Annotated in this window: 53 protein-coding genes (1 of these 53 running past the window's edge); 9 read left to right on the top strand and 44 right to left on the bottom strand. The window is 42.4% G+C overall.

Annotation, left to right across the window (positions count from 1 at the left end; genetic code table 11):
* Positions 1-280, top strand: partial view of an alpha/beta fold hydrolase gene (locus ICN36_RS05240; RefSeq protein WP_216227334.1) — the 3' end only. 671 nt of this gene lie to the left of the window's left edge; only the last 280 of its 951 coding nucleotides appear in the window; the start codon falls outside the window, past its left edge; it ends in the stop codon at positions 278-280.
* Positions 281-285: 5 nt separating this feature from the next.
* On the opposite strand, the gene recQ is transcribed toward ICN36_RS05240, so the two are convergent.
* The 27 genes from recQ to bchF all read right to left on the bottom strand — a co-directional run bounded on the left by recQ (position 286) and on the right by bchF (position 31,231).
* Positions 286-2,124: a DNA helicase RecQ gene (recQ, locus tag ICN36_RS05235; protein ID WP_255531244.1), complete on the bottom strand. Its 1,839-nt coding sequence runs from the start codon at positions 2,122-2,124 to the stop codon at positions 286-288.
* Between the two features lie 822 nt (positions 2,125-2,946).
* Complete coding sequence (locus ICN36_RS05230; RefSeq protein ID WP_216227332.1) at positions 2,947-3,549, bottom strand: FMN-dependent NADH-azoreductase; 603 nt, start codon at positions 3,547-3,549, stop codon at positions 2,947-2,949.
* Between the two features lie 90 nt (positions 3,550-3,639).
* Positions 3,640-3,948 carry a winged helix-turn-helix domain-containing protein gene (locus ICN36_RS05225; RefSeq protein ID WP_216227331.1) on the bottom strand — a complete coding sequence of 103 codons (309 nt, stop codon included), beginning with the start codon at positions 3,946-3,948 and terminating at the stop codon, positions 3,640-3,642.
* A gap of 12 nt (positions 3,949-3,960) precedes the next feature.
* Positions 3,961-5,283, bottom strand: a complete 1,323-nt coding sequence (locus ICN36_RS05220) for an NAD(P)/FAD-dependent oxidoreductase (protein ID WP_216227330.1) — start codon at positions 5,281-5,283, stop codon at positions 3,961-3,963.
* Between the two features lie 8 nt (positions 5,284-5,291).
* A complete protein-coding gene (hemE, locus tag ICN36_RS05215; protein ID WP_216227329.1) occupies positions 5,292-6,413 on the bottom strand; it encodes a uroporphyrinogen decarboxylase in 1,122 nt (373 codons plus the stop codon).
* A gap of 17 nt (positions 6,414-6,430) precedes the next feature.
* Positions 6,431-7,393 (bottom strand): B12-binding domain-containing protein, encoded by a 963-nt coding sequence (locus ICN36_RS05210; protein ID WP_216227328.1) that lies wholly within the window; start codon positions 7,391-7,393, stop codon positions 6,431-6,433.
* Positions 7,394-7,514: 121 nt separating this feature from the next.
* Positions 7,515-8,732: a Coenzyme F420 hydrogenase/dehydrogenase, beta subunit C-terminal domain gene (locus ICN36_RS05205; protein WP_216227327.1), complete on the bottom strand. Its 1,218-nt coding sequence runs from the start codon at positions 8,730-8,732 to the stop codon at positions 7,515-7,517.
* Between the two features lie 13 nt (positions 8,733-8,745).
* The gene (gene dxs, locus ICN36_RS05200) at positions 8,746-10,623 is read right to left on the bottom strand and encodes a 1-deoxy-D-xylulose-5-phosphate synthase (RefSeq protein ID WP_216227326.1); all 1,878 of its coding nucleotides are present in this window, start codon (positions 10,621-10,623) and stop codon (positions 8,746-8,748) included.
* A gap of 16 nt (positions 10,624-10,639) precedes the next feature.
* Positions 10,640-11,941, bottom strand: coding sequence for a glutamyl-tRNA reductase (hemA, locus tag ICN36_RS05195; protein ID WP_216227325.1), 1,302 nt, complete (start codon positions 11,939-11,941; stop codon positions 10,640-10,642).
* A gap of 13 nt (positions 11,942-11,954) precedes the next feature.
* Entirely contained in the window at positions 11,955-12,440 is a 486-nt protein-coding gene (locus tag ICN36_RS05190; protein ID WP_216227324.1) for a TspO/MBR family protein, read from the bottom strand.
* A complete protein-coding gene (locus tag ICN36_RS05185) occupies positions 12,437-13,642 on the bottom strand; it encodes a geranylgeranyl diphosphate reductase (RefSeq protein ID WP_068949113.1) in 1,206 nt (401 codons plus the stop codon). The genes ICN36_RS05190 and ICN36_RS05185 overlap by 4 nt, the downstream gene beginning before the upstream one ends.
* A gap of 3 nt (positions 13,643-13,645) precedes the next feature.
* Complete coding sequence (locus tag ICN36_RS05180) at positions 13,646-14,974, bottom strand: BCD family MFS transporter (RefSeq protein ID WP_216227323.1); 1,329 nt, start codon at positions 14,972-14,974, stop codon at positions 13,646-13,648.
* Positions 14,971-15,855 (bottom strand): chlorophyll synthase ChlG, encoded by an 885-nt coding sequence (gene chlG, locus ICN36_RS05175; protein WP_216227322.1) that lies wholly within the window; start codon positions 15,853-15,855, stop codon positions 14,971-14,973. Before chlG ends, ICN36_RS05180 begins: the two co-directional genes overlap by 4 nt.
* Positions 15,856-15,968: 113 nt before the next feature.
* Positions 15,969-16,910 carry a 4-hydroxy-3-methylbut-2-enyl diphosphate reductase gene (gene ispH / locus ICN36_RS05170; protein WP_216227321.1) on the bottom strand — a complete coding sequence of 314 codons (942 nt, stop codon included), beginning with the start codon at positions 16,908-16,910 and terminating at the stop codon, positions 15,969-15,971.
* Positions 16,911-16,921: 11 nt separating this feature from the next.
* Complete coding sequence (puhE, locus tag ICN36_RS05165; protein WP_216227320.1) at positions 16,922-17,680, bottom strand: putative photosynthetic complex assembly protein PuhE; 759 nt, start codon at positions 17,678-17,680, stop codon at positions 16,922-16,924.
* A 6-nt stretch (positions 17,681-17,686) separates the two neighbouring features.
* The gene (acsF, locus tag ICN36_RS05160; protein WP_255531243.1) at positions 17,687-18,763 is read right to left on the bottom strand and encodes a magnesium-protoporphyrin IX monomethyl ester (oxidative) cyclase; all 1,077 of its coding nucleotides are present in this window, start codon (positions 18,761-18,763) and stop codon (positions 17,687-17,689) included.
* Positions 18,760-19,113, bottom strand: coding sequence for a hypothetical protein (locus ICN36_RS05155; RefSeq protein WP_216227319.1), 354 nt, complete (start codon positions 19,111-19,113; stop codon positions 18,760-18,762). Before ICN36_RS05155 ends, acsF begins: the two co-directional genes overlap by 4 nt.
* 2 nt (positions 19,114-19,115) lie before the next feature.
* Positions 19,116-19,559, bottom strand: a complete 444-nt coding sequence (gene puhC / locus ICN36_RS05150; protein WP_216227318.1) for a photosynthetic complex assembly protein PuhC — start codon at positions 19,557-19,559, stop codon at positions 19,116-19,118.
* Positions 19,556-20,236 carry a photosynthetic complex putative assembly protein PuhB gene (gene puhB / locus ICN36_RS05145; protein WP_216227317.1) on the bottom strand — a complete coding sequence of 227 codons (681 nt, stop codon included), beginning with the start codon at positions 20,234-20,236 and terminating at the stop codon, positions 19,556-19,558. The genes puhC and puhB overlap by 4 nt, the downstream gene beginning before the upstream one ends.
* Positions 20,233-20,997, bottom strand: a complete 765-nt coding sequence (gene puhA / locus ICN36_RS05140) for a photosynthetic reaction center subunit H (RefSeq protein ID WP_216227316.1) — start codon at positions 20,995-20,997, stop codon at positions 20,233-20,235. Before puhA ends, puhB begins: the two co-directional genes overlap by 4 nt.
* Positions 20,998-21,020: 23 nt before the next feature.
* Positions 21,021-22,451 carry a BCD family MFS transporter gene (locus ICN36_RS05135; RefSeq protein WP_216227315.1) on the bottom strand — a complete coding sequence of 477 codons (1,431 nt, stop codon included), beginning with the start codon at positions 22,449-22,451 and terminating at the stop codon, positions 21,021-21,023.
* Positions 22,448-23,149 (bottom strand): magnesium protoporphyrin IX methyltransferase, encoded by a 702-nt coding sequence (bchM, locus tag ICN36_RS05130; protein ID WP_216227314.1) that lies wholly within the window; start codon positions 23,147-23,149, stop codon positions 22,448-22,450. The genes ICN36_RS05135 and bchM overlap by 4 nt, the downstream gene beginning before the upstream one ends.
* 2 nt (positions 23,150-23,151) lie before the next feature.
* Entirely contained in the window at positions 23,152-24,063 is a 912-nt protein-coding gene (gene bchL / locus ICN36_RS05125; RefSeq protein ID WP_068949101.1) for a ferredoxin:protochlorophyllide reductase (ATP-dependent) iron-sulfur ATP-binding protein, read from the bottom strand.
* Entirely contained in the window at positions 24,063-27,824 is a 3,762-nt protein-coding gene (locus ICN36_RS05120) for a magnesium chelatase subunit H (protein WP_255531242.1), read from the bottom strand. Before ICN36_RS05120 ends, bchL begins: the two co-directional genes overlap by 1 nt.
* Positions 27,825-27,834: 10 nt before the next feature.
* Positions 27,835-29,457: a ferredoxin:protochlorophyllide reductase (ATP-dependent) subunit B gene (bchB, locus tag ICN36_RS05115; protein ID WP_216227313.1), complete on the bottom strand. Its 1,623-nt coding sequence runs from the start codon at positions 29,455-29,457 to the stop codon at positions 27,835-27,837.
* Between the two features lie 11 nt (positions 29,458-29,468).
* Entirely contained in the window at positions 29,469-30,761 is a 1,293-nt protein-coding gene (locus ICN36_RS05110; protein ID WP_216227312.1) for a ferredoxin:protochlorophyllide reductase (ATP-dependent) subunit N, read from the bottom strand.
* Positions 30,758-31,231, bottom strand: coding sequence for a 2-vinyl bacteriochlorophyllide hydratase (gene bchF, locus ICN36_RS05105; RefSeq protein WP_216227311.1), 474 nt, complete (start codon positions 31,229-31,231; stop codon positions 30,758-30,760). Before bchF ends, ICN36_RS05110 begins: the two co-directional genes overlap by 4 nt.
* 198 nt (positions 31,232-31,429) lie before the next feature.
* Between bchF and ICN36_RS05100 the strand changes: the two genes are divergently transcribed.
* The 5 genes from ICN36_RS05100 to ICN36_RS05080 all read left to right on the top strand — a co-directional run bounded on the left by ICN36_RS05100 (position 31,430) and on the right by ICN36_RS05080 (position 36,800).
* Positions 31,430-32,260: a B12-binding domain-containing protein gene (locus ICN36_RS05100; RefSeq protein WP_216227310.1), complete on the top strand. Its 831-nt coding sequence runs from the start codon at positions 31,430-31,432 to the stop codon at positions 32,258-32,260.
* A 22-nt stretch (positions 32,261-32,282) separates the two neighbouring features.
* Positions 32,283-33,707 carry a transcriptional regulator PpsR gene (ppsR, locus tag ICN36_RS05095; RefSeq protein ID WP_216227309.1) on the top strand — a complete coding sequence of 475 codons (1,425 nt, stop codon included), beginning with the start codon at positions 32,283-32,285 and terminating at the stop codon, positions 33,705-33,707.
* Between the two features lie 417 nt (positions 33,708-34,124).
* A complete protein-coding gene (locus ICN36_RS05090; protein WP_216227308.1) occupies positions 34,125-34,406 on the top strand; it encodes a hypothetical protein in 282 nt (93 codons plus the stop codon).
* Positions 34,390-35,883 (top strand): 1-hydroxycarotenoid 3,4-desaturase CrtD, encoded by a 1,494-nt coding sequence (gene crtD / locus ICN36_RS05085; RefSeq protein WP_216227307.1) that lies wholly within the window; start codon positions 34,390-34,392, stop codon positions 35,881-35,883. Before ICN36_RS05090 ends, crtD begins: the two co-directional genes overlap by 17 nt.
* A 194-nt stretch (positions 35,884-36,077) precedes the next feature.
* Positions 36,078-36,800 carry a carotenoid 1,2-hydratase gene (locus tag ICN36_RS05080; protein WP_216227306.1) on the top strand — a complete coding sequence of 241 codons (723 nt, stop codon included), beginning with the start codon at positions 36,078-36,080 and terminating at the stop codon, positions 36,798-36,800.
* Between the two features lie 33 nt (positions 36,801-36,833).
* On the opposite strand, the gene ICN36_RS05075 is transcribed toward ICN36_RS05080, so the two are convergent.
* From ICN36_RS05075 to ICN36_RS05010, 14 genes are all read right to left on the bottom strand, one after another.
* On the bottom strand, positions 36,834-37,919 hold the full coding sequence (locus ICN36_RS05075; RefSeq protein WP_255531241.1) for a phytoene/squalene synthase family protein: 1,086 nt from the start codon (positions 37,917-37,919) through the stop codon (positions 36,834-36,836).
* Positions 37,882-39,441 (bottom strand): phytoene desaturase family protein, encoded by a 1,560-nt coding sequence (crtI, locus tag ICN36_RS05070; RefSeq protein WP_216227305.1) that lies wholly within the window; start codon positions 39,439-39,441, stop codon positions 37,882-37,884. The genes ICN36_RS05075 and crtI overlap by 38 nt, the downstream gene beginning before the upstream one ends.
* A 57-nt stretch (positions 39,442-39,498) precedes the next feature.
* Positions 39,499-40,542: a photosynthetic reaction center cytochrome PufC gene (gene pufC, locus ICN36_RS05065; RefSeq protein ID WP_216227304.1), complete on the bottom strand. Its 1,044-nt coding sequence runs from the start codon at positions 40,540-40,542 to the stop codon at positions 39,499-39,501.
* The gene (pufM, locus tag ICN36_RS05060) at positions 40,539-41,537 is read right to left on the bottom strand and encodes a photosynthetic reaction center subunit M (protein WP_216862041.1); all 999 of its coding nucleotides are present in this window, start codon (positions 41,535-41,537) and stop codon (positions 40,539-40,541) included. The genes pufC and pufM overlap by 4 nt, the downstream gene beginning before the upstream one ends.
* 32 nt (positions 41,538-41,569) lie before the next feature.
* Positions 41,570-42,394 carry a photosynthetic reaction center subunit L gene (gene pufL, locus ICN36_RS05055; RefSeq protein WP_068949089.1) on the bottom strand — a complete coding sequence of 275 codons (825 nt, stop codon included), beginning with the start codon at positions 42,392-42,394 and terminating at the stop codon, positions 41,570-41,572.
* 99 nt (positions 42,395-42,493) lie between these two features.
* Positions 42,494-42,670, bottom strand: a complete 177-nt coding sequence (gene pufA, locus ICN36_RS05050; protein WP_071608677.1) for a light-harvesting antenna LH1, alpha subunit — start codon at positions 42,668-42,670, stop codon at positions 42,494-42,496.
* Between the two features lie 10 nt (positions 42,671-42,680).
* Positions 42,681-42,902, bottom strand: coding sequence for a hypothetical protein (locus tag ICN36_RS05045; protein ID WP_072583908.1), 222 nt, complete (start codon positions 42,900-42,902; stop codon positions 42,681-42,683).
* Between the two features lie 49 nt (positions 42,903-42,951).
* Positions 42,952-43,098, bottom strand: coding sequence for a light-harvesting antenna LH1, beta subunit (gene pufB / locus ICN36_RS05040; protein ID WP_068949087.1), 147 nt, complete (start codon positions 43,096-43,098; stop codon positions 42,952-42,954).
* A gap of 123 nt (positions 43,099-43,221) precedes the next feature.
* A complete protein-coding gene (bchZ, locus tag ICN36_RS05035; RefSeq protein WP_216227303.1) occupies positions 43,222-44,679 on the bottom strand; it encodes a chlorophyllide a reductase subunit Z in 1,458 nt (485 codons plus the stop codon).
* Entirely contained in the window at positions 44,679-46,202 is a 1,524-nt protein-coding gene (gene bchY / locus ICN36_RS05030; protein WP_370623423.1) for a chlorophyllide a reductase subunit Y, read from the bottom strand. Before bchY ends, bchZ begins: the two co-directional genes overlap by 1 nt.
* 14 nt (positions 46,203-46,216) lie before the next feature.
* Positions 46,217-47,224, bottom strand: coding sequence for a chlorophyllide a reductase iron protein subunit X (locus ICN36_RS05025; RefSeq protein WP_068949084.1), 1,008 nt, complete (start codon positions 47,222-47,224; stop codon positions 46,217-46,219).
* Positions 47,221-48,171: a chlorophyll synthesis pathway protein BchC gene (bchC, locus tag ICN36_RS05020; RefSeq protein WP_216227302.1), complete on the bottom strand. Its 951-nt coding sequence runs from the start codon at positions 48,169-48,171 to the stop codon at positions 47,221-47,223. Before bchC ends, ICN36_RS05025 begins: the two co-directional genes overlap by 4 nt.
* Before the next feature lie 80 nt (positions 48,172-48,251).
* Positions 48,252-49,415, bottom strand: coding sequence for a methyltransferase (locus ICN36_RS05015; protein ID WP_216227301.1), 1,164 nt, complete (start codon positions 49,413-49,415; stop codon positions 48,252-48,254).
* Positions 49,416-49,429: 14 nt separating this feature from the next.
* Positions 49,430-50,335, bottom strand: coding sequence for a polyprenyl synthetase family protein (locus tag ICN36_RS05010; RefSeq protein WP_216227300.1), 906 nt, complete (start codon positions 50,333-50,335; stop codon positions 49,430-49,432).
* 139 nt (positions 50,336-50,474) lie between these two features.
* Between ICN36_RS05010 and ICN36_RS05005 the strand changes: the two genes are divergently transcribed.
* Positions 50,475-51,353 (top strand): alpha/beta fold hydrolase, encoded by an 879-nt coding sequence (locus ICN36_RS05005; protein ID WP_216227299.1) that lies wholly within the window; start codon positions 50,475-50,477, stop codon positions 51,351-51,353.
* A gap of 104 nt (positions 51,354-51,457) precedes the next feature.
* On the opposite strand, the gene ICN36_RS05000 is transcribed toward ICN36_RS05005, so the two are convergent.
* Positions 51,458-53,275, bottom strand: coding sequence for a VWA domain-containing protein (locus ICN36_RS05000; protein ID WP_216227298.1), 1,818 nt, complete (start codon positions 53,273-53,275; stop codon positions 51,458-51,460).
* Complete coding sequence (gene bchI, locus ICN36_RS04995; RefSeq protein ID WP_216227297.1) at positions 53,272-54,306, bottom strand: magnesium chelatase ATPase subunit I; 1,035 nt, start codon at positions 54,304-54,306, stop codon at positions 53,272-53,274. The genes ICN36_RS05000 and bchI overlap by 4 nt, the downstream gene beginning before the upstream one ends.
* Before the next feature lie 89 nt (positions 54,307-54,395).
* On the opposite strand from bchI, the gene hemC reads away from it, so the two are divergent.
* On the top strand, positions 54,396-55,373 hold the full coding sequence (hemC, locus tag ICN36_RS04990) for a hydroxymethylbilane synthase (protein WP_216227296.1): 978 nt from the start codon (positions 54,396-54,398) through the stop codon (positions 55,371-55,373).
* A 13-nt stretch (positions 55,374-55,386) separates the two neighbouring features.
* Here hemC and ICN36_RS04985 read toward each other — a convergent pair whose 3' ends face one another.
* Entirely contained in the window at positions 55,387-55,623 is a 237-nt protein-coding gene (locus tag ICN36_RS04985; RefSeq protein WP_216227335.1) for a CDGSH iron-sulfur domain-containing protein, read from the bottom strand.
* A gap of 142 nt (positions 55,624-55,765) precedes the next feature.
* On the opposite strand from ICN36_RS04985, the gene ICN36_RS04980 reads away from it, so the two are divergent.
* Positions 55,766-57,535 (top strand): ABC transporter transmembrane domain-containing protein, encoded by a 1,770-nt coding sequence (locus ICN36_RS04980; RefSeq protein WP_216227295.1) that lies wholly within the window; start codon positions 55,766-55,768, stop codon positions 57,533-57,535.
* Positions 57,536-57,671 lie beyond the last annotated feature (136 nt).

Below are 57,671 nucleotides of genomic sequence, written 5' to 3'. Positions count from 1 at the left end.
TTTTGTAGTGTCCAAGGAAACAAAAGCGCGGCAAGTTCGTGCTCGCATCACCCTTTGGGATGCTGATAATCAGAATTACCAGGACTTAAAGAACATTAAAATTCCAGTCCTCGTTGCAGATGGTCGCGAGGACATCATCGACAACCCCCAAAACTCAGTCATTATTGCCAAACAGATTCCTTTTGCATGGCTAGCGTTTTACGAAGGTGGACATGCATTCTTGTTCCAGAGCTACAAGAAGCTTGCTGAAACTGTGAATGTCTTCCTGCAAAAAGGCTAGTTTACTTAACTGGAGCGCTCTAGATTTTCTAGAATGACTTCAAGAAAGTGTTCGCCATAGCGCTCCAACTTTGCTTGTCCCACTCCACCAATACGGCTGAATTGAGCTAAGGTAGTTGGCGTAGATTTAACCATCTCCTGCAAGGTGCTGTCATGAAAAATGACATAGGGTGGCACACCTTGTTCTCGTGCCAACTCAGTACGTTTGGCCTTGAGCGCATCCCACAGTTTTTCATCTGCAATATTGCTAAAGGGATGTGTTGATTTCTTACTTGGTCCAGACTTTGTAGCTTTGCTCTTGGAATAACCAGTTTCTTTCCGTAGCCAAACCTCTTGCTCTCCACGCAACACCGGCAAGGCAATCGCATCAACCAGCTTTAAACCACCATGTAATGCAATATCAGCATCCAAATAACCGCCCGCAACTAATTGACGATAGATGCTATTCCACTGCGCCTGATTGAGTTCCGAACCAATACCAAACGTACTTACTTGCTCATGAAAAAATTGCTTCACTCTAGGTGTCACTTTGCCCAGAAGCACATCAATTAAATGGGTTACACCAAAACGCTGCCCTGTACGATACACACATGACAATGCCTTTTGTGCTTCGTGCGTAGCATTCCAAGTGGCTACTGGCTCTAGACAGTTATCGCAGTTACCGCAGCTACCAGCATGCGTCTCTCCAAAGTAACGCAATATTGTTTGATGGCGGCACGTTGTAGATTCACAATAGCCCAATAGAGCATTGAGTTTTTGACGCTCTACTCGCTTACGATCTTCAGAAGCTTCGCCTGAATCTACCATTTGCCGCAAGTTCACCACGTCACCAAATCCATAAGCCATCCAAGCATTTGCTGGCAAACCGTCACGCCCTGCCCGTCCAGTTTCTTGGTAGTACCCTTCCATGCTTTTGGGCAGATCTAGGTGAGCCACAAAGCGGACGTTGGGCTTATCAATCCCCATACCAAACGCTACGGTTGCAACCATGATGACGCCCTCTTCACGCAAGAAGCGTTTTTGATTGGCGCTGCGTGTTTCCACACTTAAACCTGCGTGATAGGGCATTGCATCCCAGCCGCGGTCCACTAACCATTGCGCAGTCTCTTCTACACTACGACGCGATAGGCAGTAAATGATTCCGGAGTCATCGGCATGCTCTGCATCTAAGAAATGTTCTAACTGTTGTTTAGCACCTTGCTTTTGGAGAACTCGGTACTTAATATTGGGTCGATCAAAGCTAGAAACAAACTGCTCAGCAGACTCTAGTGAAAGACGCTCCACAATTTCTGCTCGGGTTGGTGCATCGGCTGTAGCCGTTAAGGCGATACGAGGCACCTTCGGAAATCGTTCGTGCAAAACAGTTAACTGGCGATATTCTGGGCGGAAATCATGACCCCATTGCGAAACGCAGTGTGCCTCATCAATAGCAAATAGCGCAATTCCAGGTCCGCTATTAAGTCTATCAAGTATCGATAGAAAACTAGAGCTCATCAGACGCTCTGGCGCTAAATATATTAAGTCGAGGTCTCCAGCCAATAATTGACTTGTCACCTTTTGAGATGTTGCCGCATCTAGACTAGAGTTTAAAAATGAAGCCTTAACACCCAACTGGTTTAATGCATCAACTTGGTCTTGCATCAATGCAATTAAGGGTGAAACCACTACTCCAACACCGCGTCTAACAAGTGAGGGGATTTGATAGCACAGAGACTTACCAGCACCAGTAGGCATGAGGACCAAAGCATCCCCGCCAGCTACAACATGCTCAACAATAGACTCTTGAGCACCACGGAATTGATCAAAGCCGAAAACATCATGAAGTACTTGGTGGCTCGATTGCAACAGTAATGCTCCCTTGTCTATTAAATATCTGTGCATCACAAATTACTTACAAATAAAAAGCCCCATGTCCTGCGGGGCTCTTTCAATATTTTCTTAATGTATGCAAATACAAAGCTTAAATGGCGGAGAGGGAGAGATTCGAACCCTCGGTAGGTTTGACCCTACGCTTGATTTCGAGTCTTGCACATACCCCATACAGATCAATGACTTAAGGTCAAATCGTTTCCGCAAGCTAGCATTATGAACGAACAGCAAGGCCGCAAGATATAAAGGGGCGCTGGCAACATGCTGAAACGATTATTGACTACCTATACACTTAACTTGTTACTAGAATATCACTGGTCTCATGGGGCAATCGAACAATAAAACTAGCCTCTCAAAGCTCTCTGTTATGAACTTTGGAAAAATACCCGCCCCGTGGAATTCCGGCAAATCCAAGGAAATTCCCAGCTTTATCCCGCTGCCTACCCTTGAAGGGTTTTTTAACTTCTTCATTCATCTGGAGAGTATTGCAAATACTAGGCTCATAAGGCGAGCTCACTTATTAAACTAATCTCCAAATGATTCGCGTTTATATGTAGCTGTAGTACTATCAGTAGTCTTTGGAGCTTAAAACCGTTGATTCCGAGCCCGCTCAACCACCAACTCAATATATCTCCTCACAAGCCAACCTTATTGTGAGTTTTAGGTTAACTTTAGGCTTTGTGCTTATGAGAAGAAGCAACCAAAAGTACTTTGGAGCAACCATCTAGCGCTTGGTTGCTCCAAAGTACTTTTTAGAGAAACAAACGTTACTTAAAGTAACGCTCATATGTGCAGCCCTTATAGACTCATCGCTTCAATAATGTCATTAGCGAGCTCTAAGCTCATGGCCTTTTGCTCCGGTGAAATAGCCAAACCTTCTGCGTAAATAAACTCCACATCAGTAATACCGATAAAGCCTAAAAAGTCTTTAACGTATTTTGTTTGCGTATCTTTATCAGTTCCAAAATAAAAACCACCACGAGTCGCTAAGACAATCGCCTTTTTACCAATTAATAACCCCACAGGGCCAGTAGCTGTGTATTTAAAGGTCATGCCCGCTCTAGCTAAATTATCAAAGTAAGATTTAAGCTGAGATGGAATTCCAAAGTTATACATAGGCAAAGCCAGTACTACCGTATCTGCATCGCTAATTTCCTTAATTAGATCATCGGATTGACTAGCAAGTACTTTTTGCTCACTAGTACGCTGCTCAGGCGGCGTAATGAACGCATTAATTTGCGCGCCATTTAAATGGGGTAGCGGATCCTTTACTAAATCGCGACTCACAATTTTGACGCTGGAATACGTTTTTTTAATACGCTCAAGCAGTTTATTAGACAACTGTCGTGATTGGCTTTTATCACCTTGTATGCTGCAATTAAGACACAGTACGGTATTCATATCTAAGCCTATTTATATAAACCCATTATGCAACACCAGTAATGGCCTTTAACGGACTCATTGGCACTCCGGCTGAAGATCAAGAGCTAATTAGACTAACGGCATGAGCCCAATACTCTCATTCACAAGCTCTGCTAGAAATATCTGCAAAACTGCCTTTGGCATAGCAGGAGAGACGCAATAACTTGCTCTTTTTCCTGTAGCTTTCTTTGCAATCAACTTTACCTTTTCTAGCTTTTTTAGATGAAAGCTTAAAGTACCTGAGTCAACATCAAACTCCTTAATGATATGTTTGGGTGCAACACCCTCATTTCCGGATTGAATAATGAATTTAAATATTTTTAATCTAATCTCAAAACCTAGTGCCTCAAAAATGGCGCAATACATATTGATATTCATAAATCCTCCAAACTAATGCAACTTAACAATCGAGTGGGTCCTACGATGAATTAATCGACTCAGAGTGTCTAAAGCTACTTTTACCCAGCCATGAAGTGCTAATTGGTGCATCTTATAAAGGCTAATGTACATACATTTAGCGAATAGCCCCTCCACCATAAGGCTGCCACCAATGAGACCGCCCATCATGCTGCCGACACTGCTGTACTCACCAAGAGAAACTAGAGATCCAAAATCCCGATACGTATAAGGTTTCAGGGGCTCATGCCTCATGATCCGATTAATTTGTTTGTAAATATGCGTTGCCTGTTGGTGCGCCGCTTGAGCGCGTGGTGGCACAATACCCCCCTTGCCATTATTTGCTTCGGCCCATGGGCAGGCCGCACAATCTCCAATCGCAAAGATATTTTGGTCCAAAGTAGTTTGCAATGACGACAAAACTAACAATTGATTGACGTGATTAGTTTCTAGACCACCAATACCCTTAAGGAAATCAGGCGCCTTCACTCCGGCTGCCCAGACAATTAATTCAGCAGATATTTCAACGCCATCTGAAAGCAATACCTTATCCGGCAGTACTTTTTGCACCTTTGCGTTGGTTATGACTTCAACACCAAGATCTAGTAATAGTTTTTGAGCGGCGGTGGAGATGCGATCAGATAGTGCTGGTAATATTTTAGGTGCTGCTTCGATCAATATCACTTTTAGATCTTTTTCTGGATCAACTCTATCCATTCCAAAAGAAATGATTGCGCGAGTAGTTCTATGTAACTCTGCAGCAAGCTCAACTCCAGTTGCTCCTGCACCAATAATTGCAACTTTAAGCTGATGAGGAGCCAAAGGGTCGGACTGAGCTTGCGCTCTTAAACAGGCATTAACCAAACGTAAATGAAAGCGCTTTGCATCGGCTAGTGATTCTAGTCTTTGTGCATATTGGGCAACGCCTTCCGTCCCAAAATCGTTTGTCAAGCTACCTATGGAAATAATCAGCGTGTCATATGAAATCGTTTGTATTGGAGTTACCAATTCGCCCGCTTCATCAAGAACAGGGGCAATTTGGATTTGCTTTCTTTCTCGATCAATACTGATTAGCTCACCCAATCGAAATTTAAAATGGTGCCAATGCGCTTGAGCAATATAGTCTAACTCTTGATCGGCAAGGTCCATAGAGCCTGCAGCTACCTCATGGAGTTTTGGCTTCCAAATATGCGTTCTGTTCTTATCAACAAGAGTAATACTTGTTTTATTAGATCCTAAGTCATCGCCTAATTTGGTTGCTAACTCAAGCCCGCCTGCGCCTCCACCCACTATGACTATTCGATGTGCGCTTGACATGTGTGCTCCTAAACTTTGGCTAGCCTAAGATCAGCCGAACATTGACGGACCTTGGAGACTAGTGCGGCAACATTTTCTGGCGGCGTAAATTGGCTAATGCCATGACCCAGATTAAATATATGCCCATCTAATGGACTTCCCTCTAGCACCTTTAAGGTTGATAAATCTTCAAAGCATTGCTGAACCCTTTTTTCAATCTCTTGTGGATTGGATAGAAGGATAGATGGATCAAGGTTCCCTTGTATAGCTATATTTCGGCTACTTGCATGATTAATCAGCCCACGGGCCCTAGCTAAATTAATGGTCCAGTCTATTCCCAATACATCGGCCCCTGATTTAGCAATATCACTTAACCAAATGCCCCCTCCTTTGGTAAATAAGATGATAGGCACTGGATCATATTTAGGATTGTTACGGATATCTTTAACAATCTTTGTCATCGGCCCAAGAGAGTATTGCAAATAATCCTCTGAAGTTAATAAACCACCCCATGTATCAAATATCATCACAGCCTGAGCACCTGCATCTATTTGTAGGCGCAAATATTCACTAACCGATTGAATATTGATATCTAGAATTTTCTTCAAAAGATTAGGCCGCTCATACAGCATTTTCTTGGCTAAGGAAAAGTCGCGAGAGCCTGAACCTTCAATCATGTAGCAAGCTAATGTCCAAGGACTTCCAGAAAACCCAATCAAAGGTACTTGCTGCTTACCATTTGAAGTTAGCGCCTTTGCTATTGAGCTAACCGCATCAAATACATAACGTAACTCTTCCATGTTAGCCACACGTAATTGATTTACCTCACGTTCAGAGGTTAAGGGCTTAGCAAACCGTGGCCCATCGCCATTTTCAAACGATAACTCCAATCCCATGGCATCGGGAATTGTTAAGATATCTGAAAATAAAATTGCAGCGTCCAAGTCAAAACGATCGATTGGTTGCAGCGTTACTTCGGTAGCAAAATCCGGATTTTTAGCCAGATCCAAGAAACTTCCCGCCTTAGATCTAGTCTTTCGATATTCAGGCAAATATCTACCAGCCTGACGCATCAGCCAAACAGGCGTTCTATCAGTTTCGCGACAAAAACAGGCTCTGATGAATAAATCGTTTTCTAACTGAACTGCCATAAATGTTCATTAATAATTTAGCGTAATCGCTCAACATAAAAAGTGGCTTTTTCAAGCGCATCCTCAGCATCCATACCAACCATATCTGCCCCAAGATCCCCTATTAGCTCGGGGAACTGATTAAAAACAGGGCTACCGATGATGACACCTACATTGGGATTTTTAGACTTAGCTTTAATGCTCTTAATTAATTCTTTCAACTGTGGAAATTGCTCTCGAACACTGGCTGATAAACCAATAATGTCAAACCATTCGTTTGCAGCCATAGAAACAATATCTTCTTCGGTGGCGGCTAATTCACCCCATATTCGCCATCCAGCTTTTGCAAAAAACTCGGAGACCATAAAGAGACCTAAATTATGTTGTGAACCAGGCAATGGAACCAACATAATGCTAGAGCCAGTTTTACCCTGCTCAGCATATTGCTGGAAAACAGGGCTTAAGTCATACATTAGTTGCTTGATTCGCCACAGTGCAATTGTGACCTCTGTAAAGCTAGATTGATCTTCATCCCACATTGCCCCTAATTTTCTAGCCACTGGAGTAAGCAGGAGTAAGTAAATATCTTCTAAAGCAGTTCCAGACGCATGCATTTCTTTTACGTAGTCAACAGAAATACGCGCATCTTCTTGCAATACCAATTTAGTTAAATCCTCCACAGCTTTTTGATCGATGATTTGCTTAGCCTGCAATTGCGCAGGAATAGATGAATCTAGGTGCTGCTCAATAAGATGGGGAAGAATGTTCCCTTCAATAGTTTTAACCAGTGATTCCAGGTACTCACCTTCTGTACAAGCTTTTTCTATTGGATGAGTATTTTTATTTTGCTGGAGAGATGATTTTGTAGGCGCATTAGATACTAAGCAATCCTCCCACATATCATTAGAGGCCTTAGTCGCTTGTTGTTGATCTAACTTGAAATCGTCACGAGTAGATTTCTTTTTAAACCCCGCAATGCTCACCAGTTTGGATAAATTCATGAACATCACTTGATCAAGACACGGTCTCAAAAGAGTTTTTTTGAAAAATACCGTGGCTGCCTAAGAGCCTCTTTATTGGAATAATTACTTTATAAATTGATTTAGATCAAATCACAAAGACTTATTTGTAGGTGCTTTCCCTAGAGCCCTTTGTTTCATCATATTGAGGCTCTAAACCGTAGCTCTTCGTTAGCTTCCATATGTAGTCAGGGACCATATTTTTAATTTTGTGCGGTGCAGTATTCCGTAAATGAATAACAGATTCAATTGCCTTCATCTCAATTCTTGCTTTTGCAAACTCCAGGCCTCGAGGTCCAAACCTAGGCATTACCCAAGCAAATATTCCTCTTAAAAAATTCGGCATTCTTTGAAGCGGCAGCCCACCCGCAGCTAATTCCACATTCTTCATAAAACCCTTAACAGGACTTAAGCGATTGCCAGATGAAGATAAAGGCTCCAAAATGAGCTCCGCCGCAAGTAAGCTTGCTAAACCTTTTCCTTTTTCATTGCGAATAATCACCCACTGCTCACCTGTGCCTGCCATGTACCCAACTGTAATATCAGAAAGTGAATTGACATAGTCAACACAGGTCTTACAGGTTGTAGGGAAAAAATCTGCCGGCAAATTAGATAGGGGCAGCTTTAGGAAAGGTATTTCTTGCTTTTGACCATTTTCAAAGCGAATCTCAACGTGATAGTCAGCCCTAAATTCTAGATAAGAAATCGTTTCCGGCTTTTCAGAAAGTAGGCCTAAAAACTGATGAAAATGCTCAGTAGTAGTGTTATCAGAACAAGGGGAGCCAATAATCAATAATTTCTCAAAGCCAAATTCTTGTTCGAGCGCTCTAGCAGCATAGACATGGCATGGAATTCCCACCATAGCCACCTTTTTATATCCTAGATCTTTTGCTTGCTCGAGGTATTGAATGATTGGGGCATAACCCATCTTCATTCCTCTGCATTGCACCATATCCTGAGGTCTTGTCACGATTACCGGAACAGGTTTCCAGCGGTCATCAGCATCAGAGCGCATTGTAATGACAGCATCAACAGCACCCTGCTCTAGCAGCACCTCACAAAGTCTCGTGATAATTCCAGTCCACTGAGCGCCTTGTAGCGGGGTCTTTAATCTAGCTCTAAACATTTCTAAATACGGTCCAAAAAAGACCTCATCAGATTGATCTGTAACGCGTTCCCTGCCGTGAACTAAGGTCTCAAATTTAGGGTATTTGGGCTGAATAAACTGACAGGCAGTTGCGCAACGTTTGGGCTGCTTAGTTCGAGATACCCCGCAATCGGTGCATAAATCACGAAATGGGGCAATCTCAATTGACTCCACTCTTTATCGGACCTTATAAAAAACGCGCCAAAACTCTTTGCTTAATCTTTTCTTTAGACAGTCCATAGCTATCTAAAAGCATATTAAGCTCACCATGCTCTACATACTCATCAGGCAGGCCTAGCAATAAAGTTTGAATATGGATATTGTTGTCTGACAGCACTTCTAAGCAAGCACTACCGGCGCCACCCTTAGTAGCGCTGTCCTCAACAAAAACTAACCCATCGTGACTATCAGAGATTTCTAATAATAATTTTTCATCCAAAGGCTTCACAAACCGCATATCTACAACGGTAGCATTGATTTCTTGGGCTACTGATAGTGCGCTGTAAAGCAATGGCCCAAAACAAATAAAAGCAATTTTTTTCTTTGGCGGTGAAGTCCTATCTATTGGACGTACTATGAGCCCCTTGCCTATTGGCAATGACTCTAATGGCAATCCCGATGTTTCCAGACCGATTCCAGCACCGCGAGGATAACGTACAGCCGCAGGACCATCATGCTTAAAAGCAGTTGTTAGCATTGCTCGGCATTCCTGCTCATTTGATGGCGTCATCAACACTAAATTTGGTAAGCAGCGTAAAAAAGCAATGTCAAATACTCCGGCATGTGTTGCCCCATCAGCGCCTACCATACCAGCTCGATCAATAGCAAATACGATAGGTAAGTTCTGCAAGGTCACATCATGTATCAGCTGATCGTAGCCACGCTGCAAGAAAGTTGAATAAATCGCAACTACTGGTTTTAGTCCCTCACAAGCAATTCCAGCCGCAAAGGTAACCGCATGTTGCTCCGCTATTCCTACATCGTAATATCGATCAGGAAAGCGACTTTCAAAATCTACCAGGCCCGAACCCTCACGCATAGCAGGAGTAATGGCAATCAAGCGTTCATCTGCCTGAGCCATATCGCATAACCACTCTCCGAATACCTGGGTATAGGCCTTCTTAGACACGGGCTTTGCTTCAATGCCCACTATCGGATCGAATGCGCTAGGGCCATGATAGGCAATAGGATCAAGCTCTGCTAATGAATATCCCTTGCCCTTTTTTGTAATAATATGAAAAAACTGAGGGCCCTCAGTTTGAGCAAGCGTTTTAACGTTTTCTAGAGTTGAAATTAGTACCTCTAAATTATGGCCATCTATTGGGCCGTAATAGTCAAACCCAAACTCCTCAAAAATCGTTGCAGGGCCGACCATTCCCTTTGCATGACCTTCTAATCTTTTTGCAAATTCACGGATGGGTGGCGCTACAGAGAGTACTTTATCGATACCTCTTTTAGTAGCCGCATACATAGAACCAGAGATCAATTTCACTAAGTAGCGGTTTAGCGCTCCTACCGCCGGTGAAATTGACATCTCGTTATCGTTCAGAATCACAATAAGCGGTACTTTTTTATTCACGCCAGCGTTATTCATCGCCTCAAAAGCCATACCAGCACTCATTGCACCATCGCCAATAATTGCTACTACATTACGTTTCTCATTTTTTGTTTTAGCAGCCACTGCCATTCCTAAGGCCGCTGAAATACTTGTAGATGAATGGGCCGTTCCAAACGCATCATATTCACTCTCACTGCGTTTAGGAAACCCTGAAATGCCACCGAACTGCCTTAGACCTGACATTGCCTCCCTGCGGCCAGTGAGTATTTTATGAGCATAGCTTTGATGACCCACATCCCAGATCAGGCGATCATAAGGGGTATCAAATACATAATGAAGTGCTATTGCGAGCTCTACTGTCCCCAGGTTTGAAGAAAGATGACCGCCCGTACTTGAAACAGAGCTCAATATAAAATTTCTAAGCTCTCTCGCTATTTGAGGGAGCTTAGAAATTTCAAAGGCCCGTAATTCTTCTGGGTTTGATATGGTTTCGAGTAAGTTAGTCATTTTTAGCATAGTCAACTCACTTGGAAGAATATATTTTAGAAATAATTTGTTTATATTCTTCCAGATTCGCATCGGAAGATTGCTTTAATGCATGAATTGGTGCGTGCATAAATTTATTAGCAAGCGCTATCGCCATATGTGAAAGGACAACCATAGGGTCGTCACCGTTAGCAATCCTTCTGCTTGCCTTTTCCAACTCAATTTTTTGATATTGCTCGCCAACGTTTTGAATTGACTTAATGATTGGTACAACGGTTCTTTTTTCTAAGGTTTCATAAAACTCCACTACACCTCTTTCAATAATCTTTTCAGCATCGCCAATAGAATCCAAACGATTTGCTTTTCCTGCGCTTACTATTTCACCGAGATCATCAATAGAGTAAAGATAGGCATTTTTAAGAGTCTTAATTTCCGGCTCAAAATCTCTTGGTACCGCTAAATCTATCAGAACAATGGGGCGTGATTGCCTAGCTTTGAGAGCTGTTTTAACCATTCCCATGCCAATGATTGGGAGCGAACTAGCAGTACAAGAAACAACAACATCGTATTCATGTAACTGCTTTGGTAAGTCAACTAAAGGGAATGCATCCGTTCTTAAATTCTTATCAGCAAAAGTTTTAATTAACTGACTACCACGATCAACGGTTCTATTTGAAATTGCAATCTTTTTTGGGGCTTTACCTGCAAAGTGATTAGCACAAAGCCCGATCATCTCCCCAGCCCCAATAAATAAAATATTGCAATCACTGACTTGTCCAAAAATACGCTCAACCAACTTAATAGAGGCGCCCGCTATTGATATAGAGTGCGCTCCAATTTGGGTATTACCTCGAACAACTTTTGCCACTGAAAAAGTTTTATTAAATAAGGGCTTTAAATAAGCCCCCAACGTCCCAACCTGATTAGCATTCTCTATAGCTTTTTTCATTTGCCCTAGGATTTGTGTTTCTCCCAGAACCATTGAATCCAATCCACTTCCGACTCTAAAGGCGTGTTTTACAGCATCGCTTTCTTTTGCTGAATAGATGTAAGGACGTAACTCATCTTTTTGGACATTATTTTGAGCTGCCAACCATTCAAAAGCTCGATCTTCCAAATGGTTCTCGGTATATTCAACATCATTTGCTGCGCAATAAATTTCCATGCGATTACATGTAGACAATATAGCTACCTCTGGTTTATGTCCCGAGCCATTTCCCTGTAAATATTTACATAAATCGATAAGTGAGTCCTGCAAAACCTCAGGCGACACTGCAACACTTTCTCGAATATCGACTGGCGCTGTGTGGTGATTAACACCGAGGTTTAAGAGCTTCATGCCTGACATACTTTTAGTAGGCCCCTGGGTTTAAGACCATCGTTTCCCAATTCAAGCGCATGGCGATACTTACCCATATTAAGTATGGAACCATTAGTAATGCGGCTAACTTTCTAATCGGCCAAATCACTAAAATAATCCCCAACACTGAGCCCCACAGGAAGCATGCTTCTATTAAGGACCAGTCTGGATGGTGCATCCTGAAATAGAAAACACTCCAAAGCACATTTAAAAATCCATTCAAAAAAAATAAAGTAATAATCTTATTTTTCTGAGATGGAGATGGATTGCTATTAAATGCAATCATCCAGGCGATTGCTGATAAAACAAAAATAATGGTCCAGATGACACCAAAAGCCCAATCTGGGGGTTTCCAGTCCGGCTGCTTTAATGAAAAGTACCAAGGGCCTATTTCTGTTGCAAGACCCCCCATTAATGATGTGCCAACCATCCAAATGGCAACCAACAAAAGGTACTTATGTTGAAAGAAAATTTTCATACCTTTGCTAGCCCTAGCAGATGTCCCATATCTTTAATAAAGATTTTGAAATGTGCAAGAGGTTTTTTGCGAACCAACTTTTTGTTCATATAAGACTCAAAGGTGAGTCTTTGCACATCTTTGTCCTCACACATTTTTACAAAACTCTCGCGACGTTTATCAGTTGAATACCAAAAATATTGCATGATTCCAAGCACCAGAAACGTCATACGATGCTCTTTCATAAATCTTTTTCTCGCGAGTTGTAGTTTTGCCGGGTTTTGCGTCTCTACAAATTCAGCAATAGCCTCACCCGCTAATTGACCACCAAGCATGGCGTAATAAATCCCCTCACCAGATGCTGGCGCTACAACTCCTGCAGCATCACCAGCCAGTACAACCTGCTTTCCGTCATCCCACTTTTTTAAAGGCTTCATAGGTAGCGGCGCGCCCTCATGTCGAACTAGCTCAGCATGCTCTAATCCAATATCCTTCCTCAATTTCCCTACTGCATTGCGGAGAGAGAAACCCTTATCAGCACTGCCAGTTCCAATACTGATCGTATCGCCATGGGGGAACACCCAACCATAAAAGTCAGGAGATACCGGTTGCTGATAGAGAACATCGCATCGACTTGCGTCAAATGAGCTTGGGCTGTCCTTAGGGGTTTTAATAATCTCGTGATAAGCAAATACATAATTTGCCTCTGCGCACCCCTTAACCCCGGCACTTCTACCCACTTGGGATTTAGCACCATCGGCGCCAATAACTGATTTGGCTAAAACGCTCTTTATAGAACCATGATCGCCATCACGGGCGCCCCTAGATCGATAATGAATCCGGACATGAGAATTCTCCCTTGTCAGGGTTTCAAATAAACCATCTTCTCTTTCGGCGCCCGCATTTACGGCACGCTTTCTTAACCATTCATCAAATTGTGCTCGATCCACCATTCCTACAAAACCATTTTCAATCGGAATATCTACTGCTTTCCCGCTAGGCGAAACCATGCGTGCTGATTTTGCTCGAGCAACCAGTAATTCATCAGGAATCTGAAAATCTTTAATTAATCTGGGGGGAATAGCGCCTCCACATGGCTTAATTCTTCCCCGTTTGTCCAGCAAGAGAACTTTCATTCCCTTTAGCGCTAGAGTATGTGCAGCGGTAGCACCGGCTGGTCCACCACCAACAACTACTGCGTCATAAATCAATTCTGATGACATTCTTCACCCCGCCTTGAATTCATTAGTGGATTTGCGTTCAACCAAAGATGCCATGTAGGCAGAGGCAACAAATAAAATTGCCTCTATAAAAAATACACTTGCATAGGCCCAGGCAGGATTCGTGAATATTGAACGGGCTAGATCACTAGCGCCAGCCCCCAATAGGCCTCCAAGACCAAACGCTATTGCTTGAGCACCACCCCAAAGGCCAATTCTGACCCCCTCTTTTCCGCCACCCCCAACTACCGCCAAGCGCATCATTGATGCGATTGCCGCAATTGAAAATGCTCCATTTGCAAGACCCAAAACATACACATTGAGCTTTAGAGGCCATTCACCTTCTAATATTCCGGCCATTACCAATCCAAACATTGCCAATGCTGATGCGAGGCAGCCATAAATCATCCATGACCTTAAAGACCCGAAGTAGCGCCTTAATCTACTTGAGCCACAAACGGCAACCAAGAGCATTCCAGTTAAAACCCCGGAATGTTGAATTCCTGAAAGACTAGTCGTTTCTCCAAGCGTGTATTTGAAAATGATTCCCGCAAAAGGCTCCAAAATTAAGTCTTGGGCACTAAAAGCAAGCATCGACAAAAAGATAAAAATGGTGAATTTTTTAGTATCCGGATCGGATAGGATCTCACTAAGGGCGCTCTTGAAAGGGATTTTTTCTTTGGTCTTGGATATCTTATTTTCAAGGTCAGAGCCTTCTAGCCTGTATAGGGCTAATGATGTAAGTGCAATAGCAACTAGCGAGATGATCCCTGAAATCAGAATTACCTTTTCAGGGGCATAAGGATCTAAAAATTTCCCTGCTAATCCACTAGTCAATGCAAACCCAAAAATCATCATCAGCCAAACGGTTGTTGCTGCAGCAGCCCTACGGTCGTCACTCACACCTTTTGCCAACAAGGCAAGCAATGATGTGCCGCTCATACTGACACCAATGCCAATTAAGAAGAAGGCTAGTATTGCAGCCAAAATTCCGATAATTAAATTAACGCCCATCAATGTCGTAGCAATAGCCGCGCCAAATCCACCTAATGCTAGCAATGCAACACCGCCGATAATCCAAGGCGTTTTCTTCGAGCCACTATCGGATTCAAAACCCATCCGCGGCCTAATAACCTGCACGAAATAATGAATAGCAACCAAAAGCCCAGGAAGGCTAGCAGGTAAAGCCAATTCAACCACCATAATGCGGTTTAGTGTTGAGGTTGTCATGACGACAATGGCACCAATTGAAGCTTGGACAAGACCCAATCGCACAATACTGAGCCATCCAAATGTAGAGTGACGAGCGACAGCTTGAGCAATTGCGATACTCATGATCCCAACTCCATGCTGTTGACTGCAAATGCTGCGACCATCATCCCCGACACTAACAATGGAACGCCAAAGCCACTAAAAAAAAGTGCTTTTTGTATAGGTTTTTTGAGGAAATCAACTAACAGGAAAACCTGCCCCATCATTAATACCCCAATAACGATGGCATAACCCTGCTTATCCCAATAAGACAATAAGATCATTACCAAGATCTGCGGGATTAACATAAATGCCGCAGAAAATTGAGCTGCTCTTTTTGCTCCCAGCTGAACAGGTAATGAGCGCACGCCCATTTGTCTATCGCCCTCAATCGCCTTGAAATCATTCAAGGTCATGATGCCGTGGGCACTTGCGCTATATAAACCTGCGAGCAATAGCGATGGTTTATTTGGAATAGATCCACCTGATAACAATGTTGCGCCTGTTATCCAAGCCAAACCTTCATAGCTCACTCCACAAGCAAGGTTTCCAATCCAACCATTATTTTTAAATCGTATCGGTGGCATGCTGTACAGCCAAGCCAAGACTAAAGCTAAAACAGTCGCTAAAAAACCAATCGCACCTAAGTAGCTGGCAGCATAAAGCGAAATCAGAGACCAAATAATGGCTATATATAATCCCCAACTTCCAGGAATTCTGCCTGATGGTATTGGCCTATCTGGTTCATTGATTGCATCAACATGACGATCGTACCAGTCATTTATAGCCTGACTTGAAGCGCAAACAAGGGGGCCAGTTAAAAGTAAACCCAAGAAAAATATTGGGAGATGTTGATTGATTGTTTCACTGCCAGTGATGGAGCCGCAAGCAAACGCCCACATTGGAGGAAACCATGTGATAGGTTTCAAAAGCGTCAAAATTGCTCTAGGTTCTGGCAGATTCATGCAAATGATTTTGTCATTGACATTTTAAAGTGTCAATTAAATTTGACACTTTTATAGCCTGTTTTTACCAGTGAAAACCCTTATATATCAATAAGAAAGGCAATTTTAGGGGTTTATGCAGCCTGCAATAAGGCTTTTGGTAAAGAGAAATTGACGTTCTCTTCAATGCCGTCTAGAGCCAGTATTTTGGCCTGACAGATAACGCCAACCGCCTCAATAATTTTGGCGGTTAATGCCTCGGGAGCAGATGCGCCAGCGGTAATTCCAATATTCGCTACCCCTCTAAACCATTTATTTTGGATTTGGCTTGGTTCATCAACCAAATAAGCAGGAATATGCAAACTGCTAGCTAATTCTTGAAGTCGTTTGGAATTTGAACTATTTTGACTTCCGACAACAATAATTAAGTCGACTTGAGGTGCCATCGCCTTAACGGCATCCTGGCGATTTTGTGTTGCATAACAAATATCTTGTCGCTTAGGCGCGTGTATCTGCGGATATCTTCGAACTAATGCAGCAGTAATCTCATGAGTCTCATCAATGGATAAAGTAGTTTGAGTTACGTAAGCCAATAAATCACTCTCACTAAATTTTAATTTGGCTACATCAGATAAGCACTCAATAAGATGAATGGATGCATCAACTTGCCCCATAGTCCCCTCTACCTCAGGATGGCCATGGTGACCAATCATAATAATTTGATAACCACGCTCTTTTAAGCGCACTACTTCAGCATGGACCTTTGCTACCAATGGGCAAGTAGCGTCAAAAACTGTAAGTTCATGCTCATCAGCCTCAAACCTCACTGCCTTGGATACACCATGTGCACTAAATATAAGGATAGCCCCCTTAGGGACGAGAGATAAGTCGTTTACAAAAATAACTCCCTTACTTTCAAAATCTTTTACTACATAAGCATTATGAATAATTTCATGTCTTACATAGATTGGGGCACCGAATCTCTTAAGGGCTTCCTCCACAATAAGGATTGCCCTTTCGACGCCTGCACAAAATCCTCGCGGTTGAGCAAGATAAATGGTTTTAGATGAGATCATATAGATTCTCTCTAGCGATTATTCTTATAGCCCCACTTCCATAACCACTCATTTGGAAATGGAAGTATGAGAAATAAATGCTCCAACAGACCAAGCCCTAATAAGGTTCCCAAAAGTGCAGAAGAAGTTGTTTCAAATAGGGAAGATTCAGAGGCTGCATGAGACCAGATTGGAATAAGAATAAGCAAAGACACGAGAATAGAAAAAGGCATCAATAAATTCATAGCCCTACGTCTAAAGTATGTAATTAGATATTTCAAATGCTGAGGCAAAAATGCTTCATTGAAATTCAAGACTCCCAAAAAGATATTTACCTTAGTGCTTTGCCTCATCCCCCACAAAATAACGTAGGTCCAAAAGCCAGTTTGATTGGCGGAGTCAAGATTAATCAAAAATAGAACGAGACCCAAACCCAATAAAGTTAATTCGTGATAATTGATCGTTTGAAATGCATACCAGGCACGTCGTAAGCCGCCTGAATCCTTTGGGCAATCTGATCGCCGTGATCCTGTGATGTAGCCGAGTAAAAATGCAAGCTCTTGCCACCCCCAAATAATAATGGCACATGTAAATGAACAATAAGCGCCGGCAATAGTTGCCTCCTGACTAGATATTTGTAGGCCCCAAAATGCAAAAATCAGGGTCACAATCGAAATAACAAATATTGCTTTGTAAAAGCGTCTTGGAAGGCTATTAATTTTTAAAATAAGTCCTGTACTAAACCACCATATAAAAATGGTAAAAATTAAAGGGCTTATCCAAAAATACATGAGTAGTTACCAAACAGGAGCAAGACGAATGTCTTGAGGAAGCTCATTTGGAACAACGGGCATGGTATAAATTTTCACAAATGTAACCATTGCGCAGGCTGCTAGGTATCCACGTTTGATTAGGGACAAAGGCCCTCCTATCAGCTTTAACTCCTCAACCTCATCGGAAATCCTTCTTAATTTGTCGAATCCTTCCCAGAGTCGTGGATTGTCTAAATCAATAGTGAAAGGAAATACTTGCTTAGTAATATCTGAAGTAATTTGCAATACTTTACGGTCATAGTCTGATGGGGAAACACCGAGCGCCTTATGAAACTCTGGACGGGAATGATCTCTAACATACATCGTGGCATATACCGCCAATAAGAAGAAACGAATCCAGAGCTTATTAACACCGCTTAGCAGATTTGGGTTTGAGCGCATCAATAAAGCAAATGCTTCGCCATGGCGAAACTCGTCGTTACACCACTTTTCAAACCAGAGAAATATTGGATGAAAACGTAATTCAGGCTTGTTTTGAATTATTCGGTAAATCGTAATATATCTTGCATATCCGATCTTTTCCGATAGGTAGGTTGCATAAAAAATAAATTTCGGCTTAAAGAAGGTGTATTTTTTAGTTCTTGCCAAGAAACCCAAATCTACGCCAATACCGAAATCCTTCAGCCATTGGTTAATAAATCCAGCATGCCTACTTTCATCTCGAGCCATATAAGAAAAAAGGCTTTTAAGATCTGGATTGTTAATCGATTTTTTAATCTCAGAATAAAGAACGCAACCTGAAAATTCGGATGTAATCGAGCTAATTAAGAAATCTAAAAATTCCTGATATAGGCCATCTGGTAAATGCGAATAATCCTTGGACATATCTTCAGGGCGCTGAAAATGCGCCTGATTAATATCCCGATCAAATTCTTGCATTAATTTATCCCATTCAGGCTTTACAGAAGAAATGTCAAATCGATCCATTTCATCAAAATCAGTTGTATAAAAGCGTGGGCTAAGAATGGTATTTTCCAAAGCCCTATCAGTTGATTCATTAATTGGACGAACAGAATCCATGCTGGTAGTGGATGCGCTCATGCCTTTACTCCTTCTTGCATAATTAATGGGCTAATTTCTTGCTTCACATTTGGCCTTGGGTATCTTTTGGCTTTACTGAATCGAGTTGTAGAAAAACTGACCTCGTACAACATAGTAATTTCTAGCCTTGCAGTAAGGTAGACCCACAGGCGCGAAAAAATCCCAGCCTTTGAAACCGTCGCCGTTCTGCTGTAGCTAAGAATTTCTCCATATTCAATATCTACGATTGGGTTATGTACTAAAACTGCATCGCCTGGCCCCACCTTGACACCATTAAGATCAACGTGTGCATACAAAAATTCAGATGTGTTGGACATATCAATATGACAATTCACTAGCTGTGTTGACATCTCTACCTCAGACTATTTAAAAATGCAGCAAACTCAGCCGCGTTATCTTTTCCAAATGACTCTAAATCAATTCGATTCTGAGTAGCCGGATCTACTAAAGTTAGCCTACCGTCAGAGTGACTAATCAATAAAAAAGCTTCATCACTTGTAATTTGACGAATGCGGCGTTCACGCGCCATTGCCCTGAGAATCCCCCTCACAAATCCGGCCTGCCCTGTTACTTTTGCTATTACCTCTCCATTATTAGCAGAAATGACCCCAACCGATCCATCCGGTAGATCCCTAAAATAGAGATCTTTTTGAACCAATACACTAGCATCTGCCTGGCGCTCTAAGGCTCCAGCCTTCATGAAACTACCAACACCAATAACCACCATCACCAAAGCAGCGAAAATTACTAATCCAATGTAATTTTGTATGCGTGCAGTAGTCATCTGAAGAATCATGCTGTTTCAACCCCTGTGAAATGACGCTTTGACTCATCTGATGCATTCTTGCTGATCTGAACAGAACGCGAAATCACATTATTTTGCACAGACCAGGCATCAACCAAAATTTGCGCAACTTCAGCACAATTCTTGATACACCTTAAGCTAGGTTGCGGAACAGCCCATTTAGTCGGCCTTGAATGGGGCCAAAGATGAAAAATAGCGATCTTAGTACCCTTATTTAACTTCATATAGATATCGCCATAACCATCTTTAGTAAGCCCACAATCGGCTGACTCGATCTGTTTAAGTGGAAAGTTAAAAGTCATATTGAGTACAATCCCAATCCGCATCACCACCCTTTTATTAGTGATCGTATACACAGCTGTAGATGCCATGAGGTAGCCTAATAAGCCAATTAAGCCAAGTCCCAAACTTGAAAAAATAATTATTTGCAATATTGAGAGAAGCATGGGGTATAGGGCTTCACTATCTAGCACGCCACTAATAACTCGATAGGCTAGCAATAACCCAAAATATAGAACAAGACCCTTCATATGAAAAACTTTAAGTAATAAAGTTTTCAGATCTGGAGAGCCTTGCCATAACACTTTCTCCCCTTCCGGCAGCTTTTCTGGAAGCCCTAATTCCGGCTCAAACTCATGCTCCGGACTGCTGTGGATATTCAAACTCATATCAGCGGTTCCTGACGACCTGGAGTAGCGTATAAAGTGCCCGCACCAAAGTAGGCCATGATTTTTTCTTCCTCTAGCAAAGTTACTTCTTCAGGATGCTTAGTCTTAGGGACCTGATTGAATTGTTCAGCAAGAATTGACTGAACTTTGATATCCCTCTTTCCTATCCGTGAAAAATTGATTGGTAGCAGCGTCCTATTGCCAGCAACATCTACCTCTAGATAGCGAATCAACATTTCCATATGATCTACCCAGACATCCGTTACAGTTCCAGCTTTTTGGCCATCTGCCCCGATAACACTTAAGCCAATTGGGTTGGTATCAATCTTAGATATTGAAATTTCGTGTAATTTTCGCAATGGACGGATACGCGCGTGGCCCTCTAGATCATAATCAACATGATCAGCTCTATTGGCATATGAACCAGGACCGACACCGGCCAGGAGAGGGTTTCCAACTGGTGCTAAGGGTGCACCGTTCCATGGATGAATAGGCACTGCTGAGACTTTTTCAGTATCAGGAGGACTTGCCAATGGGGCTAGATAAATCTCGCCAAATTCTGTAACAAACTTTTTAATACGCGGCATACCAAGAATTCCATACTCGCGACGAATCTTTCCAAAACGCTCCGTCTCCAATGGAAATCCTTCTCTTTTGCTTTCCAATGTTAGATAGACAACCAATCCAACAAAGAAAAACAAAAAAAGGTAAACCACAACTTGAGCTACATCAACATATTGTGTAATTGCACCTGTACCCATTTTTCTCTCCTTCTTTAAAAAAACTAGCCTGGAAAATCAGCTAGACCAAACTTACTCATTTTTGAACCAACCTTATTGGATCCTTTGTTGACTAATGGACCTAAAGCAACCAAAGTAATAAATAACAAATAAATTTCAATGTGATAGACGAAGCTATATCCAGTTGCAGGGCTTATTAGGGCAGATCCAATAACTCCATTCATTGCCAGATCGGCTACTACATCGCGCACCACACCACCCAATGACATGCCAATACCGGAACATGTTGCTGTAACAGCCCCCCAAGCGCCTATTACCATTCCACTCATATTTTCTTTATCCATACTCATTGCAATGGTCAGCGTACTGACCGCAAATAAGCCGCCACTAAAGCCGATCAACAAAGCCCCTGCCCTGAATAAATTTGGCGAATCCATAGGTTCAGAAAAAATGACTAATGTGAATGCAATCAAACCTAGCAATAGACCAACAGAAGCTATTCTGTATGCGTTATATCCTCGACTTAACCAACGCGCAGAGAGAGAAAATGCTGTTAATGATCCACAGGCAATTAAAGCAGTTAGGAAACTAGTTGCAGATACATCGAGCTTTAAGATTTCACCGCCATAAGGCTCCAAAATGATGTCTTGCATACTAAAAGCAGTGGTACCAAGCCCCAACATAATTAAAAAACGGCGTACATTGGGTGCTTTAATAAAGTCTTGCCAACTTTGGCTAAATTTAGGCTGCGGAGTCGAGGGGGATGTATTTTTTGGTTGCCTTGCCTCTTGCTTCCAAAGCGCGGATATGTTTAGCAACAAGGTAACTAAAGCTACACCCTGAATTACTTTAACAAGTTGTAATGGGCTAAACGGCTTCAAAAATATACTAAATAAAATTCCACTTACTACCATGCCCACTAGCAACATCACATACATCATTGCTACTACTCGGGGTCTATTTTTTTCATCGGCTAAATCCGTCGCAAGAGCCAAACCAGCTGTTTGAGTTGTCTGCATCCCAGCACCAACTAATAGGAAAGCAAATCCGGCTCCTAAATAACTAAACCAAATCGGCCAATGCGTATCCCCAGAGAGAATGATTAAGGCAAAAGGCATGATGGCAAGACCGCCAAATTGCAGCCAAGTGCCAATCCAAATGTAAGGAACTCTTCTCCAACCCAAAATTGACCGATGAACATCAGACTTATGGCCAATAAGAGCTCTAAATGGGGCAAAAATCAACGGGAGCGCTACCATCAACGCAACCAACCATGCTTCCATTCCCAACTCAACAATCATGACACGATTCAAGGTTCCAACCAATAATGAGGTGGCCATGCCAACTGAAACTTGGAACAATGAAAGTCGTAAGAGTCGGCTTAAAGGCAAATTAGGAGTAGCTACATCAGCAAAAGGCAAAAACCGAGGGTTTATCCTCATCCATGTCTTAGCCATCCTTGATAACTTAATCATGATTTTTTTTGCAACTCCATCAGTTGCGACTTATAAAAACCACTAGATACCAAATTAGTAAAAGGGGTTCCCCAATCAACAAACCAAGGAGATTGGGAGATAAGCTTATGAAGCTTTAGGTGGCTTATAGGCTCAATGAAAGGAGCCCGGTTCTTTCTTGGAAACAGGCGACCAACTCGAATCATAACCTCTAACGGTAAGGTGCTCGGCGCAAATGTAAATAAGATCTTGTCTTTAACACGAGGTGATAACTTCTCCAGGACTACCAGCATGTCGGCAGCACAATAGTGAATCATTGAATCCATCCCTACTACATAATCAAATTCACCTAAAGCCTCATCCAGCATATCGCCAGCATGAAACTCTATATTTTGGCGATCATGCTCGGCAATTCTGTCTTGGGCTAATTTGATGAGCTGAGGAGATAAATCAACGGCCATTACCTTAGCGCCTTTTTTTGCCAACTCAAGCGCTAAAGCTCCGGTACCACATCCCGCATCAAGGACTCTTTTTCCATGAAGGTTTTCTGGTAATCGACCAATGATGCTATTGCGCATTTGATCTCGACCCGCTCTCACAGTGGCCCGAATTCCGCTTACTGGTGCATCCGATGTTAGTTTCGCCCAGGCGTCGAGAGCTGTTCGATCAAAATAATCTTGCAACTTACCCCGTCTACTTAAATATGAAATAGCATCCATGATTAATCAAATCCTAGTAGGTCAAAAATTTCACGATCTTTGAGTGATTCCATGATTAAGGGGTCATCATCTAACAGTAAGCTAGCTGCCAAGCGAAGATATTCCTCCTTAACCTTCTCGATTTCTGGCGTAGACTCCATCTCAAAAATGGTGCACTTCTTTAAGCGACTTTTACGTATAGCATCTAAGTCAGGAAAGTGGGCCATCTTCTTCAAGCCGACACGATCATTAAATTTATCAATTTGATCTGTGTCTTGACTGCGGTTTGCAATTACGCCACCTAGCCTTACGTTGTAATTTTTAGCCTTTGCACTAATTGCCTGAACAATTCGATTCATTGCAAAAATAGAATCAAAATCATTTGCAGCGACAATTAAGGCGCGATCAGCATGTTGCAAAGGAGCAGCAAATCCACCGCAAACTACATCACCCAAAACGTCAAAGATCACAATATCCGTATCTTCAAGTAAATGGTGTTCTTTTAATAATTTGACGGTTTGACCAACGACGTATCCACCGCATCCTGTTCCTGCAGGAGGTCCACCCGCCTCCACGCACATAACCCCATTAAATCCCTCGTAAACAAAATCTTCGACCCTTAATTCTTCAGAGTGAAAATCAACCGACTCTAAAATATCAATCACTGTCGGAACGAGTTTTTTAGTCAAAGTAAAAGTAGAGTCATGCTTAGGATCACAACCAATCTGTATTACTCGCTTGCCTAACAAAGAGAAAGCTGCAGATAAGTTTGAGGATGTTGTACTTTTACCTATTCCCCCTTTGCCATAAATAGCAAATACCTTTGCATTGCCGATCTTTTCATTAGGGTCAAGGTGTACCTGCAAGCTACCCTCACCATCTAATGGCTTAGTTTTAGTACCGATGGATGAAACTGGGACACTAACTGTGTTCATTAAATAGGTACTCCTTCATAGACACCTTCAAGTCGATCTTCAAAATCATTGGCTACACGACGTAATGTTTCCAATACGGATGGTTCAGGCTTCCAATAGTTTCTTTCGGAAGCCTCTAATAAACGACTTGCAACCTTTGCAGATGAGGCTGGGTTTAAACTCATTAAACGTTCACGCATCTCAGGATCTAGGATGAATGTTTGGGTTAAATGCTGGTACACCCAGGGCTCGACTTGGCCAGTAGTAGCTGACCAACCAACAGTATTGGTTAAGTGACTCTCTAGTTGACGAACGCCTTCATAGCCGTGCTTTAACATTCCTTCGTACCACTTTGGATTTAGCATGCGTGAGCGGGTTTCAAGAGAAACTTGCTCATTTAGGGTTCTAACTACCGCGTCACCCTTAGTTTGGTCGCCTATATATACTGGTGCAGCTTTTCCGCCCTTGGCTCTGCGAACAGCCCTACTAACACCACCTAAGGTATCAAAATAAGTATCAATAGTAGTAACACCCAACTCGATTGAATCGAGATTTTGATAAGCTAGTTCAACATCTGCAAGAATATTATTGAGTAGTTCTGACTGCAATACAGGAATCCCGGATCTTCCGTACGCAAAGCTTTTGCGGCGTGTATATGTCTCCGCTAATTCGTTTTCGTCTTGCCATAATCCATTGTCAATCATCATGTTGACATTAGCGCCGTAAGCACTTTCAGCATTACCGAAAACACGCAATGATGCAGTTTCGAGATCGCATTGATGCAATGCCTGATACGAAAGTGCATGTTTACGAATAAAATTTTGCTCTAATGGTTCGTCAGCTGATGCAGCTAAATAGGCGGCTTCTGCAAGAATCCGAATCTGTAATGGCATCAAGTCTCTAAAAATTCCAGAAATCGATACCATGACGTCTATTCTTGGACGCCCCAACTCTTCCAAGGAAATTAATTGGGCTCCTGCTAACCGACCAAAACTATCAAAACGGGGTAATGCGCCCATTAACGCAAATATTTGTGCGATGGGACCGCCCTCAGTTTTTAAATTATCAGTACCCCATAAAACCATAGCAATCGACTCTGGCAAAGGATTTCCATCAGCCTGATAACGCTCCAGAAGCTTGCTTGCCTGATATTGACCGTCTTTCATAGCGAACTTACTAGGAATACGAAATGGATCAAAGCCGTGAACATTACGTCCAGTAGGTAAGACTTGTGGGTTTCGCAGAACATCTCCGCCAGGCGCTGGCCTGATGTAACGACCATCCAAGGCTTTTAAAATCCCCTGCATTTCACTATCAGATTGAAGCTCACGATACATTGTTAATACTTGGTTTATTTCGGTCCTTAGGCTCTCACTAAGTGTTAAATTTTGGTTTTTTGCGAATAGCTCAATCCCGCCACCTTGAATCAACTCAGCTAAAGCTTCTTTATTAATATTCTGTAGCTCACCATCTTGCACTGATAAGTAACTGAGTAGCATCTCAATACTTTGCTCAAAATTTACAGGCGCTCCTAAAATATGTAATCCATAAGGAATTAGGGCGTACTCTAATTCGAGAATCTTTTCACTAAGACGTAAAACAATTGCGTTGACTTTATTTGCATCTAAATTTTTCCATAAGGGCTCAGCTACTTCAAACTCTAAACTCACTGCTTGCGCTTGCAATGAATCCAATAGCTCGATTTGATTGGCATCCCATGAGGTATCTTTAGCCATTGGAGCTAATTTGCGCCAATGTTCAACCGCTTCCTTAAACTCAAGCAGGCCTTGATACAAGCCAGCCTGAGACACAGGAGGAGTCAAATAGCTAATTAACGTTGCTCCAGCACGTCTTTTAGCAATCGCACCCTCGGAAGGATTGTTTGATGCATAAATGTAAAGATTTGGTAAATCATGAATTAGACGGTCTGGCCAGCAAGCGCCGGACATACCCGATTGCTTACCAGGCATAAATTCAAGTGCACCATGCGTGCCAAAATGAAGCACAGCGGATGCTGCAAAGTCCTCTCGAATATAGCGATAGAACGCTGAAAAAGCATGGGTAGGAGCAAATCCTTTTTCATGCAACAAGCGCATAGGATCGCCTTCGTAACCAAATCCAGGCTGTAGTGCTACAAAAACATTTCCAAACTGTTTTCCAAGAATAAAAATTGAGGCTCCGTTCGTTAGAAAAGTACCTGGTGCAGGACCCCATTGGGATTCAATCTCTTTTAGCCAAGGCTCACGTTTGATGTAGTCGTTTGCGTCAACTTGCGTATGTACATTTGCATCGGTACCAAATTCTTTAGAATTCCCCGCCAATATTTGATTCCTAAACTCATCTACTGAATTCGGTACATCAACTGTGTATCCCTCTGCCTTAAGGCTATTTAATGTATTGAAGACTGACTCAAATACACTTAGGTGTGCCGCCGTTCCTACCCTACCAGCATTTGGAGGAAAGTTAAACATGACTAGCGCAACTTTTCTATTGGCCATCTCTGATTTACGCAAAGCGACCAACTTACTTACTCTTGCAGCCAACATTGCAGTTCGTTCTACACAAGTGTGCATGTCATGCCGATTGATGCTGGCCTCAAATACACAGCCTTTATGACAGCCCTTGCATTGCACATCAGCATCACCTGCGCGACCACCAAATACCATAGGCACAATCGCACCATCTAATTCTGGTATGGCAATCATCAGGGTATTTTCAACTGGGAGTAATCCGCGATCAGAGCTACCCCATTCATTTAATGTCTGGAACTCCAGTGGCTGTGCTGCAAGGTAAGGCACATCAAGAGATGCCAATACTTCTTCAGCTGCTTTTGCATCGTTATATGCTGGACCGCCAACCAATGAAAATCCAGTTAAAGAAACTACTGCATCAACTATATTTTTTCCATTTTGGTAGAAAAATTGATCTATCGCAGGTCTTGCATCAAGACCAACAGCAAAGATTGGTAGAACCTGTAAACCCTGAGCTTCTAGCGAAGCAATCACTGAGTCATAATGCAAAGTATTGCCAGCCAAGATATAAGATCTCAGCAAAAGCAGTCCAACCCGACCTTTGGATTTCTTATCAGAAACCAATTTAGGTAAATCATCAATAGACTCACTCATACGGCCTTTGAGCCGTGGATGATAAATACCGTTATCAGGATAAATGACTGGCTCAATAAGCTTTTCTTTAGTCCTTAAAACTTGTCTCTCACCGGCGGCATAACGATTAACTAAATTGGTCACCATATGGAAGAGGTTTTCCTCGGAGCCACCCAACCAATATTGCAATGTCAAGAAATAGGCTCTGACGTCTTGTGCGTTACCTGGAATAAATCGGAGAATTTTTGGCAAACGACGGAGCATTCGCATTTGTGCTGCACCACCAGTTTGAGCCTTCTCTTTATTTCCGCGCAAACGCTTTAATAAAGCCATCAATCCAGTCGCCGGCTTACCCATATCGAACCCGCCCATACGAGTGAGGGAAACCACTTCACCTGCTGACATTGCACAAATCATGGCATCGCAATGATCACGGCGAGCTTTTAAGGCCTCAATTACAGGCTTGTAGTGATCTTCCATGAACAGCATCGTCACAATCAGAATGTCAGCTGCCTCGATATCCTGAATGCAGCTATCAAGCGCTTTGCTATCGACCGTCCAAGCTGAAGCAGCATGAATAGATAATTCCAGTCCTGGAATTTTCTTTTTAAGTGCATAACGAGCCCTCTCTGTCGCACTGGATAGGTGCGTATCCATGGTGATAATTGCAACTCTCATAGGAATATGCTTATCTACCATAGTGAGCCTTTGCATCGTAGAGGGTTTCAATGGTGATGTGACTAATACCATGCTCAACTGCAAATTTTTCAGTATTACGACGCGCCTTCCCTCTGACAAAAAATGGAATCTTTCCCAACTCTTTTTCAGCATCGGCAGCCCACAAACTATCAACAGAGCTAGATATTGCCTCTCCTGCATTAATCTTGATGGGGGATGGGCTTGCTACAGAAATCTGTGAGGTCTTTGACTGGCTAGATTCGGGTGGGGCTGCATGCCCTAAATGAGAAGGCGCAGCTTTTGCACTAAATTCAAAATCATCCCGAAACATCATGATCAGATGCTCTTCAAGCCCCATCATCAGAGGATGAATCCAAGTATCAAATAAGACATTGGCACCCTCAAAGCCCATCTGAGGGGAATAGCGCGCAGGGAAGTCTTGTACATGCACTGGTGCAGAAATTACTGCACAAGGAATGCCTAATCTCTTAGCGATATGGCGCTCCATCTGAGTACCTAAAACTAGATCTGGAGCTAATTCAGATACTTTTTGCTCGACCTCTAAATAATCATCAGTAATGAGCGCTTCAACATCGTACAGTTTTGCTGCTTCGCGTACTTCACGAGCAAATTCACGGCTATATGTTCCTAAACCGACTACCTTAAAACCAATTTCATCTGCGGCCACCTTGGCTGCAGCGATAACGTGACTTGCATCACCAAAAATAAATACCCGTTTATCAGTTAAATAAGTAGAGTCAACTGATTTTGCATACCAGTGTGCCCGCTCCTCTTGATTTGCTAAGGTGGACTCAGGATTGAGATTGGCGAGCCGTGCTACCTCCTCAATAAATGCCTTAGTCGCTTTAGTACCAATTGGAATAATCTTTGTAAATGGCTGTCCAAAGGTTTTATTCAACCAAGTGCAAGTCAGCTGACTAATCTCAGGATAGAGTGATACATTGAAATCAGCCGCCGGGATCTTGGCCAGATCAGATACAGATGCATTTAAAGGGGCTACTACCCTCACTTCAATGCCCATAGATTCCAATAAGCCCTGAATCTCCTGTACATCATCACGATTTCTGAACCCTAAGGCTGTTGGTCCCAAAATATTGCAAGTAGGTTTCTGACCTTCTTGCTTACTAGCAGTGCGATTCTCTTGATACTGCTGAGCTGAAATGGATTTATCTACAGCTACCAAACCACGAACAATGTGATAGAAAGTTTCTGAGGCACCCCAGTTTTCCTTTTTCTGATACGAAGGTAGCTCTAGAGGAATCACCGGAATTGGCAGAGTAAGTGCTCTAGCTAGACCACCTGGGTCATCCTGAATTAACTCAGCAGTACAAGATGCTCCGACAATCATCGCCTTAGGTTGAAAACGCTGATATGCGTTATTCACAGAATCCTGAAATAGCTGGGCAGTATCCCCTCCTAGATCCCTTGCCTGAAAGGTCGTATAGGTAACTGGAGGACGCTTACGAGACCTGCCAATCATCGTAAATAGTAAATCTGCGTAAGTATCTCCCTGGGGAGAATGCAAAACATAATGTAAGTCAGTCATTGATGCAGCAATTCGCATTGCACCAATATGTGGAGGGCCTTCATAAGTCCAGAGTGTTAGTTGCATGGACCTATTCCTTATGCCGCTAACTTCATACTGCGATTTAAAGGACGTGCGAAAAGCTCTGCCAAATCAGCAGCTTGCTCATAGCCATGCACGGGACTAAATACCAGCTCAATAGACCACTTTGTAGTGATTCCCTCTGCTTCTAGGGGATTTGCCAGCCCAAGGCCGCAAACCACAATATCGGGTTGATCGGCGCGACAACGATCTAATTGGCGCTCAAGATCCTGCCCCTCTACAATTTTTGAGCCCTCTGGCAATAAATCTAGCTCGCACTCTAAATGCTGCTTGTGAAGGTAAGGCGTCCCAATTTCAAGCACCCTCATACCGCACTCACGAGATAAAAATCGTGCCAAAGGAATTTCTAATTGCGAGTCGGGGAAAAAAGAAATGGTCTTGTTTTCCAGTACCGGAAGATAGCGTGCCAAACTTTTTTTTGCCCGCTCAATTTTTCCCTGAGTTACACCTTCAAAATGTTCTGATGTAATTCCCCACAAATGAGCGGCTGCTTTTAGCCAGGCGGTAGTTCCTTCAATTCCAAAAGGAAATGGTGCTGCGATTCTTTTTGCGCCACGCTCTTCAATCAATCTAGCTGTCTCAGCTAAGAATGGCTGAGCCAATAGATATTGTGTACTGCCATGTATTTCAATTGACTGTTGAGAATTTTTTGGCGGGAAAAAGGAAACATTTTCAATGCCAAGCTCAGTAAAAAGTCGTTTGAATTGATCTTCAACGACGTCTGGCAAGCAACCTACGATTAATAGATTTTTGTCTTTTGCCGCTACCTGTTTAGGGGTATCGTTAATGAGTGAAGCTAAGCAAGCATCCTCACCCTGTGTAAAAGTTGTCTCAATTCCACTGCCGGAGTAACTTAATATGCGGCATTTGCTGACAAATTCCTTACTCAATCGCTGAGCAGCGCGAGATAGATCTAATTTAATTACCTCCGATGGACAAGAGCCAACTAAAAAAAGCATCTTAATGTCGGGGCGCCTAGCCAGTAAGGCCTTCACAACGCGATCTAACTCCTCGTGCGCATCTGCCAAACCCGCTAGATCACGATCATCAATAATGGCCGTAGCAAAACGGGGCTCGGCAAAAATCATTACGCCAGCCGCAGACTGTACTAAGTGTGCGCAAGTACGAGAACCGACAACTAAGAAGAAAGCATCTTGAATCTTACGATGCAGCCAAATAATTCCTGTCAGACCACAAAACACCTCTCTTTGACCACGTTCTTTATAAATAGGAATACTTTTCCCTGATTTATTCAAATGGTCTTGGGGCAATTCAACAATGGCATTCATGCAACCACCCCATTACTCACTTGTAGGCGGGCCATCCTGAGCTTATAAATAAATTGCCCAGCATTAACAAAGTAGGAGGTATATGCGGCTAATGCGAGATACATTAAGCCCTCTTTACCCATTCCCCCAACGATGAGGAAATAAAGATACAAAGTATGCAAAGAGATCACGAGCATACTAAATACGTCTTCCCAAAAGAAGCTCTCGGCAAAGAGATATTTACCAAATACAACCTTCTCCCAAATACTTCCAGTCAACATGATCAAATAGAGGAAGATTGTTTTGACTATCACAGAGATAGTTGCTATTTCATACCCCTCACCACCAATGAGGTATCGCAAGACTAAAGTGAGACTAATCAAACAAACTAAAAATTGAATTGGTGCCAAGATTCCCTGAACCAAGGTCCACACAGTTGCATCGCGTTTTGCACGCTGCTCTTGGCTGTAAAGTGGCTTACTAATCTTCATTTTTTGGCGCTGTCTTATTGGCTTTGTGTAAACAAAACTTTACGCCAAATACGCCTTACTAAAACTAGTACTTACCCCTATTTAGGTAGGTAATAACCCTTAAATATCAAAAATAATTGCATTATTAAGGACATAAATGTAATATTTATTTTACATATAAGTAACGTTGATAAGCAACTTTTATCCTCGGGAGCATTGATGGACACCTTAGTCAAAAAAGAACTCATCAGGGAAGTTTTCAGCACTCAATTACCCAGGCTAATTGAAGAGATTGAACGCAAGGTTGATAAGTCAACCCTTAACCCACCATCCAATGAAAGCTGGATTCAAACTCCAGCAGCTCAACATAAAAACCAAAAAGCGTTAAACGAAGAGCAGGTATGCAAAATTACTGAGTTATTACTTGATGCAGAAGAAGGCGCATTCGAGCTTGCAATCACCGTATTAAAAACTCATGGAGTATCAATTAACTATATTGTTTTAGAGCTTATTCCCGAAATCGCCAAGAAGCTGGGGAAGCAATGGGAGGAGGATACATTAAGTTTTGCCGAGGTATCCATTGGGGTTGGAAAGCTAGAGCGCGCAATACATAAACTGGATTACTTATTCCAAGCTACTCAATTAGAAAAGCGACAGGACAAATCAATTCTGATCTCCCTCTTTCCGGACTCACAGCACTCTCTTGGAACATTAATCTTATCTAACTTCTTTACCTATTCTGGCTGGCAGGTTTATCGGCCAGCTAATAATGGACTGAATGCAATAATTCATGAAATTGAATCAAAACATCACCATGTATTAGGAATATCTATTTCTACTTATGAGCAACTTCAGGAGCTTCCAAGCTTAATTAAGTTACTCAAGGGAAAATCTAATAACCCTCAAATCCTTGTTCTAATTGGAGGTCCGCTCTATAATAAAGCGCCTGAAAAGTTTAATCATATTCAGGCAGATGTCAAAGCTTTTACTCCTAAAGAATCTGTGCAAAAGTTAGATCAGCATCTCAGCCTAATAGAAAATAACACTTAGATGCATAAGTAGAAAAAATATTGTGACCAAAATTGTGAATTTAGCCACACCTGAACTAAATACATTAAATGTAAATCAAGCAGCTTCTCTGCTTGCTCATTCTGTAGATCTCGTTTTAGTCATCGATCAATCTGGAATGATTGAGAAAGTCATCGACGGCTCAAAACCAGTTCATACCAAGACACAGTCATTGCTTGGGAAAAAATGGATAGACACTGTTGCGATTGATAGCCAGCCGAAGGTAAACGCACTACTTAAAACAACTAGCAATAGTGAAGAGCAGAATTGGCGTCAAGTAAATCAAGAGATGGGTGACTCTTCTTCCATTCCCATTCAATTTAGTACGCTTTTTTTTCAGCAACAAAATAAGCTGATTGCAATCGGTAAAGATCTTAGCGGCCTATCCGCCCTTCAACAAAAATTAGTTCAATCTCAACAAGAAATTGAGCGGGACTATGCAAGTCTTCATGCAATAGAAAATCGATACTTACAATTATTTAATAGCATTGATCAGGCCTATTTAATTGTTGATAGCTTGACGCTGAAAATTTTAGAAGTAAATAAATCCGCCGGGTTTTTAGTAGGTGATCTTAAAAAGATTCAGGGCAAGCTATTTACCAATCTTTTTCCGACTAAGGATCATGTCGCTATACAAGAATACCTTACTGGATCTAAGTCGGGGATCATGCAATCCTCTATTCATTCGACCCTAGAGAACCTTCAGGAAGATGTAGAAATTTCCAGCGTACTTTTACGCGAAGGTAATCACAATATCTGCCTAGTTACGGTAAAGCCTAAAGCTAGCGGCATTCAAGTTGGTAATGCAAGCGATCAAAGCGTCTTGGTATCACAAGCAATCGAAGATTTCCAAGATGGCTTCATCATTTGCAGTACAAATGGCGTTATTTTGACCGCGAATAACGCTTTTCTTTCAATGTCACAAACTACTCAGAAAGATAATATTCTTGGTAAGTCTTTTGAGCTATGGCTTGGTAGAGCCAGTATTGATTTAAAAATTATTCTAGGGACTGTACGTGAGTATGGAGTAATTAAAGACTATGCAAGCACCATCACTACTGATGATGGCAGCTCACCGATAAATGTTGTCATATCGGCAACAAATTTCAATGCTGGAAAATTATCAGCTGTAGCCATTGGCATTCATCAAATATCAAAAACTTCTCGTGAGCCAGCAAGCAAATCAGATAACTTGGGCAAGAATGCAAAAGAGCTTACCCAATTAGTTGGCAAAGTTCCGCTTAAGCAAATTGTCACTGAAACAACAGACATTATTGAAAAACTTTGTATCCTAGCAGCCCTCGATCTCACCATGTCTAACAGGGCCTCAGCTGCCGAGCTGCTGGGATTATCACGCCAAGGTCTCTATATCAAAATGAGACGTTTTGGTATTGTCGATAACAACGTTAGCGATGATTTAGATTCATAAGACCTCATGAGTGAACAGACGGCAGTACTGGTTTTAATAGATATTGCGTCTGGATCTAGGTTGTGGGGGTTTAGTCGCTATATTTTTGGTAAATTTCCATTCAGGAATATTCCAGGCCTCCTCTTTTGTAAGATCCTAGGGTCAGGTTTCAATGGTGGCTTTAGTACCAAGCCAAGTCTTACTAAACAGGGATTCTTTTGTATTTTTGATACAAAACAAAACGCAGAAATTTTTCAGCAAGCATCTCCCACTGTCAAAGCGTACAGATCCCATGCTAATGAGTTCTTTATAGCTACACTCTTTGCTTATTCCAGCCGAGGATCATGGTCAGGCTTCTCAATAAATGATTTAAGCTCTCCCCCTGAAAGTGGGCTCATAGCATCTCTTACCAGGGCATCAATAAGACCTTTCAAAGCAGTGAAATTTTGGGCCAAAGCAAAACCAGCAGAAGAAGCTATTAAAGAAGCATCAGGATCGATTCTGACGGCTGGACTAGGAGAAGCACCCTACTTTCGTCAAGCTACATTTACTATCTGGGAAAATCTCAAATCCATTGATGCGTATGCACAATCAGGCGCACATCTCTCGGCCATAAAAGCAGCGTACGGAGAGAATTACTTTTCAGAATCTATGTTCACTCGCTTTAAGGTCGGCTCAGCAAGCGGTGTTTGGCAAGGCAAATATGTCCAAATCCCCTAAGGTCCTCATAGTTGGTGCAGGTATTGCTGGTCTTACAGCCGCTCTAGAGCTAGCTCACCATGGTCTCAACGTTACCATTCTTGAAAAGAATAGCTACCCAGGAGGGAAAATTCGTCAAATCGATATTGATGGTGCGTTGATAGATTCAGGGCCTACGGTCTTTACAATGCGCTGGGTTTTTGAAAAATTATTTGATAATTGTGATGAAAATTTTTCTTCTGAATTTGAGTTAGAGGCTTTAGATATCCTTGCTAGACATAGTTGGGGCGACGACTATCTAGACTTATATGCTGACAACAAAAAAAGCGCAGATGCTATCGCTCAGTTTTGCAATCCCAAACAAGCACAATTATTTTTAGAGTTCTGTAGTAAAGCTAAAAAAGTTTACGAATCCTTAAAACAGCCCTTTATAGAATCTACACGCCCCAGCATGCTGGGAATGATGGGTGCATTAGGAATTGAGAAAAGTAAAATATTATGGGATATCGGACCCTTTAGCAGTCTTTGGTCCGCTCTAGAAAAATACTTTCCAGACCCACGCTTACATCAACTCTTTGGACGTTATGCAACTTACTGTGGCTCGTCTCCCTATTTAGCTCCGGCAACTCTGATGTTGATTGCCCAAGTAGAAATGGATGGAGTTTGGTCAATCAAAGGTGGCATAGCAAAAATACCTGAGGTAATAGCTAGGTTAGCACAAAAAAAGGGTTGTAAATTCCGCTATGACTCAGAGGTTGATTATCTTGAGCTGGCTGGTTCGCAAATTAGTGGTGTACATCTCAAAAGTGGTGAATTTCTAGAATGTGATTACCTCATTTTTAATGGTGATGTAAACGCTTTAAAAAATCACTTATTAGGCGAGAGAGTAAGTACTGCGATACCTTCCAAGCTCAAACAAACAGACTCCCTATCAGCGGTGACTTGGTCAATGAAGGTGAAATCCTCTGGATTCCCTCTGGTGCGTCATAACGTGTTTTTTAATCAGCCCTATCAGAGCGAATTTTCTGATATTTTTGAAAAACAGCGCCTTCCACTCAACCCAACAGTCTATATCTGCGCTCAAGATAGAAATGATTTAGCACTTGAGAATAATCAGCCTGAAAGATTGTTTTGTTTAGTAAATGCACCTGCGAATGGCTCAAAAAAACCTTATAACAATGAGGAAATCGATCAATGCGAACAAAAAGCATTTTCAATCATGAACAAATATGGACTCCAGCTGGAGGATGCCCAAATTACGCGAACGACCCCTCAGGATTTCTCAATGCTATTTCCGGGTCGAGGCGGAGCGCTATATGGCCAAGCAACTCATGGATGGATGAGCTCATTTCACAGACTAGGTTCTCAATCGCAAATCAACAATCTGCTCCTAGCGGGAGGCAGCACCCACCCAGGTCCGGGAGTTCCAATGGCGGCAATGTCAGGACGATTGGCGGCCGCAACCCTGATGGATCGCCTAGGTTTGACCAAGCGGTAAATCCGGGCAACTATCTTTGGTGGTACATTGACGGCCTTAGTGATGATGGTTTAAATGGGTTTAGCATTATTGCCTTTGTTGGCAGCGTCTTTTCTCCCTATTACGCTTGGGCAAATAAAAGCAAGCCTGCACAAGCTGAAGACTTTTGTTCCATTAATGTTGCGCTTTATACGCCAACCAAAAAATATTGGACGATGACTGAAAGGGGCAAAAATGCAATCCATCGCACAGCCAATCAGTTCACTATAGGTCCCAGTCAGTTAAGCTGGAACGATAACGCTCTTACTATCACCATTAATGAGCGAGTTCCTTTGCTTGGTCAAAGAGTTCAGGGAACCATCAAAGTATTTACAGAGCAACTTTTTAATCATGTAGTAGCCCTAGATGATCAACAGAAGCATCGCTGGGGACCAATAGCGCCCTCCTCCAGAGTCGAAGTCTCTTTCAATAAACCTAATCTAAACTGGATTGGTAATGCTTACTTTGACTCTAATGAGGGAGATGAGGCAATCAATAAACCCTTTAGTGAGTGGGATTGGTCACGAGCTCACTTAAAAGATGGAAGCACTGCTGTAATTTATGATGTGCGGCAAAAGAACGGAGTTGAAAAGGTTTTGGCAACCATCTTTAAATTGGATGGTAGCACTGAGGATTTTTTGGCGCCAAATAGAGTTGAACTTCGCAAAACAGGATGGAGAATTCAGCGAAATATGCGTTCTGAGTCAGATCACAAGGTAACGGTAATGAATACCTTCGAAGATACGCCTTTTTATGCTCGCTCGATGATTGCATCAAAACTACTTGGAGAGGATGTCATTTCGATGCATGAAACATTAAATATAAAACGCCTGGAATCCAACATTGTCCAATTTATGCTGCCATGGAGAATGCCTAGAAATCCAACGCGTATATATTAATAAACTAGCAATATAGAAGACAGCTAAGCAATGCTAATGCCGAGCAAAAGAATGGTATGAGTCTATTTTTCTATGCTCTACTTTTTCCAGAAGACTAACAACCCAAATGAGCCTATCTTCAACAGATCCGCTGTAATGCGCGTACCGTCCTTCTGGCTCTACCGCATCAACCAAAAATTGTATTGCAGGAATGGGATCTAAACTCTGCACTAGTTTTGCACTATAGATAGCCGCCCCAAGAGATTTGAATAGTAATAAAATTTTTCTTCTCTTTGATACGACAGCTCTTTTTGTAACCGAATCCATCCCCTGTCGCTCAATTTGTCTACCGATTTCTGAATAAATTAAACTAGCAGCAGCTATGGCTGATCGACAATTTCTTGGTAAACCAGAGAATCCAAATGCCGAACGAGCATATAAATCATCGGCGTACTGAATAAGCTTTTGATTCACTCGCAAGATACCATCATTAAAAATAGGATTTTTTAGCCATTGATCAGGGTCTATATTTTCTTCTTTAAGCCAATCCCTAGGAAGATAGAGGCGCTGGTTTCTGGCATCCTCTCCTACATCCCGCGCAATATTAGTCAACTGCATTGCCAAGCCAAGCTCGCATGCACGCTCTAATACAGCCCGATCCCGTATACCCATAATCAGAGTCATCATGACACCAACTGTGGAAGCAACTCTCGCAGCATAGTCACATAACTCTTCTATGGTTTGATATTGGCGACCAGTACGATCCCACTTAAATCCCTCTACCAGCGCCTCCAGAAGACTTCGAGGAATTAAAAATCGCTCAACTACAAGAGCTAAAGCTCTATCCGCGGGTATATCTAGTGGATTTTTTGAATAGATACGATCTAATCGATATTCAATCTGCTCGATAACATTATCAGACGCATTTTGGTCGTCCACCATGTCGTCTAATAAACGACAAAAAGCATATAACGCTATAGCAGAATCACGAATATTAGAAGGCAGTATCCTGGATGCAGAAAAAAAGGACTTGGAGCCATCCCTCATCAAGCTCTCGCAAGAGAGTAGATCAAGCTGAAAACCGTATTCGGAGGTAATAGCTCTATCGTGCATTTTGAGAAAATATTTTAGCGGGTTCAATCAACGAATCTAAGGCTTTGGCTGATGACAAAACTCCAGGAATCCCCGCACCCGGATGAGTGCTTGCCCCAACCATATAAAGACCCTCGATATCCTCGCTACGGTTATGTGGCCTGAACCAAGCGCTTTGAGTAAGCAAGGGCTCCAAACCAAAAGCAGCCCCCTTATAAGAAAGCAGCCTGTCCTTAAAATCTTCCGGAGTCATTACAAATGATTCCACTAAATTCTCTTGCAAGCCCGGCAAAACAGTTTCTTCAAGCATCTTTGCAATGGCTTTTCTATAAGGCTCAGCCTCTTGCTTCCAATCGGTTCCACTGTCCAGATGAGGAACGGGAGAGAGTACGTAAAAGGTATCGCAACCTGAGGGTGCTAAGCTAGGATCTGTTGCTGTAGGACGATGCAAATATAGACTAAAGTCTTTAGCAAGATGATGGCGTTTAAAAATATCTTCTAAAAGTGCTTTATAACGCTTACCTAACAGCATCATATGGTGTGGAATTTTTGGGTATTGTTTTTTAGTTCCAAAATACCAGACAAATAGACTCATTGAGTACTTACCATTCTCAATTTTTTTATCAGTCCATATTTTTCGATGCTCTGGATCAATCAAATTTTTGTAAGTCCATGCTGTATCAGCATTACAGACTACCTTATTGGCAAATAAAACCTCACCATTTTCCAATGTTACGCCCGTTACTTTATTGTCAACGATATTAATTTTCTTAACGGTACTTGCATAACGGATTCTTACGCCAAGGCCATTTAGCAAACCAACAAGTCCTTTAATAATTGATCCCGTTCCACCCATTGCGGAATGAACGCCCCATTTGCGCTCTAAGGAATTAATTAATGCATAAACAGAGGTAACCGAAAAAGGATTACCGCCAATGAGCAATGGATGAAAGCTCATCACTTCTCTAAGCTGTGGGTCTTTGATATGTTTCGCAACTAAGCTATAGAGATTATTCCAGGCCCTCATCTTGACGAGGCTTGGAAATGCTTTTACTAAGTCTTTTAAGCTGTCAAATGCAACATCTCCCAGCTCTTCAAACCCTAGTTTGTAGCAATACTCTGCCTCTTCTAAAAAACGTAGGTAACCCGGTAAATCACTAGGACTAAATTTGGCAATTTCTTGCTTCATTCGCTCCAGATCACCGGTGTAATTAAATATGCGGCCATCTGCAAATCGGATTTGATAAAACGGATCCATTGCGCGTAAATCAACATCATTGGACATTTTTTTGCCGCACAAGCTCCATAACTCTTCTAGTAAAAAAGGCGCGGTGATAATAGTAGGGCCGGCATCAAACGTATAGCCATTTCTTCTATGTACATAAGCCCTACCTCCAGCGTCTCCCAATCTTTCCAATACCTGGACGTCATATCCTTTTATGGCTAGACGTATTGCTGCAGCAAGACCACCAAACCCTGCGCCGATTACAAGAGCGCGTTCAGAAGCATGTACATTTCCAACTGTGGCTATGTTTTCGGGGATCTTAAATTGATCGACCTGTTGGTCCATCAGACTTCCTTTGTTTAAAAACCCCTTTGATATTCACCATCAAAGGGGTTGGTATGACTATTTTGCTGCGCTATGGGTGCTATCTTTTGGCATATCTCTATTTGGAGCAAGATACGGATAATCCTTAAGCATACTTTGACCTAAGAGTGGTTTATTTACACCTTGATGACAAGTAGCGCAGTTTGCTTTAGCAACGTCGCCTGTGGGCCCGAGTCGATTTGGTGGAAATACACCATCTAAGGATGTCAAAAAGTTTGTATTAACATCTTTGAGCATCTGTATTCCATACCAAGCCTGTACCCGCTGTGGCGTACTTTGCTCCCAACTCGAAAAAGCGCGGCTGTTATGGCAATAAGTACAGTTGACTCCTAATGAGTGGGACATATGGGTCATCATTCCGTAGACATTTTCTGTACTCTGGATACTGGCTTTATTACCCGTTGGTAGTGCAGTGTCACCAATAACTCTCGCTGGTCCTGATTTTTCCATCAGATAAGAGGCGAACGGTTGATTAGGCAGCGAACTATAGGCAACGGTGTCTACCGGATTATTTTGCCCATTAGCATTTCCTAACATATTCCCACCACGCTTTTCTTCTGGGTTGAACCAAACATTTTGAGGAATGTTATTGCCTCTATGGCAGGTATAACAAGTTACGCCCGTTTGTTTTACGTGATCAGTCCAATTGCTATTAATTTGCTGATTCATCTGAATCATTCTTCTGGCAACAGTTTTAGTGTAGAGAGAATCATCTGCAAAATTTTGAACATTGTGACAATAAGAGCAGCCCTCTTTGGGGGCCACCCATGAGGTCATGGAGACCATAAAAGCACCAAACTGTGCAGTGCTTAAATTATTTAAAACTTTGACGTTCTTATATACGGCACCAGCCTTTGGTCCATCCGGGGACGCAGGAACCCCAGCTGGCATTTCATTAATCTTAGCTAGCTGCTCTTGTGTTCGAGGATTATTAATCTGATCCATACCAGTACCGCGATATCCAGTTTGTTTTGACTCAACAGGAGGTCGCTCACATGCCGTAAGCGTCACGATTGCCAAAACACTGAATGCAATGGCAATTTTTTGGCGAACGTTTTTCATTTTTTCTCCCCTATTGCTACTGGAGCTGAAGGTGCTTTTAAAGCAGGATCAGAAACGGTCCCATATATTGCAGGATAAGTTGGCGCCATATTATGCTTAACAGCCCATAGATACCAGTTATCCACAACGGTGCCGGTTAGTAAAATTCCAATGCCACCTGTTAATGGAGTGAGTACAGCAAACCACCAGGCCCAACGGTGAATGGATTCCATGGTAGCGTTAAAGCCCATAGTCCATCTCCAGAATAAAGCAGCCCTTTCAGATGCGGTTCCGCGATCGACAATTTGTTCAATTTCTCTTTCACCGCCAAATCGACTCACTGCCAGAATAGTTGCGCCGTGCATGGCAAACAAAAGAACTGACCCATAAAGAAACACAATGGACAGCATATGGAATGGGTTATAAAACAAGTTGCCGTAGCGAATTGAAAAGGCGGATACCCAATCTAGGTGCGAAAAGATACCAAATGGCACTGCTTCGCTCCAACTGCCCATCAGCACGGGACGAATCAGACCTAATACCAAGAACAACCAAATTGCTGATGCGAATGCCCAAGGTACATGAGTACCCATTCCAAGAGCCTGAGCCCTACGGAAGGTTCTCAACCACCAGAGCATGATTGAAATCGTTAAAAATAATCCAACAATTGACCACCAGCCCCCTTCATTTAATGGCGCAAGGGTTAAACCATACTTTGGTGCTGGAGGGTCTAAAGAGAGCCAAAATAATTTCCTCACAAATTGCAAAGGATTCCAGCCAACCTGGGCCAGCATATTCATACCAATAATGAAAAATGCTGTCATCCCAAATATTAGTGATGCGACCCCTAATCTCCCAAGGTATATAGGTCCGAGCTGCGCATTACCAATGCGCCCCATCAAATGACTAAATCCAATAGAGCGAGTTCGCTCACGCATATCGTAGGCGTTGATCGGAACGCCATGACTCGCAGGACCAGTTACTTGTGTTTGTGTAAATAGATTTTGATATTCCATAATGCTCTCCGCATTTTCAATTTAGCTGAAAACTAACCCCAGATTGGCAAATTCAACCACCATGTCCACCATTCAGGCCAACCCTTTGTCCAGAAGGGGCCACTAATAACAATACAAACAGCACTCCAAAATACAGCCGCTAAGGCTAGGAATAATCCAAGACGATGAATGCCCAATGTTCCAACGGAATATCCAATAATGTCTCTAAAGAAAGTATCCTCGTGCTCAGGAGTTTTAACCGGCTGTCCAGGTTGTGGATTCGTAGAAGATAAGATCAAAGCTCCATGCAGCGCAAGCGCTAATGTTGTTGTAAAAAATAGTGTTACAGCAATCATGTGGGCTGGGTTGTAATGAAAGTGAAGATACTGATACCCAGTATTCGATACCCAATCTAAATGGCTCAATATTCCATAGGGAAAACCGTAGCCCCATGCACCCATTAACACTGGGCGAATTACAACCAAAGTGAAATACGCAAAGATGGCCATACTAAAAGCAACTGGTACATGAAGGCCCATTCCCAATTTTCGAGAAATTTCCACCTCACGCATTGCCCAAGAACCAAATGCACCTAAGGCGCAGATCGTAATGATTTGCCATAATCCACCCTCCATCAAAGGAGCTACGCCTAACCCATATTTCAAATCCGGAGGGGCAATATTTATTTGCCAAGGATTAAAGACGCCCGCTTGGGATGTCCCCCAAAGAATCATTGCAGTCCCAAGGAATGCAAAGAATATAGTGGTTACCCCAAAAAATCCGACGTAGAAAGGGCCTACCCAGAAATCAAAAAGATCTCCTCCTATTAGAGTCCCACCGCGCACGCGGTATTTTTTTTCAAAGTTGAGCATGGCCATTTAGCGCTCCTTACACAGTGAGAATTTTTCTCACATTAAATTAATCTTGCGTAGACGAATCACTATTTCTAGAAATTCGCCTACGGTTTGCACATCTAATTACTTCTTCGCTGCTGATATAGCTGCTTTGTACTGCTCTTGACTCATACCATCCAACCATTTGTATTGAACTGTGCTCAATAAAATGAGATGAATCATTGCTGCCAAAGCAAAGAGAAAAACGCCCTGTGCAACCATCGCACGTAGTGGGTCGTATAGTTTCCAAATTCTCCACATAATATTTCTCCTAATTTAAGTAAGACATAAAGCCGTAAACACCTGTTTCAACTGACTTGAAGAATGAACCTCCGTCAGCACCAGAAAATAACCAACTTTTCTGTGATGCAGGCAAGACAATTAAAAAAAGTGCTACAACAAAGAGCACCACGTAACTAATCAAAAAAATAATTTTGAATGACCAGGTGTCATGCAAAACATGTTTATGCATTAAATCCGTATTGATCTTCATAAAAACACTCCCTCTAATTGACTACGTTTACTATGTGCTTACTACTGCATCAAAAGAACCATGGACGCCATGCCCATACAAGTATGTGCGCGACGACAGCGATTGCAGTAAATCCAAGAAGACCTTGCATATAAAATGTATGGAATTCTTTAGCTTCTGCATCGGTAAGCCCAGATATAGATCTGTTTTCACTCATGATGACTACTCCTTGAAACTGACCTTGCGGTCTTTTCTACATCACCCCTGTAGATTTGAGGATATGGCTTAACCACACCATATTGGTTTAGCTCTTTACAAGAGCAATATCTTTGAATGCGTGTCATACAGCCTCCCCTTCAACTAAGGAAAAGGATGACTTCTGTAAACAAGCTACAGTTACTCTTTCAATATTTTGTTTACGTGCCTCTAACTCAGCCTCATCACGAATTTTTTTCGCTGCCGAAATCTGAGTGAGCACTGGTTGTTTACTAATTAACTTGTTTAATAACTCCTGGGCCTCCTGCTCCCATGGCATTGCCTGAATGAAGCTTTGTAATTTCGCAGGGGTTGGATCAACCTTATCCATTTCAGTACCTAGGGGCAAAATATTGAATAAAGCATCAAACAGTGAATTGCAAACTTCCTGAATTAAATAGACTGATCCGGAATATCCCATATAAGGGGTGCCGGTATGCCTACGGATAATGGCCCCAGGAAATGAAGCGGGTATAAAAGAAAACCGGGCACTGATTTCACTACCGTACATCCGCTCGTTATAACTTCCAAACATCACTAGAGGAGTTTTCTTTTGAACTAACTCTCTGATTTCAACGTTATTTGTCTTGTTTCCAGGCAATCTAGAGACTGCAAAATTACACGGAAGACCCATTTCTTCTTCGAGGAAATTTCTAACTCCTCGTGCATAGGTTTCACTTGCTACGATGGCAAAGCTAGCTGTGCCAAAAAAATCTTGTGTGACAGAACGCCATAAATCCCAGATTGGCTTTAATGTTGTGTGCTTCTCTTTTTCAATGAAAGGTTCTACGTCAAGACCACACAACTCGCCCAGCTTTCGTAAAAAAGCAGTGGTAGATTGCATTCCAATGGGGGCTTGCAAGTAAGGTCTCTCAAGCGTCTCGCATAGGAGTCGTCCATACTCTCGATACATGCAGATATTGACATCCGCATCAATTAATTTTGGAATATCTGCAAGGTGGGTTCCCAAGGGAAATACTAAATTTACTTCTGCACCAATACCTTCGACTAAACGCCTAATTTCAGCTAAGTCACTATATAAATTGAAGCTGCCATAAGAAGGTCCAATAATATTGATCCTAGGTTTTGTATCTGCATCTCTTTTGCGTGGGGGAATCTTTTTAAGGCCATATTCGGTCCAAAGCCAATTCATTGCCCTATTTGCGCATTGCCATTGATCTTCGTCAATTGTTCTTGGCAAGAAGCGCTTAATACCAGTCCCCTCGGGCGTTACTCCACCACCAATCATCTCTGCAATTGAACCCGTCACTACTACTGCTGGCAAATCGGGATCAAGTACTTTATGAGCGCGCTTCATTGATTCTTCAGTCCCCTCCCTGCCCAACTGCTCTTCAGCTAAACCAGTCACTACTATTGGCAATTCATGAGGGGGCAAGGCATCGGTGTAATGCAGTACTGATGTCACCGGCAGGTTTTCACAGCCAACTGGACCGTCAATAACAACTTGAAGCCCCTTTACAGCTGTAAACACATATACAGCCCCCCAATATCCTCCAGCGCGATCGTGATCTAGGACTAGCATTAGCCCATCTCCTCAGCTTTTTGCTTGGCTCGCGCTTTTTCCATGCGACGCCTTACATCGGCTTTAAATTCCGGCCGATCAACTGGTACCGATTCCCATACGCCAGTAGCATGATCTTTACCAACACCCTCAAAGAACGTATTCATGCTATTGAATCGATCTTGATTTGCTAAAGCAGCATTCACTACCTGCGCAAGTGATCCCGCGCCAGCAGCGCCCATTAATGGTCTAGCTGAAATCAGGTTTGTAAAATACAAGGCTGGGATAGCTAATTCTTTAGCCTTTTGAACAACTGGGGTTGTACCAATCACCAAATCAGGTGAAAACTCTTTCATTGCGGCGAGATCTTGCTCCAAAGAAGCGCGATACTCAACATGAACGCCGTGTTGCTCAAGCCAATCTAAGTCGCCGCTGCTCCAAATTGTCTTTGGACAAGCAGTGCCAACATAACGTACATCAGCGCCACTCTCAACTAGTAAGCGTGCTACTAATAATTCAGATCCCTCATATCCGCTTACAGTAATCCTACCTTTGATAGGCTTTGCTTTTAAGGCCTCTTGAATCATTGGTAAAAACTTATCTTTTGCGTTGCCAATTTTGTGTGCGCTGACGCCATTAGCTATACCAATCTGCTCCAACCAATTTGCGGTACCGTCATAACCAACTGGAGCAGATCCAACAATAGTCCGGCCAGCATTTTCAAATTCACGAATACTTGCCGTATAAAAAGGATGAATTGCTGCGACAACCTTGGAATCTAAAGCCTGGTATAGCTCACGCCACTCTCTCGTTGGCACAACTGGTCCAACCCCTAAACCCATTGGCTCTAACATCATTCCAATGCTGATCGGATCTACCGGAAACATTTCACCTAATAAGGTAACTGTCGGCTTATCAGAAAGACCATTCCGCGGTGCAGACACTGGGCCATTTTCTATTTCAGTACGTGCATAACGTAACATTGCGCTTGCTAGAACATCTTTAGCCTCAGCATGGGTAGGCACCCCAAATCCTGGAACATCAATACCAATAATACGAACACCATTTATTTCTTTTGGTAATAATTGCAACGGCACGCCACTAGCAGTTGGAACACATAAATTGATAATGACTATGGCGTCATAGAGTTCGGGATTGGCCTCTTTATAAACCGCATCCCGTATATCTTCGAATAACTTTCCAGTAACCAAGGACTCAGAGTTAAATGGTACATATCCGACACTACGCCTCGCACCATAAAAGTGGGAGGTAAAAGTAAGGCCGTATACACAACAGGCCGAACCCGACAGAATTGTCGCTGTCCTACGCATTCTCAAGCCTACTCGCAAAGAACCAAATGCAGGGCACATACTTTGTGGTTGATCATGAGGGCCCTTAGGGTAATCTTTTGCGTACTGACCCAAGATCTCACTTTTATTGGCAGACTTAGCAGCAGCCAGCAATTCTTCTGCGCCTGAATGACAGGTTATTCCAGTCTCAGAAATGTTCTGGGCTTGTATCGGAATAACTTTAGATGATTTCACGATGGCTCCGGTTTCTAGGCTTTGTCGTAAATCACTTCAAGCGTTGGCTTAATCACTTCATTTTTACCAACCATATCGAAAATTGTTGCAGGCTCAAGAACGATATCTCTACCAACCTGACTTGCTGAAAATAAGCCCAGTAAATCATCCGGAGCCATTGGCTTTGGTCGCACTGGAGGCGCCTCGGCAACATTGCTTGCCAAACCCTCAAAGAGCGGACCCCATTGTGAATCTGGCTTACCAATGATTTCGTAGCTAGCACTTTTCCTTCTGATATCGTCATTCGCTGGAATAACCGAAAGTACAGGGATGCCTACATGCTCAGCAAAAGCTGTTGCTTCGCCAGTGCCATCATCCCTATTGATAACCATGCCAGCTACACCAACATTGCCACCTAATTTACGGAAGTATTCAACCGCAGAGCACACATTATTAGCAACATAGAGCGACTGGAGATCATTGCTTGCCACAACAATAACCTTCTGACACATGTCTCTAGCGATTGGTAATCCAAAACCTCCGCAGACTACGTCACCTAAAAAGTCTAGCAATACGTAATCAAATCCCCAGTCATGAAAACCCAGCTTCTCAAGTGTTTCAAAGCCATGAATGATTCCCCGGCCACCACATCCTCTACCAACCTCAGGGCCACCTAACTCCATGGCATATACGCCATCACGCTTAAAACAAACATCGCCAATCTTGACTTCTTCACCGGCTAACTTCTTTTTGGAGGAAGTTTCAATAATGGTAGGACAAGCTTTGCCTCCAAATAGCAATGAAGTGGTGTCGCTTTTTGGGTCGCAGCCAATCAGCAATACCTTTTTGCCCTGCTGCGCCATCATGTAGGACAGGTTGGCTAATGTGAAGCTTTTCCCAATTCCGCCCTTACCATAAATCGCAATGATCTGAGTTTCTTTTTTAATCTCACCTGTATGGACCTGATCAGGCTCAATAGCGGCCTCTTTTTTCAATTGCGTAAATTGAATTGTTATTTCTTTTGGGACGCTTGGGGCATTCATAGTGCTTCTCTCCAATCAACTACCATTTTGAGACAGTTAGGATCTTCAAATGCGGTGCGATATACATCACCAATTGAAGAGGGCTTACGATGATGAGTTATCAATCCATCCAGATTTAATTTGCCAAACGATATAAGCTGCTTTACATCTTTCAAATCCTGGGGTGCCCACTGCGCAGCAATTCGCAATTTAGCTTCCTTCATAAATGCACTAGGAAAATTAAACTGAATGTCTTTGTCATAAAAACCAGCAAGGGTAATTTCTCCGCCAAACTGGAGTTGACTAATTAATTTATTTAATACACTCACCTGTCCACTTGCATCGCAGATTTTTTTATATTTGTTATCTTTGTCATCACAAGGATGAAGAACTGTATAGCCCTTAGCTCCACCCATACGATCTGCATCAATTTCCCAGACAACTGGCTGGTGACCAAACATGACTGCAATTCGAGCGATCAATCTTCCCAATACGCCATGGCCCACAATCAAATCAGGTTGTAGTGATTTTTTTCCTTGAGTAACGTGATAAGCGGTGGCTGCTAAAGCAAGCAAGACACCCTCTTCGCCAATTTCTTCGGGGAGTTCAATAACCCTATCGGAAGGAACAACAACATGTGAGGCAGCCCCTCCAAACAACCCCTTCACATCACCAAAACACTTTGCGCCAGGAACAAAAACTCTTTGGTTAAGACTTAGGTGTGATGACTTTCCTACCCGAGTAACCCTGCCAACGGATTCGTATCCAGGAACTAGCGGATACCCCATCCCAGGAAAATCTGGCATGGTTCCATTCCACAGTAGCTTTTCAGTCCCAGTGCTGATGCCACTCCACTCAATTTGCACTACAACATCTGAGTCATTAGGCTCATCAAGTAAAAGTCGCTTCAACCTGAGCTCTCTTGGAGACTCAAGTAAGACTGCTGTGGAATGAAGCTGACTTTGCATATGTCTATTTATATTTACTATGTTCTATGTAAAGTAATTTATACACTATTCAAATACTTTCTATTAGTACTTACCCTTAATTAGGTGCTCAGTAGCAAAACTTGGGCATTTATAGGCATATCCGAGTGCAATATGTCGATATTTTTAAAGCCAACATGAAGAGCTAAATGACTTATCTCTTCAACTGTTCTGGGTCGACCCCTACCCATCGCCATTAAATAAAAACCAAAATAGGCATGCCCCATTGGGGGATGTTCAGGCGTCTCTGCCATAGGCTCAGCAATCAATAACTTGCCACCTGTAGGAAGAGCCTTAAAAATTGATTTCAGTAAAATTTTTACTCGCTCATCATCGTGATCAAAAATGACACGGATAAGAGTGATTAAATCTGCTCCACTAGGCAGGTCATCTTTAAAGAAATCTCCACCAAAAACTTTGATGGATTGATCTTCTGAATTGGCCAAGAAATTTTCTGCGGCAAGATTCACAACACCCGGCAAGTCGAAAAGCATTCTCTCTAACCGAGGGGATTGAAGGTGCACTCTTTTTAAAAAAGTACCCTGCCCTCCTCCAACATCCAACAAGCAGCGGTGCTTAGAAAAATCATATGCACTCACGACTTGATCTGCCACCAATGGTAGCGATATAGACATTAAATCTGAGTAGCTCTTAACTCGATCTTGATCTTTAAGAGACTCTTGATCCTCAAGATCATTCGAAACGTAAGGCCAAAATTTCTCTAATTTCTTATTCTTTAATTTGCCAGATAGCAAAAGAAGAGGATCTCTCAAATCTTCATACAAAACAGTATGGTGCTCAATCATTGCCGCTAAAGCAGAATTCTCAACTAGCGGCGCACCTAACTTTCCTAAACCAAATTTTTGATTGCTACGAATTTCTAATAAATCAATTGATACGGCGGCGTCTAGTAATTGTTTTAGAGGTGCTTGCTCTAAACCACATTTATTTTTTATGGCCTCTAAAGTTAATGGGCCGTTTTTTAAATGATTAAAAAGATTTAGGCGTATACAAGCTAGAAGGATTTGGGAATATACAAAACCCGCCATTACATCAAATAATTGATTAGCTCTTTTTTTTGCAATACGCCTTAGAAATGGAATTTTTGCGACTGTGTTTTGGAATCGAGAATTTGCTATTAGCTTATCTTTGTAGATAAATAACCTATCCCACAGACCATACTCACTTTGGTCTTGTTCAATCAGAATTGTTCGGGCTTGAGGCACTCTAATTAGGCGCGCTATGCAGCCTGACGAAGGGTTTCAATAGCAATGTGTCTTTCACCACGCTCAAACCATGATGAAGGCAGTAATCTCTCAGCCTCAAATGCGACTAATTTTTTAAGCGCCTTATCACCTACGCAACTTGGGATGGATGCCACTGCCTTACCAACCAACAAATCAAAATGCTCAACAGCTCCATTTAATCCCAATTCTTTTGCAGAGCTAGGGCGATGATGTTCCTGGTCTTGCCCTGCAGGCTTACCCAAAAATTGCGCATCACCTAATACATCTCGAATATCATCTGCAATTTGATATGCTTCGCCAAGCCATTCACCCAAACCCCTCCATGTCTCGGCATCAGCTCCAGCAGCCTGTGCACCGCTTGAGGTTGCCGCAGCAAACAACGCTCCAGTTTTAGCTCTCTGATAGTCACTAAGGTTGGCTTGTGTCTCACACTCCCAAGACTGTCCTGCAATAATTCCAAATGGCGCTCCAACGCCCTGTGAAATCGTTTTGATAATTGGTGCTAAGCGATGAGAGGATCTTCTTGAAGCAGCTGCAACTGTTTCATAAGCCATAACAATCAGCGCATCGCCAGTTAAGACGGCCAACCTTTCGCCATATTCTTTATGAACTGATGTCTGACCGCGCCGCATATCTGCATTATCAAAACAAGGCAAATCATCATGAACTAATGAGGCGCAGTGAATCATTTCAATAGAAATTGCACTGGCCATCGATAATTGGGGATCATCATTTCCGCAGGCTTGAGCCACTGCCAAAGTCAACTGAGGCCTAATCCGTGCACCACCAGGAAAAACAGCATGTCTAATAGCCTTGCTTAGCGAAGGAGGTCCCTTCATAGACTCGTGCGATTTCAACGCCTGCTCTATTGCCCGATCCAAATGCTTAATTGGTGACATGATCTTGCCCCTTTGAAGGAAATAGCTTTGTCTAAATTAAAATACAATTTAATATGTAAAAAAATATAGACACAATTGATCGAGCTGTCAAACTTATTTATTCGGGTTTACCCTTAATTAGAGTGAAGTTTTAGAACAAATGAAAAACATCCCAAAGGATTGGCCTAATCAATCCTTCAGTAGAGAGATAAAGACTGAGGACCTATCTTGGCATGTACAAGTTGGGGGTAATTCGCCAAAACACATTCTCATGCTTCATGGAACTGGTTCTTCAGCACACACCTGGGGAACAATCTTTACAGAGTTAGCAAAGAATTACACCGTGGCTGCTCCTGACTTGCCGGGTCATGGTTTTACAACGAGTGTTACGAAAAAGTCCTTCAGCTTAGATGAGCTTGCAACCCAACTCACAAGGCTAAGGGAGGGTTTAGGTATTTCATATTTTGATTACATTATTGGTCATTCTGCTGGTGCAACACTTGGATTAAGTTACGCACTCATTAATGAGCAACCCAAAGAAATCATTGGACTAAACCCATCCCTAATTACCTTACCTAGCTTTTATCAAAACTTTATAGCCCCACTATTAAATCCTATTGTCACTTCGTCATTCTTCACTTCCATATTAAGTGACCTATTGCCTCACACCAAGATTATTGATGGACTTTTAGACTCAACGAAAACAAAGTTAAGCCCTGATAAAAGAGAGAAATATAAGACTTTATTTAATAGCGCAGATCATCTTAATGGCTCTATGAGCTTCATGGCAGGAACAGACATAGCGATTTTGCTAAAGAAATGCAAATTAATAAAATCAAAATTGACCTTCATCCTCTCAGAAGATGATGGTTGGATACCAATTAAAAATTTACGTGACGTAATTAGGGAATATTTTGATAAAGCAAAAGTGATTGAGCTAAAAGGTGGCCACTTATTTCACGAAGGCGATGAAGAAATGGCTCTGAACTTAATTCAGAATGCCTTAAATAAGGAGGAAGAGGAGAATGTCAACTCTTAACAATGTATTAATAATTGTCTGCATTGCCCTTGGTCTTGGGATGTTTTTAAATGCTTACATCAAAGGCAAAAAGGTTCTCCGAAAAATTCGAGAGCAAGCCTATATTAGAAATTTGCCAATTGAATAGCTGCAGATGTAATTTTTTTTCTGGACCCGGTATACGGAAGGGGGAAATATTGTGCAGCCATGATCCCAGCAAGCTCTTGGGCTAATTTTTCGGGTTGAGGTGAAGTGTCTACGAATAAAATTCGATGACTCTTCATGCTTAACTCTTTTGCGGCCGTGATTGCATCATTGTGAGCCCCCGCTCTTCCGCCTACGCCATTCAAATTAACATTTGCTTTACCATCAGTCATGATTACGATGATTGGCGTTAAGCCTTTTCGCTCTGATGAACTTGCCATTTCATTAGCGGAACGAAGTCCTAATGCAAGGGGGGTGCCACCACCCCCAGGTAAGGTAGCTAAATTTCTTTTTGCTCTAACTAGCGACCTAGTTGGCGGCAAAACAATATCTACCTTAGAGCCTCTCATAGACAGCATTGCTACTTCATCGCGTCGAATGTAGCATTGACTCAATAATTCTTCTAAAGCGCCTTTAGCCTCCGATAATCGTTGAGTTGCTGATGAGCCAGAGGCGTCCACCAAAAATATAGTTATCGTGCCTCGGCGTTTCAAATATTGTTTGGTATGTAAATCCTCTGCTCTAAAGTGAATTTTGCTTCCATTATCTGATTTTAAGAAAGCATTGTTCTGTTGAGCGCGTATTCTTTGCCATGGGATAGCAGATCGGATACTTTTTAAGATATCAAGGCGCCTGCCATTACCAGGAAGCCCTTTTCTCGCACCATGAGGTCTCCCGCTGGTGAAGCTTTTCTCAATTGATCCCGATTTACCAGCAATACTCGCTTTAGTCTTAGTGGATCTTAGAGTCTGATTCATCCGCATCATAAATTTTGGGGGTAAAGAAGCCTGTACAGCTTCAACCACCAACTCCTCTAATCCATCAGCAGAAGATGGAGGATCTGTATTTTCTAAATCTATAGTTTCTTCATCTTTTGAAAGTTCATTGTCTGAGTTTTGTTGACTTTCTTGATTACCCTCAACATCTTCGCTGTCATCTGTTTTATTGTCCAGCCCCTCATCGGGCGGCGATTGCATACTTTTAAGATGGGTGTAGACAAGTCGTGCAGCATCAATTACCTCTTCTTGGCCCACCCCAATTAATCCTCTTAGTGCAGCTAACGACTTGGCAGCCTCTAATGCAAATTGATTGGCTCTTAATGAGGAAATTCCAAGGCTGAGACCAGCCTTTATGAGCACCTCCATCAAATCTTGGGGGCAAGTTACAGATGGTAGCAATGCTATAGCATCCTTAATATCGGATGGAGTAACTTCTAGATATTTCTTAGTATCGTTAATTGAAAAACGATCGAGATAAATCCCAAACGCAAGCCTATCCAATAATCGTAGGTTTGCACCCTCTTCTTGGAATTCAGACTCGTCAAAGACAATTACTCCAAAGTGATCATTGTTGGCCGCATGAGGATGATTGAAAAGATTTTTTTCATCTAAAGCCTGAGATATATGAGTTATCGTTTGTAAATTCATTCTCTCAGCCATGGGCAAAAGAAGATATTGCCCGCCCAGCCTTTCTAGAAGGCCCTGGCTTACCCTAAATTCTCCAGACAAAAGTGCGCTTTCAATATCTAATGAGCCAAATAATTGCTCAGAGGATAAATTTGCCGGAGCTTTAATAACTTTACTGTCTGCGGGCAATAGATTTATAAAATAATTAAGCCAGGAATCTCTGATGGGCCCAAACTGACTCTTTATCGATACCCCTTTTAAGCCACGCGGGTTAATAGCCAAAAGAATGGCGATTAAGTTTGCATCAAACCAAGCTTGTTGTACTGGATTCACTTTTCAGTACTAGCAAAGAATTCCTGCATGGCACGCTCAATACGAATTTTTGAATTGCTATCGTCAAGTGGATTACGACGCAATCTATGCCCAAGCGCTATTGGCGCAATTTTCTTTAAATGGTTCAGATTTGCTTTTTTCTTACCCTCAAAAGCAGCTAATGCTCTTACACCTCTAAGCAAGGTAAGCTCACCTCTAAGGCCGTCAGTGCCAAGATGAGTGCAAAGCTTAGTAGCAGACTCAAGCAATTGATCATCTACCTCCACTTTATCCAGAAGCTTCTTCGACTTAATGATCTGCTTCTTAAAGTCTTCTTCTGACTCTTCCCACTTGGCAATAAATTTTTCTGGATTCCGCTCGAATTCATCTCGTCTTTTTATAATCTCAATCCGTTCTTTAAAATCAGTAGGTGTTTTTACCTCTATAGACAGTCCAAAACGGTCCAGCATTTGCGGGCGCAGCTCCCCCTCCTCCGGATTACCGCTTCCAATAAGAACGAACCTAGCCGGATGTCGAATACTCAATCCCTCACGTTCAATAATATTTTCACCAGAAGCAGCTACATCAATTAGCAAATCAACTAAGTGATCTTCAAGTAAATTGACCTCATCGATATAAAGATATCCTCGATTAGCCTTTGCAAGCAGGCCAGGCTCGAAAGATTTGATGCCTTGGGTCAAGGCTTTCTCAATATCCAAAGCGCCTACAACTCTATCTTCTGTAGCCCCAAGCGGCAAATCTACTACTGGAACAGAAATATTTTCGGACCTTAGCTTATGTCCCGCACTCTTTTTGAGCTCACATTCAGGACAAAGGCTTTTAGCATCTGGATCGCAATGATAGTTACAGCCAACCACTGATTTCATCGTTGGAAGCAAGGAGGCCAAGGATCTAATGGTAGTGGACTTACCTGTTCCACGATCTCCAAAGATAAGAACACCGCCTAACGAAGGGTCAATCGTACAGAGGGCGATTGCCAGCTTCATTTCTGATTGCGCAACAATGGCGGTAAAGGGGAAGTTGATAGTCATTGACGTCCTACATAAATCATTCAAATTAAAATATAGGTTAAATTTAGCTCAGTTTAACCAGATGTTAATAACGCTTTGAGTAGATTGCCATGTCGCAAACCCTGAGTTTTAACCCCACCTCTTCATCTTCGGCAGCCCCAAAGCGCCTCGTAATCGCCTCCCGCGAAAGTCGCCTAGCCATGTGGCAGGCTGAGCATGTCCGAGATTGCCTTAGAAAGCTCTATCCAGGCTGCGATGTCCAGATTTTGGGGATGACTACCCGCGGTGACCAGATTTTGGATAGAGCCCTCTCTAAAGTGGGCGGTAAGGGTCTTTTTGTAAAAGAGCTAGAAACAGCGCTTGAGGATGGACGAGCCGATTTAGCGGTGCATTCCCTGAAAGATGTTCCGATGGTCATGCCTGAGGGTTTTGACCTGGCCTGTGTCATGGCCAGGGAAGATGCCAGAGACGCCTTTGTTTCGAATGACTATGCAAGCCTAGAAGAGTTGCCACACGGTGCGATCGTTGGCACCTCGAGCTTGCGACGCGAATCAGTACTTCGTGCCAAGTTTCCGCATCTCGTTATTCAACCTTTGCGCGGTAATTTAGATACCCGCATGGGTAAGTTAGATAAAGGCGAGTATCAAGCCATTATTTTGGCGGCTGCCGGCTTAAAGCGTTTAGGCCTAGAATCACGTATTCGCGCATTCTTGCCCTATGATCCTTACACGCCGGCTGCAGGTCAAGGCGCTTTAGGTATCGAGACTTTGAGCAAGCATCCTAATATCAAGCAATGGCTTGCCCCATTAAATGATTTACCTACTTTATTTGCTGTTTCTGCTGAACGCATGGTGTCTCGTCAACTAGGAGGCTCGTGTGAGGTGCCATTGGCGGCCCATGCGGTGTGGGATCAGAACCAAATGCGTATTCGTTCCTTCGTTGCTAGTGCTGATGGCAAAGCGATTTGCATGGCACAGGGAAGTGGGGCAGTGCAATCGGTTGAGGATGCAGAAGCCTTGGGACTTGCCGTTGCAAAAGACTTGCTGGCACAGGGTGCTGCAGATTTAATTCCCAATGTGAGCAAGTAAAGCGCTTGCCTAATTAGAGATCTGCGTGGCTACCGTCGCAATAAGGCGGTGTTTTGGTGTGCTTACATCCACATAAGTAGACAGTTTTGCTTTGCATCTCTGAAAATTCAATAGGCTGAGCTGTATCGCTTGCATGGGAGCTATTGCACAGAGGTTGCGTATCACTCAAACCGCAGGCGCACCAGTAATATTTTTTTTCCGCATCTACTAATAGCGGATAAGGCAAATTATCAGACTTCTTTTTTCTCATAAAAATGCCTCTGAATTACTGAATCTATGTAAGATAACTTCTGCAAGGCCATTACATAACAGCTATATTTAATAGTCAAGCACCCCCTTCAAAATAAGATAAATCCTCAATAACAATGCAATAAAGCAATAAAAAATGGCTTATGACTGATAAAGAAATTCAAAACTCAAAAAAACTTAACTCAATAAAGTCATTTTTACCTTTTTTAAGGCCTTATAAAAAACAGCTAATAATTGCTGCAGTAAGTCTTATTCTTGCTGCGTCAGCAACTTTAGTAGTACCACTTTGTTTTCGGAAGATCATTGATCTAGGATTTAGCGATATAAGCCATGAGCAAATTAACCTAACCTTCATTAATCTTTTTGCAGCTGCGTTTGTGCTTGCATTTGCAAGTGCACTACGTTATTACATCGTCTCCTGGCTAGGGGAAAGAGTCACTTGTGATATTCGGAAAGCAGTCTACTCACATATCATCGTACAAAGTCCAGAGTTCTTCGAAACCCAACAAAGTGGCGAACTTCTCTCTCGGATTAATAACGATACTTCAATAGTTCAAATACTAATAGGTACAAGCATTTCTATGGCGGTGAGAAATTTATTTCTGCTGCTTGGTGGGATGACAATGATGTTTATTACTAGCATTAAATTGTCCTTACTCATTCTTGCTACCCTATTATTAACCGTAGTACCCATCATGGTGATGGGTAAAAAAGTTCGGAAGCTATCCAGAAATTCACAGGATAAAATTGCGCTGGCCTCTGCAATAGCAGGTGAAAAAATAAATGCCATTCTTACTGTTCAGTCGTTTGCAAATGAACAAAAAGAAATCCGAGCATTTAACACATCTGTTGAAGCTTCATTTTTGGCTTCAAAAATTAGGAGTGCAGCTCGCGGCAAGCTTACTTTTGTTGCCATACTCTTGGGCTTTACCAGCATCATCACTGTGTTGTGGCTTGGCGCTTATGCAGTCAGCAACCAGGAGATGTCTGGTGGTGAACTAACCCAGTTTTTCTTATATGCAGTAATTGTTGCAGGCTCTATAGCAGCTCTTTCAGAGGTTCTTGGCGACTCACAAAGAGCGATTGGTGCTGGCGATAGACTTTTAGAGCTATTAAGCATCGAGTCACAAGTACAAAATCCTAAAGAACCCTTTATTCCTCCTTCATCAGCTAATAAAGCTATCAGCATTAACCTCCAAGGATTAAGCTTTCACTACCAATCTATTCCAACAAATGTACTTACAGACATTTCTCTAAATATTCAGGCTGGAGAAAAAATTGCGATTGTAGGTCCATCAGGTTCAGGTAAAACAACCTTATTTAAATTAATACAGAGATTTTATGATCCTCAGTCAGGTAGCATTTCTTTTGATGGCGTTGATATAAAAAACTATAAATTAGATGATTTACGAAAACTCATTGGAGTGGTGCCTCAAGATATCAGCATCTTTTCAGAAAATGCGCTAGAAAATATCCGCTATGGTGATGAAAATGCAAGCGATGAGGATGCAATTAAGGCGTCTAAGATTGCCTTTGTGGATGAATTCATATCTAAGTTACCTGATGGATACAGCACATTCTTAGGTGACCGAGGTGTCAGGCTATCTGGCGGTCAAAAACAACGAATTGCCATAGCAAGAGCCTTGCTAAAAAATCCACCATTACTTTTGTTAGATGAGGCTACTAGCTCCCTAGATGCAGAGTCCGAAAGGCTGGTACAACAAGCACTCGAAGAGGCAATGAAAGATAGAACAACCATAGTCATTGCACATAGACTGGCGACTGTCAAAAAAGCTGACAGAATTGTCGTCATGGAGAATGGTCGCATTGTCGAAATTGGCAACCACTCCTCACTTGTGAATAAGCAAGGTCTTTACTCACATCTAGCTAAGCTGCAATTTACTGATGTCTGACAATAAAGAACAACATACCCAAATTGATATCAATGCCTTAAAAGAATATTTTTTGGGCTTGCAAGATCGCATCACCACTGCCATGAGCGCTTTGGATGGCAAGGTCTTTGTTGCTGACGAATGGCATAAGCCGGAA

The organism is Polynucleobacter sp. UK-Gri1-W3 (genome assembly GCF_018881595.1).
Taxonomy (GTDB): domain Bacteria; phylum Pseudomonadota; class Gammaproteobacteria; order Burkholderiales; family Burkholderiaceae; genus Polynucleobacter.
This window is presented reverse-complemented; position numbering and strand designations above follow the sequence as displayed.

What these genes read in the sequence shown, in the direction of transcription:
- ICN36_RS05025 (WP_068949084.1), bottom strand. Translation starts at nt 47,224, where the DNA reads ATGAATGCCCCAAGCGTCCCAAAAGAAATAACAATTCAATTTACGCAA.
- ICN36_RS05135 (WP_216227315.1), bottom strand. Translation starts at nt 22,451, where the DNA reads ATGATTAAGTTATCAAGGATGGCTAAGACATGGATGAGGATAAACCCT.
- ICN36_RS05230 (WP_216227332.1), bottom strand. Translation starts at nt 3,549, where the DNA reads ATGAATACCGTACTGTGTCTTAATTGCAGCATACAAGGTGATAAAAGC.
- crtI (WP_216227305.1), bottom strand. Translation starts at nt 39,441, where the DNA reads ATGGACCAACAGGTCGATCAATTTAAGATCCCCGAAAACATAGCCACA.
- ICN36_RS05210 (WP_216227328.1), bottom strand. Translation starts at nt 7,393, where the DNA reads ATGAATTTATCCAAACTGGTGAGCATTGCGGGGTTTAAAAAGAAATCT.
- ICN36_RS05010 (WP_216227300.1), bottom strand. Translation starts at nt 50,335, where the DNA reads ATGTCACCAATTAAGCATTTGGATCGGGCAATAGAGCAGGCGTTGAAA.
- ICN36_RS05080 (WP_216227306.1), top strand. Translation starts at nt 36,078, where the DNA reads ATGACTGAAAGGGGCAAAAATGCAATCCATCGCACAGCCAATCAGTTC.
- puhA (WP_216227316.1), bottom strand. Translation starts at nt 20,997, where the DNA reads ATGGGTACAGGTGCAATTACACAATATGTTGATGTAGCTCAAGTTGTG.
- bchB (WP_216227313.1), bottom strand. Translation starts at nt 29,457, where the DNA reads ATGCAACTAACACTCTGGACTTATGAAGGCCCTCCACATATTGGTGCA.
- puhE (WP_216227320.1), bottom strand. Translation starts at nt 17,680, where the DNA reads ATGTATTTTTGGATAAGCCCTTTAATTTTTACCATTTTTATATGGTGG.
- ICN36_RS05005 (WP_216227299.1), top strand. Translation starts at nt 50,475, where the DNA reads ATGAAAAACATCCCAAAGGATTGGCCTAATCAATCCTTCAGTAGAGAG.
- puhC (WP_216227318.1), bottom strand. Translation starts at nt 19,559, where the DNA reads ATGATTCTTCAGATGACTACTGCACGCATACAAAATTACATTGGATTA.
- pufB (WP_068949087.1), bottom strand. Translation starts at nt 43,098, where the DNA reads ATGAGTGAAAACAGATCTATATCTGGGCTTACCGATGCAGAAGCTAAA.
- ICN36_RS05120 (WP_255531242.1), bottom strand. Translation starts at nt 27,824, where the DNA reads ATGAGAGTTGCAATTATCACCATGGATACGCACCTATCCAGTGCGACA.
- ICN36_RS05110 (WP_216227312.1), bottom strand. Translation starts at nt 30,761, where the DNA reads ATGAATGCCATTGTTGAATTGCCCCAAGACCATTTGAATAAATCAGGG.
- hemA (WP_216227325.1), bottom strand. Translation starts at nt 11,941, where the DNA reads ATGAAGCTCTTAAACCTCGGTGTTAATCACCACACAGCGCCAGTCGAT.
- ICN36_RS05185 (WP_068949113.1), bottom strand. Translation starts at nt 13,642, where the DNA reads ATGTCATCAGAATTGATTTATGACGCAGTAGTTGTTGGTGGTGGACCA.
- pufL (WP_068949089.1), bottom strand. Translation starts at nt 42,394, where the DNA reads ATGGCCATGCTCAACTTTGAAAAAAAATACCGCGTGCGCGGTGGGACT.
- ICN36_RS05180 (WP_216227323.1), bottom strand. Translation starts at nt 14,974, where the DNA reads ATGAGTATCGCAATTGCTCAAGCTGTCGCTCGTCACTCTACATTTGGA.
- ispH (WP_216227321.1), bottom strand. Translation starts at nt 16,910, where the DNA reads ATGATCTCATCTAAAACCATTTATCTTGCTCAACCGCGAGGATTTTGT.
- ICN36_RS04980 (WP_216227295.1), top strand. Translation starts at nt 55,766, where the DNA reads ATGACTGATAAAGAAATTCAAAACTCAAAAAAACTTAACTCAATAAAG.
- pufC (WP_216227304.1), bottom strand. Translation starts at nt 40,542, where the DNA reads ATGAAAAACGTTCGCCAAAAAATTGCCATTGCATTCAGTGTTTTGGCA.
- ICN36_RS05225 (WP_216227331.1), bottom strand. Translation starts at nt 3,948, where the DNA reads ATGAATATCAATATGTATTGCGCCATTTTTGAGGCACTAGGTTTTGAG.
- puhB (WP_216227317.1), bottom strand. Translation starts at nt 20,236, where the DNA reads ATGAGTTTGAATATCCACAGCAGTCCGGAGCATGAGTTTGAGCCGGAA.
- ICN36_RS04985 (WP_216227335.1), bottom strand. Translation starts at nt 55,623, where the DNA reads ATGAGAAAAAAGAAGTCTGATAATTTGCCTTATCCGCTATTAGTAGAT.
- ICN36_RS05155 (WP_216227319.1), bottom strand. Translation starts at nt 19,113, where the DNA reads ATGTCAACACAGCTAGTGAATTGTCATATTGATATGTCCAACACATCT.
- ICN36_RS05100 (WP_216227310.1), top strand. Translation starts at nt 31,430, where the DNA reads ATGGACACCTTAGTCAAAAAAGAACTCATCAGGGAAGTTTTCAGCACT.
- ICN36_RS05045 (WP_072583908.1), bottom strand. Translation starts at nt 42,902, where the DNA reads ATGAAGATCAATACGGATTTAATGCATAAACATGTTTTGCATGACACC.
- pufM (WP_216862041.1), bottom strand. Translation starts at nt 41,537, where the DNA reads ATGGAATATCAAAATCTATTTACACAAACACAAGTAACTGGTCCTGCG.
- bchZ (WP_216227303.1), bottom strand. Translation starts at nt 44,679, where the DNA reads ATGCTAGTCCTAGATCACGATCGCGCTGGAGGATATTGGGGGGCTGTA.
- bchL (WP_068949101.1), bottom strand. Translation starts at nt 24,063, where the DNA reads ATGAACACAGTTAGTGTCCCAGTTTCATCCATCGGTACTAAAACTAAG.
- chlG (WP_216227322.1), bottom strand. Translation starts at nt 15,855, where the DNA reads ATGAATCTGCCAGAACCTAGAGCAATTTTGACGCTTTTGAAACCTATC.
- bchF (WP_216227311.1), bottom strand. Translation starts at nt 31,231, where the DNA reads ATGAAGATTAGTAAGCCACTTTACAGCCAAGAGCAGCGTGCAAAACGC.
- dxs (WP_216227326.1), bottom strand. Translation starts at nt 10,623, where the DNA reads ATGACTAACTTACTCGAAACCATATCAAACCCAGAAGAATTACGGGCC.
- hemE (WP_216227329.1), bottom strand. Translation starts at nt 6,413, where the DNA reads ATGGCAGTTCAGTTAGAAAACGATTTATTCATCAGAGCCTGTTTTTGT.
- bchI (WP_216227297.1), bottom strand. Translation starts at nt 54,306, where the DNA reads ATGACTATCAACTTCCCCTTTACCGCCATTGTTGCGCAATCAGAAATG.
- bchC (WP_216227302.1), bottom strand. Translation starts at nt 48,171, where the DNA reads ATGCAAAGTCAGCTTCATTCCACAGCAGTCTTACTTGAGTCTCCAAGA.
- acsF (WP_255531243.1), bottom strand. Translation starts at nt 18,763, where the DNA reads ATGAGCGCATCCACTACCAGCATGGATTCTGTTCGTCCAATTAATGAA.
- bchM (WP_216227314.1), bottom strand. Translation starts at nt 23,149, where the DNA reads ATGGATGCTATTTCATATTTAAGTAGACGGGGTAAGTTGCAAGATTAT.
- crtD (WP_216227307.1), top strand. Translation starts at nt 34,390, where the DNA reads ATGTCCAAATCCCCTAAGGTCCTCATAGTTGGTGCAGGTATTGCTGGT.
- ICN36_RS05190 (WP_216227324.1), bottom strand. Translation starts at nt 12,440, where the DNA reads ATGAAAATTTTCTTTCAACATAAGTACCTTTTGTTGGTTGCCATTTGG.
- hemC (WP_216227296.1), top strand. Translation starts at nt 54,396, where the DNA reads ATGTCGCAAACCCTGAGTTTTAACCCCACCTCTTCATCTTCGGCAGCC.
- ICN36_RS05220 (WP_216227330.1), bottom strand. Translation starts at nt 5,283, where the DNA reads ATGTCAAGCGCACATCGAATAGTCATAGTGGGTGGAGGCGCAGGCGGG.
- pufA (WP_071608677.1), bottom strand. Translation starts at nt 42,670, where the DNA reads ATGTGGAGAATTTGGAAACTATACGACCCACTACGTGCGATGGTTGCA.